This is a genomic window from Exiguobacterium sp. UBA3491 (genome assembly GCF_002377745.1).
Classification (GTDB): Bacteria; Bacillota; Bacilli; order Exiguobacteriales; family Exiguobacteriaceae; genus Exiguobacterium_A.
Map to the genome: position 1 here is coordinate 509,507 of NZ_DFQK01000032.1, position 45,034 is coordinate 554,540.

General features: G+C 45.8%; 50 protein-coding genes. 10 read left to right on the forward strand and 40 right to left on the reverse strand.

Going from position 1 to position 45,034, the window contains the following annotated elements:
• Positions 1 to 183 precede the first annotated feature (183 nt).
• The 6 genes from rsmH to B4F99_RS15090 form a co-directional block, all read right to left on the reverse strand.
• Entirely contained in the window at positions 184 to 1,122 is a 939-nt protein-coding gene (gene rsmH, locus B4F99_RS15065) for a 16S rRNA (cytosine(1402)-N(4))-methyltransferase RsmH (RefSeq protein WP_056062348.1), read from the reverse strand.
• Between the two features lie 161 nt (positions 1,123 to 1,283).
• Positions 1,284 to 2,846: a bacillithiol biosynthesis cysteine-adding enzyme BshC gene (bshC, locus tag B4F99_RS15070; protein WP_290759380.1), complete on the reverse strand. Its 1,563-nt coding sequence runs from the start codon at positions 2,844 to 2,846 to the stop codon at positions 1,284 to 1,286.
• 29 nt (positions 2,847 to 2,875) lie between these two features.
• The gene (locus B4F99_RS15075; RefSeq protein WP_035406782.1) at positions 2,876 to 3,232 is read right to left on the reverse strand and encodes a DUF3397 family protein; all 357 of its coding nucleotides are present in this window, start codon (positions 3,230 to 3,232) and stop codon (positions 2,876 to 2,878) included.
• Entirely contained in the window at positions 3,229 to 4,038 is an 810-nt protein-coding gene (locus B4F99_RS15080; RefSeq protein ID WP_035409503.1) for a ketopantoate reductase family protein, read from the reverse strand. Before B4F99_RS15080 ends, B4F99_RS15075 begins: the two co-directional genes overlap by 4 nt.
• 84 nt (positions 4,039 to 4,122) lie before the next feature.
• Positions 4,123 to 4,296, reverse strand: a complete 174-nt coding sequence (rpmF, locus tag B4F99_RS15085; protein ID WP_012370841.1) for a 50S ribosomal protein L32 — start codon at positions 4,294 to 4,296, stop codon at positions 4,123 to 4,125.
• Between the two features lie 46 nt (positions 4,297 to 4,342).
• Complete coding sequence (locus B4F99_RS15090; protein WP_023468813.1) at positions 4,343 to 4,867, reverse strand: YceD family protein; 525 nt, start codon at positions 4,865 to 4,867, stop codon at positions 4,343 to 4,345.
• Between the two features lie 156 nt (positions 4,868 to 5,023).
• Here B4F99_RS15090 and B4F99_RS15095 point away from each other — a divergent pair, with 156 nt between their 5' ends.
• A complete protein-coding gene (locus B4F99_RS15095; protein ID WP_290759383.1) occupies positions 5,024 to 6,175 on the forward strand; it encodes a tRNA(Met) cytidine acetate ligase in 1,152 nt (383 codons plus the stop codon).
• Here B4F99_RS15095 and B4F99_RS15100 read toward each other — a convergent pair.
• Genes B4F99_RS15100 through B4F99_RS15120 form a run of 5 tightly spaced genes read right to left on the reverse strand, consistent with a single transcriptional unit; the run spans position 6,148 to position 8,984 of the window.
• Complete coding sequence (locus tag B4F99_RS15100; protein WP_290759386.1) at positions 6,148 to 7,146, reverse strand: SepM family pheromone-processing serine protease; 999 nt, start codon at positions 7,144 to 7,146, stop codon at positions 6,148 to 6,150. The two genes, B4F99_RS15095 and B4F99_RS15100, sit on opposite strands and share 28 nt — an antisense overlap.
• Positions 7,143 to 7,637 (reverse strand): pantetheine-phosphate adenylyltransferase, encoded by a 495-nt coding sequence (coaD, locus tag B4F99_RS15105; protein ID WP_056062364.1) that lies wholly within the window; start codon positions 7,635 to 7,637, stop codon positions 7,143 to 7,145. The genes B4F99_RS15100 and coaD overlap by 4 nt, the downstream gene beginning before the upstream one ends.
• Positions 7,634 to 8,215 carry a 16S rRNA (guanine(966)-N(2))-methyltransferase RsmD gene (rsmD, locus tag B4F99_RS15110; RefSeq protein WP_081780349.1) on the reverse strand — a complete coding sequence of 194 codons (582 nt, stop codon included), beginning with the start codon at positions 8,213 to 8,215 and terminating at the stop codon, positions 7,634 to 7,636. Before rsmD ends, coaD begins: the two co-directional genes overlap by 4 nt.
• A gap of 46 nt (positions 8,216 to 8,261) precedes the next feature.
• Positions 8,262 to 8,519, reverse strand: a complete 258-nt coding sequence (locus B4F99_RS15115; protein WP_035406768.1) for a YlbG family protein — start codon at positions 8,517 to 8,519, stop codon at positions 8,262 to 8,264.
• Between the two features lie 24 nt (positions 8,520 to 8,543).
• Complete coding sequence (locus B4F99_RS15120) at positions 8,544 to 8,984, reverse strand: YlbF family regulator (RefSeq protein WP_035406766.1); 441 nt, start codon at positions 8,982 to 8,984, stop codon at positions 8,544 to 8,546.
• A gap of 92 nt (positions 8,985 to 9,076) precedes the next feature.
• On the opposite strand from B4F99_RS15120, the gene B4F99_RS15125 reads away from it, so the two are divergent.
• Both B4F99_RS15125 and B4F99_RS15130 read left to right on the forward strand, forming a co-directional pair.
• Complete coding sequence (locus B4F99_RS15125; protein WP_035406763.1) at positions 9,077 to 9,853, forward strand: ATP-grasp domain-containing protein; 777 nt, start codon at positions 9,077 to 9,079, stop codon at positions 9,851 to 9,853.
• 110 nt (positions 9,854 to 9,963) lie between these two features.
• Positions 9,964 to 10,314: a YugN family protein gene (locus B4F99_RS15130; RefSeq protein ID WP_035406760.1), complete on the forward strand. Its 351-nt coding sequence runs from the start codon at positions 9,964 to 9,966 to the stop codon at positions 10,312 to 10,314.
• A 147-nt stretch (positions 10,315 to 10,461) separates the two neighbouring features.
• Here the strand turns inward: B4F99_RS15130 and B4F99_RS15135 are convergent, their stop codons facing one another.
• The 9 genes from B4F99_RS15135 to cyoE form a co-directional block, all read right to left on the reverse strand.
• The gene (locus tag B4F99_RS15135) at positions 10,462 to 10,719 is read right to left on the reverse strand and encodes a hypothetical protein (RefSeq protein ID WP_214854629.1); all 258 of its coding nucleotides are present in this window, start codon (positions 10,717 to 10,719) and stop codon (positions 10,462 to 10,464) included.
• A 6-nt stretch (positions 10,720 to 10,725) separates the two neighbouring features.
• The gene (locus tag B4F99_RS15140; protein ID WP_050677540.1) at positions 10,726 to 11,331 is read right to left on the reverse strand and encodes an SCO family protein; all 606 of its coding nucleotides are present in this window, start codon (positions 11,329 to 11,331) and stop codon (positions 10,726 to 10,728) included.
• Positions 11,332 to 11,343: 12 nt separating this feature from the next.
• Complete coding sequence (locus B4F99_RS15145; protein WP_214854631.1) at positions 11,344 to 11,805, reverse strand: DUF420 domain-containing protein; 462 nt, start codon at positions 11,803 to 11,805, stop codon at positions 11,344 to 11,346.
• Between the two features lie 18 nt (positions 11,806 to 11,823).
• Positions 11,824 to 12,729, reverse strand: a complete 906-nt coding sequence (gene ctaG / locus B4F99_RS15150; RefSeq protein ID WP_214854632.1) for a cytochrome c oxidase assembly factor CtaG — start codon at positions 12,727 to 12,729, stop codon at positions 11,824 to 11,826.
• Positions 12,730 to 12,860: 131 nt separating this feature from the next.
• Complete coding sequence (locus B4F99_RS15155) at positions 12,861 to 13,190, reverse strand: cytochrome C oxidase subunit IV family protein (protein ID WP_029342160.1); 330 nt, start codon at positions 13,188 to 13,190, stop codon at positions 12,861 to 12,863.
• Position 13,191: 1 nt separating this feature from the next.
• Positions 13,192 to 13,821, reverse strand: a complete 630-nt coding sequence (locus B4F99_RS15160) for a cytochrome (ubi)quinol oxidase subunit III (protein WP_029342161.1) — start codon at positions 13,819 to 13,821, stop codon at positions 13,192 to 13,194.
• 1 nt (position 13,822) lies between these two features.
• Positions 13,823 to 15,691 (reverse strand): cytochrome c oxidase subunit I, encoded by a 1,869-nt coding sequence (ctaD, locus tag B4F99_RS15165; RefSeq protein WP_052018991.1) that lies wholly within the window; start codon positions 15,689 to 15,691, stop codon positions 13,823 to 13,825.
• A 35-nt stretch (positions 15,692 to 15,726) separates the two neighbouring features.
• Positions 15,727 to 16,758 (reverse strand): cytochrome c oxidase subunit II, encoded by a 1,032-nt coding sequence (gene coxB, locus B4F99_RS15170; protein WP_081780348.1) that lies wholly within the window; start codon positions 16,756 to 16,758, stop codon positions 15,727 to 15,729.
• Between the two features lie 64 nt (positions 16,759 to 16,822).
• The gene (cyoE, locus tag B4F99_RS15175; protein ID WP_214854635.1) at positions 16,823 to 17,755 is read right to left on the reverse strand and encodes a heme o synthase; all 933 of its coding nucleotides are present in this window, start codon (positions 17,753 to 17,755) and stop codon (positions 16,823 to 16,825) included.
• A 324-nt stretch (positions 17,756 to 18,079) separates the two neighbouring features.
• On the opposite strand from cyoE, the gene B4F99_RS15180 reads away from it, so the two are divergent.
• Positions 18,080 to 18,973 carry a COX15/CtaA family protein gene (locus B4F99_RS15180; RefSeq protein WP_214854636.1) on the forward strand — a complete coding sequence of 298 codons (894 nt, stop codon included), beginning with the start codon at positions 18,080 to 18,082 and terminating at the stop codon, positions 18,971 to 18,973.
• A gap of 47 nt (positions 18,974 to 19,020) precedes the next feature.
• Here the strand turns inward: B4F99_RS15180 and B4F99_RS15185 are convergent, their stop codons facing one another.
• The 4 genes from B4F99_RS15185 to B4F99_RS15200 form a co-directional block, all read right to left on the reverse strand.
• Positions 19,021 to 20,376 carry a cryptochrome/photolyase family protein gene (locus tag B4F99_RS15185; RefSeq protein ID WP_290759397.1) on the reverse strand — a complete coding sequence of 452 codons (1,356 nt, stop codon included), beginning with the start codon at positions 20,374 to 20,376 and terminating at the stop codon, positions 19,021 to 19,023.
• A gap of 75 nt (positions 20,377 to 20,451) precedes the next feature.
• The gene (locus tag B4F99_RS15190; protein ID WP_290759400.1) at positions 20,452 to 23,886 is read right to left on the reverse strand and encodes a pyruvate carboxylase; all 3,435 of its coding nucleotides are present in this window, start codon (positions 23,884 to 23,886) and stop codon (positions 20,452 to 20,454) included.
• Positions 23,879 to 25,150 (reverse strand): FtsW/RodA/SpoVE family cell cycle protein, encoded by a 1,272-nt coding sequence (locus B4F99_RS15195; protein WP_214854641.1) that lies wholly within the window; start codon positions 25,148 to 25,150, stop codon positions 23,879 to 23,881. Before B4F99_RS15195 ends, B4F99_RS15190 begins: the two co-directional genes overlap by 8 nt.
• 71 nt (positions 25,151 to 25,221) lie before the next feature.
• Positions 25,222 to 25,500, reverse strand: a complete 279-nt coding sequence (locus tag B4F99_RS15200; protein WP_023468835.1) for a YlaN family protein — start codon at positions 25,498 to 25,500, stop codon at positions 25,222 to 25,224.
• 122 nt (positions 25,501 to 25,622) lie between these two features.
• Between B4F99_RS15200 and B4F99_RS15205 the strand changes: the two genes are divergently transcribed.
• Positions 25,623 to 26,084, forward strand: a complete 462-nt coding sequence (locus B4F99_RS15205; protein ID WP_214854644.1) for a hypothetical protein — start codon at positions 25,623 to 25,625, stop codon at positions 26,082 to 26,084.
• A gap of 38 nt (positions 26,085 to 26,122) precedes the next feature.
• On the opposite strand, the gene B4F99_RS15210 is transcribed toward B4F99_RS15205, so the two are convergent.
• Together B4F99_RS15210 and B4F99_RS15215 are read right to left on the reverse strand one after the other, a co-directional pair.
• A complete protein-coding gene (locus B4F99_RS15210) occupies positions 26,123 to 27,439 on the reverse strand; it encodes a PhoH family protein (RefSeq protein WP_290759407.1) in 1,317 nt (438 codons plus the stop codon).
• A 40-nt stretch (positions 27,440 to 27,479) separates the two neighbouring features.
• Entirely contained in the window at positions 27,480 to 27,932 is a 453-nt protein-coding gene (locus B4F99_RS15215; protein ID WP_214854646.1) for a hypothetical protein, read from the reverse strand.
• 117 nt (positions 27,933 to 28,049) lie between these two features.
• On the opposite strand from B4F99_RS15215, the gene B4F99_RS15220 reads away from it, so the two are divergent.
• Positions 28,050 to 28,253 (forward strand): YlaI family protein, encoded by a 204-nt coding sequence (locus B4F99_RS15220; RefSeq protein ID WP_029342171.1) that lies wholly within the window; start codon positions 28,050 to 28,052, stop codon positions 28,251 to 28,253.
• Positions 28,254 to 28,296: 43 nt separating this feature from the next.
• Here B4F99_RS15220 and B4F99_RS15225 read toward each other — a convergent pair whose 3' ends face one another.
• The 3 genes from B4F99_RS15225 to typA all read right to left on the reverse strand — a co-directional run bounded on the left by B4F99_RS15225 (position 28,297) and on the right by typA (position 31,741).
• The gene (locus B4F99_RS15225) at positions 28,297 to 29,391 is read right to left on the reverse strand and encodes a PQQ-dependent sugar dehydrogenase (protein ID WP_290759410.1); all 1,095 of its coding nucleotides are present in this window, start codon (positions 29,389 to 29,391) and stop codon (positions 28,297 to 28,299) included.
• A 122-nt stretch (positions 29,392 to 29,513) separates the two neighbouring features.
• Positions 29,514 to 29,867 carry a YlaH-like family protein gene (locus tag B4F99_RS15230; RefSeq protein ID WP_058264776.1) on the reverse strand — a complete coding sequence of 118 codons (354 nt, stop codon included), beginning with the start codon at positions 29,865 to 29,867 and terminating at the stop codon, positions 29,514 to 29,516.
• Between the two features lie 26 nt (positions 29,868 to 29,893).
• The gene (typA, locus tag B4F99_RS15235) at positions 29,894 to 31,741 is read right to left on the reverse strand and encodes a translational GTPase TypA (protein ID WP_035406711.1); all 1,848 of its coding nucleotides are present in this window, start codon (positions 31,739 to 31,741) and stop codon (positions 29,894 to 29,896) included.
• 184 nt (positions 31,742 to 31,925) lie between these two features.
• Here typA and B4F99_RS15240 point away from each other — a divergent pair, with 184 nt between their 5' ends.
• The gene (locus tag B4F99_RS15240; RefSeq protein ID WP_214854647.1) at positions 31,926 to 32,096 is read left to right on the forward strand and encodes a DUF5325 family protein; all 171 of its coding nucleotides are present in this window, start codon (positions 31,926 to 31,928) and stop codon (positions 32,094 to 32,096) included.
• Positions 32,097 to 32,137: 41 nt separating this feature from the next.
• Here B4F99_RS15240 and B4F99_RS15245 read toward each other — a convergent pair whose 3' ends face one another.
• From B4F99_RS15245 to B4F99_RS15255, 3 genes are all read right to left on the reverse strand, one after another.
• On the reverse strand, positions 32,138 to 32,923 hold the full coding sequence (locus B4F99_RS15245; protein ID WP_214854648.1) for an inositol monophosphatase family protein: 786 nt from the start codon (positions 32,921 to 32,923) through the stop codon (positions 32,138 to 32,140).
• Positions 32,924 to 33,047: 124 nt separating this feature from the next.
• A complete protein-coding gene (locus B4F99_RS15250; protein ID WP_023468845.1) occupies positions 33,048 to 33,236 on the reverse strand; it encodes a hypothetical protein in 189 nt (62 codons plus the stop codon).
• 283 nt (positions 33,237 to 33,519) lie between these two features.
• Positions 33,520 to 33,792, reverse strand: a complete 273-nt coding sequence (locus B4F99_RS15255) for a UPF0223 family protein (RefSeq protein WP_214854650.1) — start codon at positions 33,790 to 33,792, stop codon at positions 33,520 to 33,522.
• Positions 33,793 to 33,924: 132 nt separating this feature from the next.
• Between B4F99_RS15255 and B4F99_RS15260 the strand changes: the two genes are divergently transcribed.
• Positions 33,925 to 35,412, forward strand: a complete 1,488-nt coding sequence (locus B4F99_RS15260; RefSeq protein WP_035406702.1) for an aminotransferase class I/II-fold pyridoxal phosphate-dependent enzyme — start codon at positions 33,925 to 33,927, stop codon at positions 35,410 to 35,412.
• A gap of 61 nt (positions 35,413 to 35,473) precedes the next feature.
• On the opposite strand, the gene B4F99_RS15265 is transcribed toward B4F99_RS15260, so the two are convergent.
• The 5 genes from B4F99_RS15265 to pdhA form a co-directional block, all read right to left on the reverse strand.
• Positions 35,474 to 35,779, reverse strand: coding sequence for an SAV0927 family protein (locus tag B4F99_RS15265; RefSeq protein ID WP_214854652.1), 306 nt, complete (start codon positions 35,777 to 35,779; stop codon positions 35,474 to 35,476).
• Between the two features lie 106 nt (positions 35,780 to 35,885).
• Complete coding sequence (lpdA, locus tag B4F99_RS15270) at positions 35,886 to 37,298, reverse strand: dihydrolipoyl dehydrogenase (protein WP_029342176.1); 1,413 nt, start codon at positions 37,296 to 37,298, stop codon at positions 35,886 to 35,888.
• Between the two features lie 3 nt (positions 37,299 to 37,301).
• Positions 37,302 to 38,588 carry a dihydrolipoamide acetyltransferase family protein gene (locus B4F99_RS15275; protein WP_035406694.1) on the reverse strand — a complete coding sequence of 429 codons (1,287 nt, stop codon included), beginning with the start codon at positions 38,586 to 38,588 and terminating at the stop codon, positions 37,302 to 37,304.
• Positions 38,589 to 38,689: 101 nt separating this feature from the next.
• On the reverse strand, positions 38,690 to 39,667 hold the full coding sequence (locus tag B4F99_RS15280; protein WP_035406692.1) for an alpha-ketoacid dehydrogenase subunit beta: 978 nt from the start codon (positions 39,665 to 39,667) through the stop codon (positions 38,690 to 38,692).
• A gap of 3 nt (positions 39,668 to 39,670) precedes the next feature.
• Positions 39,671 to 40,753, reverse strand: coding sequence for a pyruvate dehydrogenase (acetyl-transferring) E1 component subunit alpha (gene pdhA / locus B4F99_RS15285; RefSeq protein ID WP_035406689.1), 1,083 nt, complete (start codon positions 40,751 to 40,753; stop codon positions 39,671 to 39,673).
• Between the two features lie 377 nt (positions 40,754 to 41,130).
• Here pdhA and def point away from each other — a divergent pair, with 377 nt between their 5' ends.
• Positions 41,131 to 41,670: a peptide deformylase gene (gene def / locus B4F99_RS15290; protein ID WP_214854653.1), complete on the forward strand. Its 540-nt coding sequence runs from the start codon at positions 41,131 to 41,133 to the stop codon at positions 41,668 to 41,670.
• Between the two features lie 46 nt (positions 41,671 to 41,716).
• Here the strand turns inward: def and rnjA are convergent, their stop codons facing one another.
• The gene (gene rnjA, locus B4F99_RS15295) at positions 41,717 to 43,384 is read right to left on the reverse strand and encodes a ribonuclease J1 (protein ID WP_035406688.1); all 1,668 of its coding nucleotides are present in this window, start codon (positions 43,382 to 43,384) and stop codon (positions 41,717 to 41,719) included.
• The gene (locus B4F99_RS15300) at positions 43,381 to 43,596 is read right to left on the reverse strand and encodes a DNA-dependent RNA polymerase subunit epsilon (protein WP_029342182.1); all 216 of its coding nucleotides are present in this window, start codon (positions 43,594 to 43,596) and stop codon (positions 43,381 to 43,383) included. Before B4F99_RS15300 ends, rnjA begins: the two co-directional genes overlap by 4 nt.
• Positions 43,597 to 43,769: 173 nt before the next feature.
• Between B4F99_RS15300 and B4F99_RS15305 the strand changes: the two genes are divergently transcribed.
• Positions 43,770 to 44,546, forward strand: coding sequence for a Cof-type HAD-IIB family hydrolase (locus B4F99_RS15305; RefSeq protein WP_214854654.1), 777 nt, complete (start codon positions 43,770 to 43,772; stop codon positions 44,544 to 44,546).
• A gap of 37 nt (positions 44,547 to 44,583) precedes the next feature.
• On the opposite strand, the gene B4F99_RS15310 is transcribed toward B4F99_RS15305, so the two are convergent.
• Positions 44,584 to 45,034, reverse strand: a 451-nt coding sequence (locus B4F99_RS15310; RefSeq protein WP_290759422.1) for a potassium channel family protein, incomplete at its 5' end; no start/stop codon positions are given.

Here is a 45,034-nt window from a genome sequence, read left to right on the forward strand (position 1 = left end):
ACAAGACCACCAATCATCGCACTGTATAAGAATTTTTCAAAGGGATACAAGCGATACTTCGGACGGACGGCGACGCGACGTGCGATATCTTCCGTCTTCCGTGGTTCCTGAACAGGTTGTTGACGAACGGGTTGAACCGTTTGGACCGATTTACGAAGTGGTTCTGCCATTGGAATGCTCCTCTCAAGATTCTTTCATTTTTTCAGCGATTCGTAATTTTGCCGATCGAGCGCGACGATTATCATCTAGCTCTTCGACACCAGCTGTAATCGGCTTGCGTGTGACGAGTCGGAGTTCGGGCTCCATCTCGACCGGTATCATCGGCAAGCCCGGTGGAAGCTCGGGTAGTGATGATTTTTCTTTGATCGCTTGTTTACACATGCGATCTTCAAGTGAATGGAACGTAATGACACATAAACGTCCACCAACCCGTAATACATCAATTGCTTGGTGTACCGCACGGTCAAAGACGTTCAATTCGTCATTGACGGCAATTCGGATCGCTTGGAACGTCCGTTTCGCGGGGTGACCACCTTTACGTCGTGCTGGTGCTGGAATCGCATCCTTGATCAATTCGACGAGTTCGAACGTCGTCTCAATCGGTTGCTCTTCTCGTGCTTTTTCGATTTTACGTGCAATTTGTTTTGAGAACTTCTCTTCCCCGTATGTAAAGAAGATACGTACGAGATCATTATAAGACCATTCATTGACGACTTCATAGGCAGAAAGTGGAGAAGATTGATCCATGCGCATGTCGAGACGTGCGTCGTGATTGTAACTAAATCCCCGTTCCCCTTCGTCTAATTGTGGTGAAGAGACACCGAGATCAAATAAGATGCCGTCTACTTTCTCGACGCCATGTGCTGCTAATTGCTCTTTTAGATAAGCAAAATTACTCTTTATTAAAGTAAAGCGACCTTCATACGCCGCGAGACGTTCTGCTGCATGAGCGAGGGCGACATCATCTTGATCAAATGCGTATAGATGACCTGTCGTCAGTTGTTTGACGATCTCTTCGCTATGTCCTGCTCCACCTAATGTACAATCGACGTAAATACCGTCGGGTTTAATCGCGAGTCCTTCGATTGACTCCCATTTCAATACCGTTTCATGCTCAAACATGTCCTGCCTCACCTTTCACTGTCCTTGAAGGACGTTACTCTTTTTCAATGTATCACATTCTCTCATGAAAACGTTACGAAAATGAGACAGTTTCCTTGATTTATTTAACTTTTGTGTAATTTTCGCTAAAAAATCAAAAAAACCTGCTTGTTTCAGCAGGTTTAAAGGAAAATTTTCAGTTGTTCAGCCGCATTTGCCTCATAAGCGTTCCTTAAGTCCCGAACAAAATCAGGACCATGATGATTCAACCACGGTAAGATGGAGTGAATCCTTTCTTGTGGCGCTCCATCCGGTAGCAAATGATAGGCCGTTTCTTTATACTGTCGCGTCTGTCGATCAAATTGCCGCCGATCTTCTGCTAATAAACTAGCAATCGATTGTTCGAGTTGTTTCTTGATTTTCTCACTCTTACTCGAAGTTCGCAGTAGCTGATGTTCGAGCGAAAGAAATTCGGAGACGAAGCTATCTTTCAGCATCGTTGCCGTCTGCAGGCGCCCTGTCATCTGCTCTTCCGAATAGACGGGAATCGGAACGCCTGACCGGACGATTTCTTCGAGCGACACGTCAAGTTTCATAAGCCGTTTTTCATCGCTACGACGCACGAGTAATCCGCCCATACGAGGGATCAATAACGGCATCGTCCACTTCAGATGATGAAACAGTGGACGTAAGCGCGTCCAGTAAGCTAATTCTCCCGGTCCACCAATGTAGGCAAGCGTTGGGAACAGATAATCCTGCATTAATGGTCGGGTCACGACACTGTTTGAGAATCGTTCCGGACTGGCGTACAGTAACGCGATTAATTCAAGTTCTGTATACTGCTTCCCTTGTTTCGTCTCAAATCCGCTTGCTGTCGGATAAAGCAACTGACGACCGTGATCATCGATGAAAAGATGCGCGGCCTCCTCGTTCAAAAATGTGTCGGGTAATTCTTTTGTCTGTGTTATTCCGTCCGTCAATGCCTGTCTGAATTCCGCATTGTCTTGAATCAACCGTTCAAAAAACGGAATCTCGAGTTCACGGACAGGGTGTGTATCAGCATCAAAGAAGACGATATCGAAATCGATCAATTCGCCGATTAATTGTGAAAAAAACATGCCATACGATGTACATTCTTCAACGAGTTGTTTCAGCCGCGCAACTAATCGTTTCGTGTGGATCGTCTCCGGCATCGCCCGGAACGTTTCTTCAATGATTTCTAGAAGTGCCGGCTGATCAAAAGACAAGCGACTGACCGAGCGGGCAATCGTTTCCGCAGGGGCGACTGCGATTTTTCGCGTTTGAAAATCTGCTGTCGGAACATAAACATGATTGATCTCATCAAAATCGTGATCTTCGGTCGCGAGCCAAAAAATCGGAACGACAGGGCGATCAAGTGTCGCTTCCGCCTGCTGCGCGACCTTAAGACAGGTCAACAGTTTATAGATGGCATATAATGGTCCGCCAAAGATGCCGGTTTGTTGCCCTGTGACCACAGCTTGTGCCTCACCTGTACGAAGTTTCGCGACACGCTCCCGCAATCGCTCCGTCATATTTGGATTTTGGCGTTCGAGTTCGTCCGTTAGCGCCGCAAGATGCGGATAGTGACGCTCTTCAAGTAAGCGGCTTCTCGACGCTAAACCACTCGTTCCGAGGTGATCGACATATGTTAAGAATTCTTCTCGTGAAGCACGATGCATCAGCGAGTTGTCATCATATAAGGCTTCAAATGGTTGTACCTTCAAACAAAATCCCTTCTTTCTTACCTAACTCGTCAGCTGATGAACAGTTGACGTATACCGAGCACGAATAACACGAAATGAACGGGTAACGCTAGCAAGATGATGATCCGCCAACTGTGCCGAATCATTTGTCTTAAATCGACATCAAGTTGCCGAATCCGTTGCCAGAGCGCGTTCAACGCAAACACTACCAACACGACGATGACGATCCATCCTAAGTAATTTGTTCCGGTCAAGGCAATCAATGCGACATGAATGGCATATAGAACAATGAATGTCCCAACGTCGAGTGCGAATCGGACTGCCTTCCCGTGTTTTCGAAACAGAAGTAAAAAGATGAGATACAACGCAAGTAGGCTGAATAAAGGAAAAATGATGAAAACCGTCACTGCGGACCCTCCCTCTGTTTGATCTGTTCATAATAAAAAGATAAACGTGGCGTCGCAGTCGTCGCCTGACGTAACGCGTATCCAAGTATCGGTTCCACTTCTGTTTGGCGTCCTTGCTCAAGATCTCGTAACATCGAAGAACGATTTTTACTCGTGTTCTCCATGATTCGCTCGATTTCGGAATAAGTAATGCTATGATTCGGAAAAATCGTCTGCATTTCGTCAAATAATTGACGTGCTTCTTGTCGATAAGGCATTTCTAACAAGGATCCATTCTCAACACCGTAATATGCCGTCACTGGATTGATGACGACGTTGATGAACAGTTTCGTCAATAAGACCGCTTCCATATCCGACTCGAATTCAAAACGGAGCTGTATTGACGACAAGTTCGAAATTTCTTGATTTCCGTAGCGGATGCGTCCTTGTCCAGTATGCCTGACTTCAAACGGCGCAGTGCGCATGGCTCCATGTTCGACGACACCGAATAAGACTTGCGGCAATTGCTCTTTCCATTTCAAATGATCCATTCCATTTTGCAGGAACATGACGGGACACGTCAGCCGTTTGAGGAATGGAATCACACTTTTTATATCATACGACTTTGTCGCTACAAACACCAAGTCTTCTGACTCGAGTCGATCAATCTTCCGGATTCGTACAAGTCGACTTGCCTGTCCATCGCGAATGATCGAACGTTCCTCTTCTTGTTCTTGTCGAGTATAGAGCGTGACTGCATGCTCTTCCGATAAATAAGAGGCAAGCAATAAACCGATGGCTCCCGCGCCAATGATTCCAACGTTCATCTTCATCATTTCCCCTTTCATGAAAAAAGCGACCCCAAAACCGATTTCTCGATTCGAAGGTCGCTTTTATACCGATCAATCAGCTTACTTGCTGACGATTTCTTTACCTTTGTACGAGCCACATGCTTTACAAACACGGTGTGAAAGTTTCATTTCACCACAGTTTGGGCACTCGACCATACCTGGTACACGGAGTTTGAAATGAGTACGGCGAAGACGTTTGCGTGTTTTCGACGTTCTGCGGAATGGTACTGCCATCGTTGTCCACCTCCTTGAAAAAATACACTCGCCTTTACTTCAGAAATCAGGAATCCTGATCTTTTTTAAAGAACTGAGCGAGACCCGCGAGTCGCGGATCGATTTTTGGTTCGGTTTCCTCTGGATCCTCTTCAGAAAGAATCGTCCAGCCTTCCCCCTCAACCAACTGATTCTCTTCATCATCCCCATGCACTTGCACTGGCACATGAAGTAAAATCAATTCTTGCACGAGCGGTCGAAGATCGACCGTATTCCCGATCGGCACGTTGATGTCATCTGCTTCGTTCGAAACAGCATCAACCTCGAGCAGGAATGGCTCGATGGATTCAATCTCGAATGGATAAGCGACGTCATTTAGCGTCCGGGCATCCGGAAGCGTCATTTCGCCGGTAATCCGGAGATTGAATATTAATTGATTCGATGTAAACGATGCATTTGCACGAACGTGCACAGGTTGCACCGCCCGGATATCCGGATGGAGGGCGACTAGCTCATTGAGCTCGATCGTCTCGTTAACCTGAAGTTGACCCAGATTGCGCAATTTATTCAATTGCATCAGGGACCATTTCATCCGAATCACCTCAATTGCAACAATATGAATTATAGAGAGGACATCTTGTTTTGTCAATGTTTTTTCTTTACACTGAAATCGCTAGAGAACGAACACTTTTGGACGTCTTTATCCATATTACCGCACTTAATTCGGTTTGCAAAGGAGAAAGTTTTCATGAGGATGACAGCTATCATTTCAGAGTACAATCCGTTTCATAATGGACACTATTATCAAGCGACGACAGCACGACGGGAAACGGATGCCGACGTCATCGTCGCCATCATGAGCGGGACGTTCATGCAACGTGGTGAGCCCGCTTTTACAGACAAATGGACACGTGCTCAAGCAGCAGTCGCAAGTGGTGCCGTTGATCTCGTTCTTGAACTCCCCTTTTATTTTGCCGTCCAACGCGCAGATCGGTTTGCGCTCGGTGGGGTGACGATCGCTGAGACGATTGGTTGTGAGTCACTTTCGTTCGGAAGCGAATGTGGAGACATCCATCCCTTTTTGCATGCGGCATCGGAACAAATTGAAGAGACTCTTGCATATAAGCAAGCGTTACGTGACGGATTAACAGCTGGTCTTTCTTCTGCTCACGCTGCTAGTCAAGCGTTCAAGAGTGTCTCACAGACGCTTGATTTGACACAACCGAACAATACACTTGGTTATTATTATGCTCGCGCCGCGAAGACCGTTTCGCTTCATACAACCAAACGAATTGGAAGTGGCTACCACGACTTATCCACCGGGAACATCATGAGCGCCACTGCGATACGCGCCCATTACCAGACGCACGGTCAGCTGCTCGCACTTCCCGAACAGACGGAGGACGTCCTTACAAACGCTTCTTTCGCTCATTTTTCGCACTATTATCCATGGATTCGACAACGTCTACTAACGACTCCAGTACCCGAGTTGATGCGAATCGCTGGGATCGACGCTTCGTTAGCACCACGACTCGTCGAAGGGGCTAAACAAGCAACGACATTCGAGACCTTTCTGAATCACGTCAAAACACGTCGTTATACGCGTACAAGCCTGCAGCGTGCCATTGTCTATCTGTTGACCTCAACGACAGCAGAGGAGGTCGCACGGATTGATTATGATCATGTTGATTTCATTCGCCCCCTCGCTTTTTCAGAACAAGGACGACTGGCACTTAAGAGCATCAAAACGCGTGTCCCTGTTTTAAGTACGTTCACGAGCCATCCTTGGCTAACAAAAGAAAGCCAAGTGACAGCTGCATACGCACTGCCCTTGGCTCGCTACGACGCGTTACTCGAACACCGTCGTTTTCCTTATTTCGCTGGAAGTTCTTTTAAATAATCAATCGCATCTTCAACTGTCTTGATCGGAACGAGCTTCATGTTCGTTCCGAGTTTTTTGATGGATGGTTTTGCTTCTTTGTAGTTCTCTCCTGCTGGTACGAACATGATCTCTGCTTCTGCCTCGTCAGCAGCGACTACCTTTTGCCACGCACCACCGATCGGTCCAACTTTACCGCCTTCTTCAATCGTTCCTGTACCGGCAATCTTATGTCCTTTCGCCAAATCACCCGGCGTCAATTGATCATAGATTTCAAGCGTGAACATCATTCCTGCAGAAGGACCACCGACATCCTCGATCTGAAACTTAATAGCGGGGTCTGTCGTTACGTTTGAGATCGGTAATGGTTCATAAATACCAAGTCCGACACGTTTGACTTCTTTCGACAACTGATCCACTCGAATTGTCGTCTTCTTGATTTCCGATTTACGCATGAACTGAATTGGAACGACTGTTTTTGCTTTTTTCGATTGAATCGTCTTCATGAAGCCATCAAATGACGTAATCGATTTCCCATCAACGCCCGTGATCCGGTCTCCAGCTTTCAGTTTCCCTTCGGCTGGACCACCTGGAATGACACCCGACACATAGACTCCTTTAAAGTCGATATCGACCTTTTTATCAGCTAATTCATAGGCCTCGATTGTCGCATTATGTTGTGCTTCTTCCATGTATAGTTTCTGACGTGTTTCATACTGTGCGTCTGACTCTCCGTCGTACAAATAATCACTTACGCTCGACGTTTCGGAAAACGGTAGGAAGAGGCTTTCTACGAGGAAGTATGGGGTTGCTCGACGTTGGGCGATCGTCAGCATCATCAAATCGCCTGGCTCCTTGTCGCCCCCAGACACATCAATCAAATCTTCAGTCGATGTCGCATCACCTGGATAGGAGATGAAATACGGAAGTGGCACGAAAAACACGAGCAAGGCAGCAATGACCGCTGCTAAGGCCGGTTTCCAAGCTTTCATCGCAGTTCTCCTCTCGTATATCTCTGACGTAGCGCCTCTTCGACGGAAGATGGCACGAGATCAACGACGGAAGCACCGTATTTGGCCGCTTCCTTGACGATCGAAGAACTTAAGAAGGAATACTGATTATTCGTCATCATGAATAGTGTCTCGATTTGATCGTTCATCTTTTTGTTGATGGATGCGACCTGCATTTCATACTCAAAGTCCGAGACCGCCCGTAGACCACGGACGATCGCGGTTGCGCCGACTTCCGCTGCGTAATCGACGAGCAAACCATTGAAGGAATCGACCTTGATATGTGGTAGATGCGACGTCACATCTGCAATCAACTCCATCCGTTCCTCCACAGAAAAGAGCGGTTGCTTCGAAGAATTGTTCAATACGGCAACGATGATCTCATCAAAAATCGGAACAGCCCGTTCAATGATGTCTAAATGTCCGTTCGTGATTGGATCAAAGCTCCCTGGGCAAATGGCGATTCGTTTCATACGTGGTCTTCCTCCGCTTCCATGAATTCATATAACGTGATTGAGATGACAGCGGAATAACGAAGTCGACGAACGACCTCTAGCCGTCCGATCCGGTCCGGTAATACAACAGCAGAGTCATGTTCACACACGATGACACCATTGTCTGTCAGCATGTCGTGTTGCTCTATGTACGTGACGTGTTCCGTCAATCGTTCTTTTGCATAGGGAGGGTCTAAATAAATCAATTTAAATGGCTTTTCGGAGGCAAGTTCCGTCAAGGCGATCGTAACGTCTTTTTTCAACACACGTGCTTGATCCGTGTAGTGCGTCGTCTGCAAGTTATCTTGAATGGTCTGAATGGCTTTATGGTGTTGGTCGACGAATACCGCCTCATCGCATCCTCTCGAAAGAGACTCGATGCCAAGACCACCACTACCCGCAAACAGATCAAGCGCTCGTCCTCCATTGAAATAGGGACCGATGACGTTGAACAACGATTCTTTTACTTTATCCGTCGTCGGTCGTGTCTGATCCCCTGGTACTGCTTTTAGCCGCGTTCCTTTCCGTTCCCCTGAAATGACTCGCATTTCCTTCATTCCTTTCAACAAAGAAGCGACGAGGATGTCCTCATCGCTCCTTGGATTATGCTTCTTCTTGCATTTTACCTTTTTTATTCGCGAACGTCTCCGTGATGAACGGTCGTTCTGAACGTTTGATCGATTCGACGAACGGAAGAGTCGAAATGACTTCCATCACCTGTTCATGCTGATCTAAATCGACATACAGATGCACGTATCGTTCACGTTTAGACGTAAAGTAGACGTTCCCGTAACGGCGTAATTGACGGGATGCTTTCATCGCATTGACATAGACGATGAGTCCCACTCGTTCCTTGATCACGCCAGCCTACCCCCTTCATCTTCATTATCCGCTACAACTGCAACTTCCACCGGTCGAACAGCCTCCGGCACATCCTTGGTCAAAGAATGGATTCCCCGTTGGTACTTTGATTTGCGGTGATACTTCACCAGCGAGTTTCAGACTAATTTGTCCAAGTAGCGTCTCGAGTTGTTTTTCTGCTTTTTTAAACTGCGCGACTTCCTCTTGTAGATCAAGTCGACGTTTGACTTCATGGACCTTTTTTGTGATCGTCTGATAGTCCGGATGGTACCGTCCAAATCGTTGCACGAGTTCGTAATCTTCTTTGACTTGATGAAAGTCTCGAATGACGGACTGTGCCTCCACTGACTCTTGCTGTGCTTGTTTCGCACATCTATATGCTTGCCCCGTTTCACTTTGAGCGAGAGATCGAATGAGGTCTTCCGCTGCGTTGATGAGGTCAATCGTCTTATCGGTATATATCACAACGAATCTCCTCCTTAACTTTACCATCTTATCATAACATTTCTCTCCCTCCTAGCCCGTTGAATTGTGTATAATTTGTTCAGAAGGAAGGAATGAACTTTATGCAACTGCTCTCTTTTAATATGTTCCGGACGATTGGAATCAAGACGGAACATGCCAAATCAGATTATCACTTTGATTCCTTGAAAAAGATTGAACAGGCGGATGTCGTCTTGTTCCCGGAATACTGGCAAATCCACTCGATCATCTATGGAATGAAGAAGCCGATTTTTCCATCTGCTGCTACGTTCCACCTAGGTCATGACAAGATTGAGATGACTCGGATTTTTCAGACCGTCATTCCGGATAATATCCCTCGAACAGGCATCTACGGGAAAAATGAGTTCACGGTCGATCGAGTCTTACGTGAATTTTCGTTTCCGTTCGTCGCTAAGACAGTCCGTAGCTCGATGGGGCAAGGTGTCCATCTCATCAAAAACGAAGCGGACTGGAAGAAATACACGGATACCCACGAGACGTTCTACATCCAAGAGTACATTCCGAACGAAAAGGATTTACGTGTCGTCGTCGTCGGTGATCAAGTCCTCGCTGCGTATTGGCGCGTCGGTGGTGCACAGTTCTTAAATAACGTTGCTCAAGGTGGCGTCCTTGATTTCGATGATGTGCCACAAGGTGCAATTGATTTCGTGCTCGCGCTTGCGAAACAGCTTGATATCGATCACGCTGGTTTTGATCTTATCATCCGCGACGGACAATGGTACGTTCTCGAGTTCAACGTCTTCTTTGGTGGTGAAGGACTTAATCACCTCGGCATTCATGCACCAGATACGATCCTTGAGTACGTTGAACGAAAATACGGAAGTTCATGAATTCTTCAAAATGACTTCACAACTTTTACGTCATCGTTTCATTCATTATGGTATGATAGTTTGGAAAGACTAGTATCTACTAGCAAACTGGGGTATAGGGGGATTCAAACATGAAGTTTGAACAATATGGCATCGAAGGCAAGGAACTGAAGTTCGGTCTTCTTGAAACAATTATGGATCATCACCGTTTCGTTCGCGAAGGACAATGGGATTACGAACGTGCGATGTACGACATGAAATACGAAAAACAATCAACAGGCGAAGTATTCTATCTCCGTGTTCCTGTCTATGCGATCCAAGGCGAGATTGAAGACCGCCATGCTGTCGTCCGTATGATGACACCACTTCTAGGGAAACACTACTATCCACACGGTGTCGAGTATGATGAGACGTTCCCTCCGGAAATCGTCAAGGACTGCGAACGTCGTTTAGCAGCATTGCTCGAAACACTCGAAAAATAAGATCCACACGTAGAGGTTCCAAATTAAGGAGCCTCTATTTTTTGTTCTTCATTCCAAACAAAAAAGCTAACGACCTCGCATCATCCACGAAATCATTAGCTGTTCTGTCCACCTGATTGTTATTCTTTAATACGCGCGAAACCGCTTTTAACGCGCGACGAATTGTACATAAGATACGACATCGTCTCCGAGCTGAATCCCAAGCTGCTCGCGTACATGAAGATAAAGCGCGTGAAGTGACGTTGCCGGTGCATTGACCTTTACGCTAAATGCAATCTCTTCCCGGTCCATCCGTTTGATCCGGGAGTGATGGATTCCATAATCCTCGATCGCACAAGCAAGTAATTCCTCGATGGCTTGAATAGAGACGGTAACATCTCCTTGCAAGTACTCTTCATAAGTCATCTACCTTCACTCCTTTGCTAATTGTGTGACCGAAGACATGACCTCTTCTAAGTCGACCGGTTCATCCGGCGTCTTCGCCATCGAAGAGATCGCCCGTACTTTATTCTCACGGTCCAAAATGAACATTTGTGTTCCGTGAGTCACTAAGCCACTCTCAGCTTTTGAGTAATAGAAATTCAACTGACGTGTCAGACGATCGATGACGACTGGATCTCCCGTCAATACTTTCCATCCTTTAGCATCCGCTTCAAAGTTCGAAGCATACTTTTTCAGGACTTTCGGTGTATCCACTTTTGGATCAACCGTCACAGCGACGAGTTCGACGTCATTTCCGTATAACTCTTCACTCCGAAGCTTCTTCTCAAGCTTTCGGTAATCATTCAATGTCAGCGGACAAATATCAGGACAGTTCGAGTAGAAGAACGTCAACACTTTGACTTTTCCGTCTTCTGAATTGAATGATTTTCCGTCTACGGCATTCGTTAATTCAAATGGCGTCGGTTCAGCGATGACAGGTAACTTTTCTTTCATGAAGAAATAATAATATCCCCCGGCTGCCGCAACTAAGATGAGGACGACGGCAGCGACCGTCAAGTAACTGTTCTTTTTCAAGTTGGCTCCCCCTTAATGACTCCAGATCGCCCGGAATACGTTCGTCGTCTCACCCGGATCGTAGACGACATATAATAAGCAATACACGATCACACCGGTGATGGCCGTCAAAAACCAAATGATCGAAGCAACTGGTCCGATTTTACGGTGACGTGCAAAGTTCTTCTTATACGCGTGATAGAGTGCCATCAAACCGAGCACCCCACCTGATGTCGCAAGAAGGATGTGGAAGATCAAGAATCCTGTGTAGTAGGCTTTGACAGACTCTGGACCGCCAAAGGCTGTGTTGCCGAGCAGAATCGTCCGCAAGGCATACATGATGAAGAATAATAAAGCGAGTGCAGCTGCAATCGTCATCACGGTTTGGTGAGCTTTCATGTTACGACGCGTTTGGGCGATCAAAAACCAGCCAATCGCTACGAAAATCGCACTGATGACAATCAGCGATACACAAATCAACGGCAAATAAATCATGTTCCAACTTCCTCCAATTTAATCCGCTTTTGGTGTGAAGGACATGCCTTCATCCACGGCAGTACTTTTTGAACGGCGCACCCATGTAAAGAAGGTCAGTCCGAAGAATAGACCATACACGAGTTCTTGACCGAGCTTCATGAGGACACCACCAAAGCGTTGGTCCTCTAATAAGTCATCTGTCGTTCCGAGCAATCGTTCCAGGTTCAATCCGCTTAAATCATTGTTAGGCATACAGTAAGCGAGTACTTTCGCGAACGTCGCCGGATCCTGATACGCTTGATACTGAAAACTTTGACTGAAGATCATGAAGGCACAGGCAGGTGTCAACAACACACCGTTCGCGACGATATAGACCATCTTCTTCAGGTCAGACAAACTATCGTTTTCGTTGACGGGTGCAATGATCGGATACCACATCGTCATGCTCAAGAAAATAAGTGTTCCATGGAACAGACGGTGAACGGTATAGTTCGTCAGGACATAATCAAAAATAAATGGCATATGATAAAACGTAAACAAGGCATTAAAGACGACGAGTGCAATCAACGGCTTGACGAAGAAACGAAGAATCCTCCCAAGATACGGTATATTGAACAAGCGCTTATAAAGCCACTCTGGTAGTGCAATCAACAAGAGCGGCGGTGCGACCATATAGACGAATACCATCTGCAGCATGTGTGCTGAGAACGTGATATGTGCTAGCAGGTCTAACGGACTTCCAAAACCGATGTAAAAAACGATCAATGCCGCGAGCATCGAAAACTTTTGCCCAAGCGTTGTTTCCGGCTCGTCCGGACGACGCAGCTTTTCTGTCACGACAGCATATAGGATATACAATCCAACGAGTATCAACGCATAATACGGACTCCATAAGACAGTCCATTCGAATTGCGAAAGTGCTCCCCTTAAATTGCCTAACATATTTCTTCACCCCGTTCCTTTCTCTTACAAACTAAGATTACCGTTCCCCTATTTCATTGTAAAGGTTTCTCATAAAACGATTCCAAAATAAAAGACCATCCTGCTAAACGTTAGCAGAATGGTCACATTTCTTACCAGATCAACAGACGGAGTGTCGCGACGATCGTCAAGGCGACGAAGATGCCAAGACCCATCATGACTTTGATCCATGTGTTGCCTTTATTGTTCATATGCATGAACATGTAAAGCTGAAGGTAAACCTGAACGATTGCCATGATGATCAGGAAGCCACCAGCTGCCCAGTGCGGCATGAGATCAGCCATGACAGCACCGAAAGCGATGAGCGTCAAGAAAATCATGAGTGCGAAACTGATGAGTTGCAGTTGTGTCTCACGACCACGTTCTGCTTTCATCTCAAGCTCGATTTGATTGCGCGTAAGTTGCGGTTCGTGTTTTTCCATCTTATTTCACCATCCCCATGAGGTAGACGACTGAGAAGATAAAGACCCAGACGACGTCAATGAAGTGCCAGTAAAGACTTGAAACATAGTACTTCGGCGCATTCACGACCGTGATGCCACGGTTCCAGTTGCGGATGAGCAATGTCGAGATCCAAAGAAGACCGAATAAGACGTGCGCACCGTGGAAACCGACGAGAGTGTAGAAGGCAGAACCAAATGCACTCGACGTGAATGTATGACCGATGTGGTAGTAGTGATTGAACTCATAAATCTCACCCGCTAAGAATGCTAGTCCAAGAACAAGTGTGATAATCAACCACATTTTCATCTTCTTGACATCATTACGTTTCATCGCCATCATCGCAAGAACACTTGTCAACGAACTTGTCAAGAGGAGCATCGTCATGATGAAGACGAGACCCATTTCGAAGATGTCATAACTGCGTAGACCTTCTTTAGCACCGGAGTTATGAAGTCCGATGTATGTTCCGAAGAGAGAGGCGAACAAAGTCGTCTCTCCTCCAAGGAAGAACCAGAAGGCTACATATTTATTCTTACCCTCAAGTGTTGCTTTTTCAACATGATCCGGAATACCCGTGATCGGGTTGTTTGGTACTGAATGATGACCCATCTTACTTCGCCTCCTTTTCTGCTTCAAGGCGTAGATCTTCTTCGACGACTGATTTCGGGATGTAGTATCCTTCATCGTCGATCCAAGAACGGAAGAACATCGCGATGAATGTCATCGCAAGACCGATCAAGGCAATGACCAGACCGACAGTACCGTAATCTAGACGAAGAATGAATCCAAGACCTGCAAGGAACAGACCGACTGACATAACGAACGGCAAGATCGAGTTGTTCGGCATGTGGATATCACCGACTTCTTCCGAAACAGAGACTGTTTTGTTACCTGCCATTTTTTCGAGCCAGTACGTATCTAAACCTTTGACGAGTGGAATTTGTGCGAAGTTGTATTCTGGAGTTGGAACAGGAAGTGTCCACTCAAGCGTACGTCCATCGCCCCATACGTCGCGTTTTACATATTCTTTTGACATCAATGCGGCAACGATCGAGATGACGAGAATGATCGTCGACACACCCATGAAGGCTGCACCGATTGAAGAAAGTAAGTTCATTGTTTCCCAGCCTTGGTTTGGCAAGTACGTGAAGACACGACGTGGCATACCTGTAAGACCAAGAATATGTTGTGGGAAGAATGTCAAATGGAAGCCGATGAAGAACAACCAGAATTGAATTTTACCCCAGAACTCGTTGAGTTGTTTCCCGAACATGAGTGGGAACCAGTAGTAAAGACCTGCGAAGAGACCAAAGACGACCCCACCAACGATAACGTAGTGGAAGTGGGCAACGACGAAATAACTGTCGTGGTACTGATAATCGGCAGGTGCTACTGAAAGCATGACCCCTGTCATACCACCAACAAGGAATGATGGAATGAAGGCGACCGAATAAAGCATCGCGACTGGGAACGTCAACTTCCCGCCCCATAGCGTAAAGAGCCAGTTGAAGATCTTGACCCCTGTCGGTACAGCGATCGCCATCGTCGCTACTGCGAAGATCGCGTTCGCAACCGGACCGAGACCGACTGTGAACATGTGGTGAACCCATACCATGAATCCGAGGAAACCGATCAACATCGTCGCAAAGACCATCGTCGTGTATCCGAAGAGACGTTTACGAGCAAAGGTAGGGATGATTTCAGAGAAGATACCGAATGCCGGTAAAATCAAGATGTAAACTTCCGGGTGACCGAAGATCCAGAAGAGGTGTTCCCAGATGACGATGTTCCCGCCCGCTGCCGGGTCAAAGAAATGCGCTCCGAAGAGTCGCTCGAACGTCAAGAGGAACAATCCAACCGTAAGTGGTGGGAATGCGAAAACGATCAAGGCAGAAGCAACGAATGCTGTCCATGTGAAGAGCGGCATCCGCATCAGTTTCATACCTGGTGCACGCATGTTCAAAATCGTAACGAGGAAGTTGATCCCCCCCATGAGTGTACCGAAACCAGAAATCTGTAACCCGAGTGAGTAGAAGTCAACACCGAGCGACTCTGGTACTGTCGAGAGTGGTGCGTAAGCTGTCCACCCTGCGTTTGGCGCAGCGCCGAAGAACCATGAAAGGTTCAGTAAGACTCCACCAAAGAAGAACAACCAAAAACCAAGTGCATTTAAGAATGGGAACGCAACATCGCGTGCTCCGATTTGAAGCGGTACTGCTGCGTTCATGTAACCGATCAACATCGGCATCGCTGCCAAGAAGATCATCGTCGTACCGTGCATCGTGATCAATTGGTTAAAAAGTTCACCGCTGACGAAATCGTTCATCGGTTTAATCAATTGAAAACGAATCATTAGGGCTTCTACGCCACCAACTAGAAGGAAGAACAATCCAGAGATGATGTAGAGAATCCCGATTTTCTTATGGTCGACTGTCGTTAGCCAGTCCATGATGCCGCTTTTTTTCTGCGGCATACCCATAGTATGTGTCCCCACTATGATTCCCCCTTAAAAAATTATTGGAGCTTTTTGTCCAATAGATAATCTGCCAATTCGCTCAATTCTTCATCGCTGATCTTATCTTCAGAGAATCCAGGCATTTTTGTACCTTGTTTCTCTTTTTGTGGATCGCGAATCCATTTTTCGAGGTTTTCTTTATCATGCTTGAGGTAACCCGCGATACGCTGACGATCACCGAAGTTCGTCAAGCTAGGTGCGACTTTCCCGCCGCCATGACAGCTGAGACAGTTCTGGGCGTAGACTTGCTCACCAGTCGTCCAGTTCTTTTCATTCTTTTTATCAAGCTGTTTTGTTTCTGCTTCTTTTGCAGATTTCATGTCTTTCAACCATTTGTCGTAGTCATCCTGCTCCATCGCAACGACTTTAAAGTCCATCAATGCGTGAGAAGGACCACACAACTCGGCACATTTACCGTAGTACGTGCCTGCTTCTTTTGCTTGTAACCACATTTCGTTATCAAGACCTGGGTTTGTATCTGTCTTACCAGAAAGAGCCGGTACCCAGAATGAGTGAATGACGTCTTTAGACGTCAAGTTAACCGCAACACGTTTACCGACTGGGATGACAAGTTCTTGTCCTGTCGAAACACCTTTGTCTGGATATTCGAATTCCCACCAGTAAAGGTTCGCTGTAACGTTGATTTGTTCGTTTTTCTTCGCTTCTTTTGCATCCGCAAGTTCAACCGTTGTTTTGATCGTCGGAATTGCAAGAACGATCAAGAGAAGGATCGGAATAACTGTCCAGATGATTTCAAGCGTGTGGTTCCCTTCGACTTGCTTCGGAACCGTGTTATCACCTGATTTACGACGGAATTTCATAAGTACGTAAATATAAATGACGGCTACGATCGCAAGGACGAACAACATGACCCACAAGCTAAGCTTGATGATCTCAAGTTGCATTTCAGCGCCTTCTCCGCGAGGCTGTAGCGCAGACAATTCCGGAATTCCACAACCTGATAACATGAGTGCCATCAAGCCGATTGGAAGAAGCCGGAAGAGCATTTTTACTGATTTTTTCACAACCATCCCCACTTTCTTTGTCCCCAATTTTGTCTTTCGTAATGGTGTACGTGAATTATGTCAAATCGTTTTAGAAAGAAACGAGTACGACCGTCACGATCCAAGCCGTGAAATAAAACAGTGAGAAGAAGAACATCTTCGACGCCCATTTGATTTCGGCTTGTTCATCTTGGATCTTCAGACCTTTCAGTCCCATATAGAGCCAATATCCACCGAGCAATGCCATGACGATCATGTAGATGATGCCATAGTGTGCTAAGAGGAGTGATGATGGAATAAGTACTGCAATCCACCATACAATTTGTCGTTTCGTGATCGCGAATCCGTTTACGACAGGTAACATCGGGATACCTGCTGCCCGATACTCCTCTGTCCGTCGCATCGCGAGTGCGAGGAAATGTGGTGGTTGCCACACGAACATGATGAGGAATAAAATCCACGCATCAATGTGAAGCGTCGGAGTGACTGCCGCAAATCCAATGATTGGTGGCACAGCTCCTGATATACCACCTACGACTGTATTGATCGTGTGTGTTCGCTTTAACCACATCGTATAAATCACGACGTAAACGAATGATCCGATCAATCCGAAAACTGCCGCCACATGGTTGACGATCAACAACAATACCGTACCGGTCGCAAGAATCCCGAGTCCTAGCGCGAGTATTCGCTGTCCATCCATCTTCCCAGTAACGCTTGGTCTTCCCATCGTCCGTTCCATCTTATAATCGATGTCCCGGTCAATGTAGTTATTGAGGTAGCAACTTCCGGCAATGACTAATCCACTCCCGAGAAGCGTCCACAGTAACATCCACTTGGTTTGCCATAGATACAATAGGACATCATCCGTTATGTACGATGCCGCTACGACATACCCTGCGAAGACCGTAATCAGATTGGCACGGACGATCCCCATTTTTGCTAGGGTGACATAGTCCTTGAATGTGGGCTGATCCGCCTGCTCGATTGCCATATCCAGTGCCTCTCCAGTAACTTTCGCCATGCTGTTCCCTCCTTTTCACCATCTGCTTCCGTGTAGCACCTAGGCTTCACGTAATTTCTTCACAGAAATAACACAGACATGCCACGAAACGCCCTTTTCTCTATAAAAGATACCACATATTTAGGACCGTGACGTATGAAAATACTTTCGACATAATGAACAAAATGTGAAATCTATGTGATTTTCATCACAGTTCACCATATTTACCTAATACTAGAATAGCGTTGTTCTAAAAGATTGCAAGCGTTTCGAGACTTTTTATGCGATACTAGTCCTATGGAAATCCATGTATTTCGTATTTTTTAGAAAGGTGGTGTCCAAATCTTGAATCGAAAGCTTTCGATGTTTTCAGCCTTCGTCACGTTTACGATGATGATCGTCTTGCTGATGGGTGGGACAGTCACAAAAACGGACTCGGGAGATGGCTGCGGAACAGATTGGCCACTCTGTCATGGGGAACTCATCCCGACGAACCCAAGTGTTGAAACGATGATTGAATATAGTCACCGCGCTGTGACCGGAGTCGTTGGACTCCTAATCATCGCCTTATGTCTCTGGACGCTCGTTGCCTTTAAGGATCGATTAGATACGAAGATTTTTGCATTTCTTGCCTTCATCTTCATGTTGATTCAATCCCTCGTCGGAGCAGGAGCTGTCGTTTGGCAACAATCAGATCTCGTCATGGCGTTACATTTTGGTATCTCCTTGATTTCCTTTGCTGCCTTATTGATTTTAACGATATTGATCATGGAGCGTCCTGGTCAGGAATTCAGGGAATCTGTCCCAGCATTCTTGCGGAAGCTCTTGTACGGTCTGCTCGTCTACACGCTGATCGTCGTCTATACTGGTGCTTACGTTCGCCATGTTGGCGCTACATATGCGTGTGTGGGTTGGCCCGTTTGTTCCCAACCGTCGATGACGTTCGAAGCCTGGGTCCAAATGATTCACCGAATCATGGCTGGGCTATTATTCCTCTACACGTTGTTCGTTCATATTACAGCCATTCGCTTAAAACACCGGACGACGAAAATCGGCATGGCATTCGCGACGTTCTTCATCTCGTGTCAAGTTGCTACAGGTGCTTGGATCGTTCTCGGTGGACATGCAACATATGTACCGTTACTGCACGCCTTCTTGATTACGTGTTATTTCGGTGTCTTATCCTACTTGACGTATCATGCATTCCGAACACGTAAAGCAAATAGCCGTCTTCAATAAGGTCGTAAAAAAAGGATGTTCCTCCGCTGAGGAATATCCTTTTTTCATTACTTGAATCGAGCGATTGCACGCTTTCGCGCTTCATCATGTGCAACGATTGGTTCTGGGTATCCAGAGTCTTCTCGTTGTTGCTGCGTCGGTTCATGAATATATTGCTTCGACAGATCTTTGATTTCCGTGACATACTGCCGAATGAACTCTCCGTCCTTATCGAACTTCTTTGATTGTGTCGTCGGATTGAAGACTCGGAAGTACGGTACGGCATCCGTCCCGACCGATGCCGCCCATTGCCAACCACCGATGTTCGAAGCCGCTTCATAATCGACGAGTTTCTGTTGGAAATAACGTTCCCCTTTTTGCCAATCGATCAATAGATCTTTTGTCAGGAACGACGCGACAATCATCCGCAGACGATTATGCATCCAACCGGTTTGGTTCAATTGACGCATCGCTGCATCGACGATCGGATAGCCGGTTTTCCCTTCACACCAAGCCTTGAATCCGTCCTCGTTTTCTTCCCACTTGATTTCTCGGTACTGGGTGTTGACCGCTTGTCGTTTCGATTCCGGGAAGTGCATTAAAATCATGTAATAGAACTCACGCCAGATGAGTTCGGAGATGAATGTCTGCTTCCCTTTCGATTCTTTTGCATCTTGAATAGCTGCATAGACCGTTCGAATCCCGATCTCACCGGTCCGTAGATAACGTGAGAGTAAACTCGTACCGTCCATCGCTGGAAGATCACGATTCTCTTCGTAGTTTTCAAGCGATTGCTCGATGAATTTCTTTAAGCGTTGTTTCGCTTGCTTCTCACCCGGATGAAATGCCGCATCAGACTGTGCCTTTTTAAAATAGGCATCAATGAAACTATTAGTGTGCTGGCGCTTATGATAATGATCCCGTAGCGTTTGCCACTTCACATCATAGGGTGTTGGAATTTCTTTTTTCATGAACGCATTCTTATACGGCGTGAATACTTTATAGAACTTTCCATCCTGCTTTTTAATGTCATGTGGATGGAGCAGATGCCGGTCTAACAAGCGCTCCGTTTGTCGTTCCTTACGTTTTTTGATGATTCTCTCATCCCGCGCCTTGAATGGTTCGACATATTCCGCATTGAATAACAGAACGTCCGCATCATTGGTTGCATCTAAGAAAGCTTGTTCATCGCCTTCGATGAAGCGAATCGGCATCTCTTTTTCTTTACAATCATCTGAAAACAATTCGAGCGCTTGAAAGAAATATTGTTGCCGCGCTTCATATTCTCCAATGTAATCTGGATTGAGCCAAAAGACGAACTCGACTGTCGCTTTTGGATTTTCCTTCAGTAATTCAATCGCACGTGCCAACATGTGGTTGTCTTGTAATCGAAAATCGCTTCGAATCCAACAAATAATGTTCAACCGTATCCTCTCCCATTACATATTGAATGAAAAACAGGCAGCCCGCCGAGCGTGCGCCTGTTTTTCATTGTGACCTTATACGAATTCAATCAATAAGTCTTGACTCGCAATAGCTTCGCCTTCTTTAACATGGACGGCTTTGATCTCACCGTCTTCTGGTGCTTGGATCGTCGTTTCCATCTTCATCGCTTCCGTAACGAGAAGTTGTTCTCCTTTACGGACACGAGTGCCTGTCTCAACGAGTACCTTCAGCACACTACCCGGCATCGACGCACCGATCTGTTTTGCGTTACTTCGATCTGCTTTTGGACGGCTTGATGAACTTTCCTTAATACTGATGTCCTTGACTTCGACTTCACGAGGAACACCATTCATTTCATAATAGATTGTCCGCATCCCGTGATCGTCTGGCTGACCGATTTGAATCAACTTGAGATATAGTGTCTTCCCTCGTTCAATTTCGACCTCGATCGTTTCGCCTAGGCGCATACCGTGGAAGAATGTATTCGTATCAAGAACCGAGATATCGCCATATCGCGCGACATATGAACTGTAGTCCATGAAGACTTTTGGATAGAGCGCGTAAGCGAGAGCATCAAATTCAGTGACTGGTCGTTCAAGTTTCTCAAACAACTCATTTTTTATTGCATCAAAGTTGAGAGGTTGCATCATCTTACCAGGACGTTCCGTCAACGGAGCAGCTCCCTTCAAGATGGCACGTTGTACTTCTTGCGGGAAACCGTCCGGCGGAGTTCCGAGTTCGCCCTTCATCAGTTCAACGACTGAATCCGGGAAGTCAAGTCCACTTGCTCGGTGCAGTATGTCTTCTTCCGTCAGATGATGTTGGACCATGAAGAGCGCCATGTCTCCAACGACTTTCGACGACGGTGTGACTTTAACGATATCGCCAAACAACATGTTGACACGCGCATACATTTCTTTGACTTCAGACCAACGATCCGAAAGCCCGACCGCTTTTGCTTGTTGCTGTAAGTTCGAATATTGTCCACCCGGCATCTCATGATCGTAGACGGTTGGATTTGGTGCGATCATATCAAGTTCGAATGCTTGATACAAATGACGCACGTCCTGCCAATAGTCCGAAATCTGTTCGAACTTCTGTGCTGAGACGAGTGGTTGACGTGGATGACCACTTAGGGCATGAATCAAGCTACCACCCGCTGGCTGACTCGTCAGTCCTGACATACTTGATGCCGCGACATCAACGACGTCGACCCCGGCATCGATCGCACGCGCATACGTATAAATCCCGTTTCCACTCGCATCATGGGTGTGAAGATGGATTGGTAACGATACTGCATCTTTAAGTGCCGATACAAGCGCATAGGCTGCTTCCGGTTTCAAGAGACCCGCCATATCCTTGATGGCAATGATGTGAGCACCGCTCTCTTCCAGTTGTTTCGCCAGATTGACGTAATACGGCAGATGATATTTCGGACGATTCGCATCGAACAGATCCCCTGTGTAACAGACAGCTGCTTCCGCGATTTTACCTGTTGGCAAGACCGCATCGATGGCGAGTTGAATTGATTCCGGGTTGTTCAAGCTGTCGAAAATTCGGAAGACATCGACTCCCGCTTGCGCCGCTTCCTTGACGAAGGTATGGATGACATTGTCTGGATAGTTCTTGTAACCAACGCCGTTCGCACCGCGGAGTAACATTTGAATCAGGACGTTCGGCATCTTTTCACGCAATTTCATCAGACGAACCCATGGATCCTCTGATAAGAATCGATACGCAACATCAAATGTTGCCCCTCCCCATGCCTCGACTGAGAACAATTCAGGAAGCAGTTTCGCTTCCGCCTCTGCGATCGCAACGAGATCCTTCGTCCGCATTCGTGTCGCAAGTAACGATTGATGAGCGTCACGGAATGTCGTATCCGTCAACAAAACGTTGTCTTGTGCTTTCAACCATTTCGCGACAGCTTCCGGACCTTCTGCATCAAGGATCGCTTTTGCGCCTGGCGTGTAGTCTGCCGGAAGATTTTTTGGAATTCGGACGTCACGCGCAAGTGGTTTGTCCAGTTTTCCGATTCCCGGGAATCCATTAACGGAAACCTCTCCGATGTACGTCAACAGCTTCGTTCCCCGGTCTTGACGTTTTGGGAAGATAAATAATTCTTGTGTATCATCGATAAACGATGTATTGTAATCGCCGCTGACGAACGCGTGGTGTTTCAAGACATTGCTCAAGAATGGGATGTTCGTCTTAATACCACGAATCCGGAATTCACTTAAGTTTCGACGCATTTTCGCGACCGCTTGGTCATACGTCAAACCGTGCGTCGAGATTTTAACGAGCAACGAGTCATAATACGGTGAAATTTCTGCTCCGACATAGGCATTCCCACCATCAAGACGTACACCAAAGCCGCCTGGTGAACGATACGCTTTAATCTTACCTGTATCCGGCAAGAAGCCGTTTTCTGGGTCCTCTGAAGTAATTCGGCTCTGGATCGCAAAACCAAGCATCTTAATCTCTTCTTGTTGTGGAATGCCGACAAGGTCGCTATGTAACGATTCGCCTTCAGCAACACGGATTTGAGTCTGAACGATGTCAACGCCTGTGATCATCTCCGTAATCGTATGCTCGACTTGTACACGTGGGTTGACTTCGATGAAATAGAACGATTCATCTTGTGTGACGAGAAATTCGACCGTACCCGCATTTTCGTATCCGACATGTTTCATCAACGTGACAGCCGCGTCACAGATCTTTTTACGCCCTTCTTCTGAAAGCGTGACACATGGCGCCACTTCGACGACTTTTTGGTGACGTCGTTGTACGGAACAGTCTCGTTCAAACAAATGAATGATGTTTCCATGTGCATCCCCGATGATTTGGACTTCAATATGTTTTGGTCGTTCGATTAATTTTTCAACGTAAATTTCATCCGAACCGAATGCTTTTAAAGCTTCAGATTTCGCTCGTTCAATCATGTCTGAAAGCTCTTCTTCTGTCCGGACGACACGCATACCACGTCCACCACCACCAAGCGATGCTTTGACCATGAGTGGATAGCCTGCTTCTTTTGCGAACGCATACGCTTCATCAATTGATGAGATCGGACCATCTGTTCCTGGAATGACAGGAAGACCCGCTTCAATTGCAGTCGTCCGTGCCCGTACCTTATCTCCGAACTTATACAGGTGATCTTCTTGCGGCCCGATGAAGATGATTCCTTCTTCGCGGCAACGTTTGGCTAGCTCAATATTCTCAGAGAGGAATCCATAACCAGGATGGATCGCATCACATTCGGCTTTTTTCGCTGTTGCGATGATATCTTCAATGTCGAGGTAGGCTTCGATCGGTTTTTTTCCTTCTCCGATCCGGTACGCTTCATCGGCTTTATAACGATGAAGAGAACCCATGTCCTCTCGTGAATAAATAGCAACGGTACGAATACCGAGTTCCGTCGCTGCACGGAAAACGCGAATCGCGATCTCCCCGCGGTTTGCTACGAGAATCTTCTGGATTTTAGTCAACTGATGCTCCCCCTTTAGTTAATGAGCTCGTGGCACTCATCGAACGTGCAGTTTGCACTTCTTTATGATAAGCCACCCGATATTTGTTTTGCATAGAAATGTTTGCCATTACACCAAGCATCGTACTCATGACGAGTAACGATGACCCACCGTAACTGATGAATGGCAAGGTGACACCTGTACCTGGAAACAGACCAGACATGGCTGCAATATTGATACATGTCTGGATGAAAATAATACCGGAAATCCCAAGTGCGAGCATGCTCGAGTAAAGTGAGACACACCGGTTAGCGATGATCGCCCCTTGAATCATCAGGTAAAACAATAGACCGAGTACGACAAGGACCCCGATGAAGCCGAGTTCTTCCGAGATGATCGACATGATGTAGTCGGTTTCAGGTTCTGGCAGATAACCATACTTTTGAAAACTATTCCCAAGACCCACTCCGAACAATCCCCCATGGGCAATCGATATGACGGAGTTGATGAGCTGATATCCCTTACCTTCTGCGTCAAGAAAGGGATTCAAACTCGCTTGAATCCGTTGCATCTGATTATCGGAAAAATTGTTCCATGCGTACAAGAAGATGATCGGAACGGTAACGACACATAACATGATGTAACCACTCGGTAATCCTACTGCAAATAAAATCATCGCCGTGATGAGTAACAGAATGAATAATCCGCCGTCATCCGGTTGCATACGAATGATGATCGCGTAAGGTGCAAGTAATACGACCATCGGAATCAAGATCCAGTCCGAGAAACTAAGTAAAATCCGTTTTCCGGGGGACGTCGCTGGAATTTGACGATGGATGAAGTGATGGACAATCCCAATCACGCCATCCATCTTTCCTTTGTGCTTTTGATCAAAATAACTGGCAAGCCCGACGACGAGCACGAATTTACAAAGCTCGATTGGTTGAATCAAGAAGATACCGAAGTTCAACCAGGCGCGAGCTCCGTTTAGGGGAACCGAAAATAGTGTTGCCATCAGCATCAACCATGTAATCGCGTACAAGAGTAAACGAATGATTGGTCCACGAAATACTTCATGATTCACTTGCGAAACTAAAAGGAACAGCACGATGGCCATCGCATCGAACATCAACTGCTTCTCAAAGAAGGACGTATTCGCATAATCGCCACCGTTCCACACGCTGGCACTATAGACCATGACTGTACTGATCGCCATGAGGATGAGCATCGTAAAGAAGAGACCGTAGTCAAAAAATGCTCGTTTTTCTTTAAACTTCGCTAACATATGTACACGTCCTTTTTTTCGTTTTCTAAAAAAAAATACCCAAACGCCGCATTTCACGTTTGAGTAGAAAATCAGCACGTCTCCGCATCATGTAAATCAGATAATTGCTGTTCAAGTGATTCGAGCAACTGTTTCCCTTCACCCGCATCAATCAGTTCAAGACGTACCGCAAAATCAATCTGACGGGACAATCCGAACATTTGTGTATCCAATACTTCCTCGTAAAGAGGACATTGTGGCATCGTTAAATTCGCAAGCTGGACCTCGATCAACCGGCGGATTTTTTGTGCATCCGCTTCTAGTAGCTCAAGAGCGCGCTGGCGATGAACTGTCTCGATTTCAGTTGACAATCCAATCCCTCCTCATCAAATGACGCGTTCCTGTTATAGCTAAACTTTACCTTACTTTCGCCAACAATTCAACGTTTCGGTATAATGGATTTGTTGGACTTACACATTTAGGGGGTATAACAATGATTTTTCCGATTAACGGTAAAGTACGGCACCAGTTGACGATTGATCCGACAGTTTGGATCTTTGATGAACGAAAGGTTGCGATTGAGAAGATTGGCCAACCAGCAGATACGAGCGAACAAGAGGCGTACTACGCGAAAATGGGGGCAGCGTGGGATAAAGGCATCATGGAAGGCAGTCGTACGGATCATAATCGTCCGATGACACGCGCTGAAAAAGAAGCCGCGCTTCAAGGGTCATTCGCCATGGCGCTCGCACCGTTCATCCGGAATGCTGAACTCTTACCGGAAGCGACCGCTATTCGTTTCGAAGGTGAAGAAACGGTCGAACTTCCACTTGAGAAACTCGACGAAGTGTACCTGCAGTTCTCACAAGACGGCAAAGTGTTATCAGATGGACCCGTTCACCTGTTGCACGGACAACGGATCGTCAAATCTATTCACACGGTTACCGTCATATAAGGAAAACGTGGTGCGCCAGAATAGACGCACCACGTTTTTTATAATAAGTCGGCTGCGAGGCGCGCCAGATTCGAGCGTTCCCCTTTGACGAGTTTGACGTGTCCCGTCATCTTCTCATTTTTAAGGCGTTCTACGGCGTAGGATAAACCGTTCGAATATTCATCTAAATACGGGTGATCGATCTGTTGCGGATCCCCGACTAACACGATTTTCGAGTTTTCACCGACACGTGTCAAAATCGTCTTGACTTCATGTTTCGTCAAATTCTGCGCTTCATCGATAATGATGAATTGCCCCGGCATGCTCCGTCCTCGAATATATGTCAACGCTTCCAGTTGAATCGTCTTCATTCCCGCGAGAATGTTACCAAGTTCGTCTCCTGATCCCGTATTAAAGAGATGTTCGAGGTTATCATAGATCGGTTGCATCCACGGACGAAGCTTTTCCTCCATCTCACCTGGCAAGTAGCCAATATCATTTCCCATCGGCACGACTGGACGAGCAACGACCAGTTTTTTATATTTATGCTCGTCTTCTACTTGCAGGAGCCCCGCAGCGAGTGCAAGTAATGTCTTTCCGGTACCTGCCTTCCCAACGAGTGTAACGAGCGGTACATCGTCTCGAAGTAATAACTCAAACGCCATCCGTTGTTGAACGTTTCGGGGAATAACACCCCAGACTTGATCAACATCGATCGAAAGTGCCCGGATGATCGGCAAATTCTGATCAACGACAGCAATCGCAGAGGCTTTTGACATATTACTTTTTAGAATGATGAATTCATTCGGTTGCACTTTTTCCGGCAATACATCAACTGAAAGTCGTTTATCCTGATAGAAAGCATCGATATATTCCTGATCGACGGTCACTTCGATGAATCCTGTATAAAGACCAGTCAAGTCAGCGATATGATCCGTCATATAGTCCTCAGCGACTAATCCATACGCATCCGCTTTGACGCGGACTAAGATATCTTTTGAGACGAGAATGACATCTCGTGGGGTCGCTTCAGTTTGTTGTTCCCGATGAATCGACCATGCGAGCTCGATAATCTTGTTATCGTTCGATTCATGCGTAAACGGCGAACCTTCATGAATGGAGTCCCCAATATCGACGCGAAGAATGCCACCGTTTCCGAGTGGCACTCCCGCATGAAGCTGACCAGTTTCCCGTAATTGGTCTAAGATGCGAGCTGTTTCTCGTGCATTACGTCCAACCTCATCCATGTTGCGTTTTTTTCCATCTAGTTCTTCTAGTACGATCGCTGGTATGACGACGTCGTGCTCCTGGAATTGGAAAAGAGAAAGTGGATCATGAAGCATGACATTGGTATCAAGTACGTATATTTTTTTCATTCCATCGTTCGCCCCTTTAGAGTCGAGTTTGTGATGAATGTTACGCTTTTAGGATGCGATGAACGAGTTGATCCAACCGTTCGGCTGCCTGTTCATCGTATGTTTTTTCGATAGTCGGTCGTTGTGTGACAGTTGCTCCGTAAAACAAGATGTCACGCACCTCCTCAACGCGTCCCTCATAAAAAGCGAGTGGCAACGGAAGGTCTTCTTGCGGCGTAAACGCCTTGACGTCCGTACACGTTAAGCTGTACGTCGACTGATCTGCAAAAAAGATCAACGTGAAGACCGGATGTTCTCGTAATGTTTTAACGAGATGAGAATCTGCTTCGATTGCAAAACGAACCGTTTGCGAATCCGTCGCATGTACCCAACTGATTGCATGTGTGATGGGCCAATGTTTGGATTGATCATGCGTAATCAAAAAAACGAGTGGTAATTGCGATAGTGCTTCTAGTTGACCTGAGTTAAGCTGTTGTTCAACTTTATTTGCCATGACATCACCCCCTCTACGACTTAGTGATGATATTTCGAGATATACTTCTCGTTTCCCTTTTTTACATCTGAATAATCTTCTAATATGATATACTAAGAAAAAAAGGGAGGACCTGACATGCGAGTGAAATGTACGATTTGCGATAAGCGTGAAACGATTGATGATTGGTCCTTCACGGCGAAGCGATTACGCAATAAACCTGTTCGTGTCCATATCTGTGATGAGTGTCGATCACGCGTAGAAGAACGGACACTTGAACGCCACGCTTCTGGACAATTCCATTTATACCCGACTTGGGAAACGAAACGAAAACACTGGTAAACAAAAGGTCTGCGGGAAAATTCCCTGACAGACCTTTTATTGTTCATCGATTGATTCGAACCAATCGATCATCATCTGCCGATGGATTCCCTCTTCCGTCCGTATTATTTGTAATATAGTAAATCGATGTCTCGTCAATCCAGACATCGCGAATCCGACCTTGGTTTTCGACAATCGTCTTGACTTGCTTCGTCTCTAGATCGATGGTTTGTAATCGTTGCCCGACAAGTGTTGCAAAATAAAGTGTATTCTCTGCTGTTGCAACTCCACTTGGTGCAACAGATTGTTCTCCTACTTCATACCACGGCGTCACCAGTCCGTCTGCTTGCTCTTTCCCTTCAATCGTCGGCCATCCATAATTCTTTTGTTCGATTCGATTGATCTCATCGTGCCCACTTTGCCCATGTTCGCTTGCATACAGTTGATCATCGACGAAAACAAGTCCTTGTGGATTCCGGTGACCGAGACTGTAGACGTATCCTTTTTGATTCCCCTTGAACGGTTCTCCTTCAGATGTGATGCGTAAAATCTTTCCTGCCAATGAATCAATGTCTTGCGCCAGTTCAGGATTTGCTGCGTCTCCTGCTGTGACGTAGAGTGCACCTTCTGGACCCCACTCAAGTCGTCCTCCGTTGTGAATCGTCGCTCCCGGAATATCGTCGAGTAACACACGCTCTTCGACCCACTGATGGCCTTCTTCTTTGATTGCAATGACACGATTGGTCGCTTGATTTTGTTTTGCATACGTATGATAGACGTATGCCGTCTTATTGTTCTTAAAATCAGGGTCAAGTACCATACCGAGTAATCCACTTTCTCCTTCAGCAATTACATCTTTCTTCAGTTGCAAGCGCATCCTCTCATAATCACCTTGTTTTCCTTTGACGATTGTTCCTTCGCGCTCTGTAATATAAAAAGTCTCTCCTTCGCGAACGATATTCCATGGGGCGTTTAGCTCTTTAAATACGACTCCTTCTTGCGTTTGTGATGATTGCGTATCTTCTTGATTACCTGAATCCTGTTGATTGTTTTTTTGTGTCTTCTGATTGGTTTCCTTTGTTGACGATTCTTCTGACGTTTGTGTACAGCCGATCAGAATACCCGCTAACAGCAGGGGTATGACATACCTTATTTTCACTGTTTTCTCCCCCCTTTTAGTATCCCTGTTCCCGCTACGCTTTAAATCATGCATCTGAATTAGCACAAAAAAAGAACGAACCTCCGAAGAGATTCGTTCTTTTGATTCATGACATGCTTCCGTCAAGAAGCTGTCCGTTCACGTTCACGCTTGACCATCCACATCCGGAAGCGATAAATACCAAGCACGAAGACCATCGCAAGGAGTACTTCAGGAATCGGCCATGTCCAGAAGACAAGCGTCAATGCTGCCGAGAAGACGGCGAGCAAGAGATAGACGATCAGTGATTTCCACCATGCTAGTTCCTTTGCAAATCCTAACTTAAAGACGACAAGCGTCAAGATGACGACAGTGATCATTAAAGGATAAAATCCCGTTTCGATGTTATTCGGATCACTTCCGACACCGAGAAGTTTCGCGATGAACGGAATATCGTATTTCGGAAAATCAGAAGCAACGGCAGCTTGTGCATTCATTGCCAATCCCCCTATTCGTTCAAGACTCAATCTTTACCTAGACGACGACGTTTTTCTTGCTTTTCACGTTCGTTTTTGTTCAAGACTTGTTTACGGAGACGAACCGATTGTGGTGTGATTTCACAGTACTCATCTTCATTCAAGAATGTCAACGACTCTTCAAGTGAGAAGACACGTGGACGTTTAAGAACGTTTGTTGAATCTTTTGCAGATGCACGCATGTTCGTTAATTGTTTTGCTTTAACGACGTTGACAGCGAGATCGACATCACGGTTACATTCGCCGATGATCATACCTTCGTATACTTCAATACCAGGCTCGATGAAGATCGTTCCGCGGTCTTCAAGAGCTGAGATCGCGTAAGCAGTTGCTTTACCTGTTTCGATTGAGACCATAACTCCACTACGACGTCCACCGATATCCGCTTGGATGAACGGACGGTATTCTTCGAATGTGTGGTTCATGATTCCGTATCCGCGTGTAGCAGAAAGGAATTCGTTACGGTAACCGATCAAACCACGTGAAGGAACGATGAATTCCATTTTTGTTTGACCGTTGTCCATTGTTTGCATGTTCGTCAATTCACCTTTGCGGAGACCGATCGATTCCATGACAGAACCTGTGTACTCTTCTGGTGTATCGATGACGACGCGTTCGAATGGCTCGACTTTGACACCTTCTTCTTCTTTGATGATAACTTGCGGTTTAGATACTTGGATTTCGTATCCTTCACGGCGCATGTTCTCGATCAAGATCCCGAGGTGAAGCTCCCCACGACCAGAAACGATCCAGCGGTCCGGTGAGTCTGTGTTTTCGATGCGAAGTGAAACGTCTGTTTCGAGTTCTTTTTCAAGACGCTCTTCGATTTTACGTGAAGTAACGAGATCTCCTTCACGACCAGCGAATGGCGAGTTGTTGACGATGAATGTCATTTGAAGCGTTGGCTCATCGATACGTAATAATGGGAGTGGATCAACGTGTGAAGTCGGGCAAACTGTTTCACCGACGTTGATGTCTTCCATACCAGCGATCGCAATCAAGTCTCCTGCTTTTGCAGTTTCGATTTCGACACGTTTTAGACCGAAGTAACCGAACAACTTCGTGACACGGAAGTTCTTCGTTGAACCGTCAAGTTTTGAAAGTGAAACGCTATCGCCAACTTTGATTTCGCCACGGAAGACACGACCGACACCGATCCGTCCGAGGTAGTTATCATAGTCAAGCATCGTAACTTGGAACTGAAGTGGCTCCATTGTGTTATCGACAGGTGCTGGTGTATGCTCAAGAATTAAATCAAGAACGTTCGTGATTGTATCTTCTTGTTTATCTAATTCAGGTTCAAATGAACTTGAGCCGTTGACTGCCGATGCATAAACGACTGGGAATTCGAGTTGATCTTCGTCAGCGCCGAGGTCGATCAAGAGATCTACGACTTCGTCGACGACTTCAAGAGGACGGACCATCGGTTTGTCGATTTTGTTGACGACGACGATTGGTTGAAGTCCTTGCTCGAGTGCTTTTTTCAAAACGAAACGTGTTTGTGGCATACAGCCTTCACGTGCATCGACAACGAGGATGACGCCGTCCACCATACGCATGATCCGCTCAACTTCTCCACCGAAATCGGCGTGTCCTGGCGTATCAACGATGTTGATGCGTGTGTTTTTGTAGTCGATTGCAGTGTTTTTCGCAAGAATCGTGATTCCACGTTCCCGCTCGATGTCATTTGAGTCCATTGCGCGTTCTTCGACTTGTTCGTTCGTACGGAACGTACCAGACTGTTTTAAAAGCTCATCGACTAATGTTGTTTTACCATGGTCAACGTGAGCGATGATCGCAACGTTGCGTAAATCATTTCGTACTAAAGTTGTCATAGGTGTGTACCTCTTTCTATTCATTTAAATAAATCTTATCATACTTTCGGTCAACTTTAAGAGTATAGCACAGGTAGAGTCCTAATTGGCAATGACTAAGATTCGACATCATCTCGAAAGCCTTTTCATTATTCTTCATTCACGCTACACTGTTAACGTACTCACGGGTAGAGGGGGAAAAAACATGCGTCTACTATTTTTGTTACTTGCCATGCTTGCAGTAGGATCCATGGCAGCCATCGGCATTTTCATCGCGGAACAAAACGTAGCGATGACGATTGCCTCTGTCGTCTTGATGATAGTTGCGATGGGTGCCGGATTCGTTTTAAAGGCACGTTTGCGCAAACAAACATGACTGGGAAGGTTCCTTTCGTTTTTAAACGAAAGGACCTTTTTTCAACCCTCTTGTGTTTGTACGAACGTCAATACATCTTCAACGAATGTCTGGCTCCCTGCTAATACACTCGTTTGCTCGAGAAACGACATCGGCTCTCCGGTAATCGTCCCAACACGTCCACCAAGCTCTTCAATCAATAACTGACCGGCTGCATAATCCCAAGGCATGTTACGCATCGTGATATATCCATCAACGCGTCCGGCAGCCGTCCATGCGAGTTCAAGGGAAGCTGCACCAATCGCTCGTACACCTACTGCGTGTCGCACGAGTGGAGCAAGACGATCCGTGTTAATTCGACGGTTCGGCGTCACCCAGGTAGCATTCATACAGATGATCGCTTCCTTAACGCTCCGTTCTGTCAGTTGAGGTAACCGAATACCGTTTTGATAAGCCCCTTGTCCTTTGATGACATGAAATAGCTCGTCAGCCATGACATCATAAACAAATCCGTACCGTAATTCCCCTTCCATCATGATCGCAATTGAGATGGCGAACATTCGCTTTTGACGGATGAAGTTCATTGTTCCGTCGATCGGATCAACGAACCAAATCGTACCTTCGAGTGTATCGGGTCGAGCGATGCGCCCCTCTTCACCATAAATATGATGATCCGGATAGCGATCTAGAATACCTTTAATCAATAAATCCTCGACGGCTTGATCAATCTCCGTCACTAAATCACTTTTTCCGGTTTTCTGTTCAATGTGATACGACACATCAATCTTTTCGCGAATGTATTTCCCTGCTCGCTTGATCAAGTCTATCGCATCCAACTCGATTTGCATCTTCCTTCACTCCTTCATCATCGTTTCCAGCTTCTTCTATAGTAACAAAAAAAGAAAACCAGCGAACGATTCGCTGGTTGAAGTAGTGATATTTTATTATAAGGTAGAGAAAAGGACGTTGAAATCAAGCTTCAAGACGTACCATCTCTTGACGATATTTTTCGAGGCGCTCTTTACTTGCACCAACAGCTTCTGCGTCACTTGCCACCATCGCATCATGTAATGTAGCAAGCTCATAGTCGATTTCGAGACGCAATACAGGAATGCGTTTTTCTGCATCTTTTCTCTTGTATGCTTCTATCACTTGTTTCACAGTAACCACACTCCTTCGCGGGATAAACAGACGTTTAATTTGTCAGACAATTGCGACTTATCAGTGGATTGAATCAATAATAGTACGATTCAACTTAGATGTAAAGCATCTAATTTTAAAAAATACAGTTTCACATATTTGTAAGGATAACGTCTTGTATGTAGTATATAGCCGCTTCCCTTCCACTTTAAACAAATGATGATCATTTTCCGCACATTTCCAGTCCGTATAAAAGATAAGACTCCTATACGATCGCATAGGAGTCTTATCTTTTATGATGTCATTATTTTTTCATGCGCACGATTGGATCTTCTTGGCGTTTTGCCTGTTGCATCGTCCGATAACTTGAGCAACCTGTCTCTTCCATATAAAACTGATCCCACTGTTTTTCCTCGGATTTCGAGGTGACGATTTGCTTAAATTCCCGATATGCCTCGAGCAAACGTTGTCGTTCTACACCTGATTCATACGCTTGTTCGACTAAATTGAAAAAGTCGATGACTTTCACGATTTCTTCCGTCGACCAATCGGAATTGAGCGGATAACTCAATGCCATCATTCCCACTTCCTTTCTGCACTTTTCTATTTTACACGGAAAAGAAGCATAAAACAGTTGCAACCGTTCGAAAACTTGTTATAGTTAGCTTGTTTGATTGTATTTTTATTCGGTTTTAAGGGGGGAAATCTGGTGCAAACAAAAAGCTTAACACAGCTCGATACACCTTTATTCGATGCGCTACTCGCGCATGCGAAACGTCAACCAATTCAATTTCATATTCCCGGTCATAAAAATGGTCAAGGAATGGATCCAGCCTTTCGATCGTTCATCGGTCAGAATGCGCTCGATATCGATTTAATCAATATCGCTCCCCTTGATGATCTTCATCATCCAAAGGCAATCATTAAGGAAGCTCATCAATTGGCAGCTCAAGCCTTCCATGCCGACGAAACGTTCTTTTCCGTACAAGGAACGTCAACCGCAATCATGGCAATGATCATGAGCGTCGTCGGACCTGATGATAAAATTCTCGTTCCTCGGAATGTTCATAAATCGGTGATGTCAGCTATCGTTCTTTCTGGTGCGCACCCGATTTTCATTCATCCTGAATTCGATGAGACATTTGGTATCGCACACGGTATCACACCAAGCGCGGTAGAACGTGCCCTTGCACTTCATCCTGATACAAAGGCAGTGCTCGTCATCAACCCGACTTATTTCGGCGTTGCTGGCGACTTGGAGAGCATCGTCAAACTTTCCCATAGTAAGGGTATTCCGGTACTCGTCGACGAAGCACACGGCGTCCATATCGCCTTCCACGAAGATATGCCATTATCTGCGATGCAAGCAGGAGCTGATCTCGCAGCAACGAGTGTCCATAAACTCGGTGGGTCACTCACTGGAAGCTCTGTTTTAAACGTTCGCCGGGGTCTTGTCTCTCCAGATAAGGTCCAAGCGGTACTCTCGATGTTGACGACGACTTCAACATCCTATCTACTGCTTGCTTCTCTTGACTGCGCACGGCGCCATCTTGCAATCAACGGTGAAGCAATGAATCGTCGGGCACTCGAGCTCGCGACACGGATGCGTTTCGGATTAGCGAAGCTTCCTTATCTCGCCGTTTTCGGCGAATCCGATCTTCATTCAAGTGCGACGTTCGCTTTTGATCCAACGAAAGTGCTCGTTTCCGTTAAGGGACTTGGTATTTCTGGTCACCTTGTCGAAGAGTTTTTGCGTGAAGAACATCGGATCGAAGTTGAACTTTCTGATTTAAATAATATCCTTGTCATCATCACTTCTGGTGACTCGGAAGAGACAATCGATGCATTCCTACATGCGATGTCTTTACTTGTTGCACGCTATCAGAATAATGGCGCTGAAACGACTGATCACTCAATCGTCCTTCCAGACATTCCAGCGCTCGCTCTCAGCCCACGTGATGCTTTCTATGAAGAAACAGAGACAATTCCGTTAGTCGATGCGGTCGGACGGATTTCAGCTGAATTCATGATGGTGTACCCTCCTGGTATTCCCATCTTTATTCCTGGCGAAATGATCACGGCAGACAATCTTGCCTATATTAAAGAAAACATTGAAGCTGGTCTTCCGGTTCAAGGTCTTGAGGATCATTCGCTCGAGACGATCAAAGTCATTCAGCAATCGAATGCAATTCGGTGAAGACAAAACAAAGCAGTAATCCTTACTAGATGAGGATTACTGCTTTTTTAATTGGATCGTTTCATTCTGCATATTCATCGTTTGGCGAACAAGGAATGAATGCCGCTAATGCTTCACCAATTAATGCAACATCCTCTTGCTCAATTGCAAAAGTACGAACTAAAACTTCTCCATTCAACACATCCTGTTGATCAAGTAACGCTGACTGACCACCGGTTAAACTAACGACGAGTACTTTCCCAAAAAATTGTCCTGTACAGATGACAGCGAAATCATAGCGAGCGAATGCGGTCGTCCAGCCTACAAAGCGAACCTTATCCATCTCTGATACGTAATACAGCTCCTCTAAGGCAGTCACGGATTCCATATGCGTCCACCCTCTCCATTTTTTACTCTTTTCCTTTTTTGAATCAAGACAAAACAAAAAAACACCTCATACACGGTCGGCTCCCCGTGTATGAGGTGTTTCGAAATTATTTAATGATGTGAATTGGGCTACCGATTGCAACTTCAGCAGTTTCCATTGCGATTTCACCGAGTGATGGGTGCGCGTGGATTGTGAGTGCGATATCTTCAGCTGTCATACCAGACTCGATTGCGAGTCCCATTTCAGCGATCATATCAGATGCGCCTGTACCAGCGATTTGCGCGCCGATCAAGAGACCATCTGATTTACGAGTGATCATTTTCAAGAAGCCGTCTGGCTCGTTGAGTGCAAGTGCACGACCATTCGCAGCGTAAGGGAATTTAGACGCGATGTAGTCGAGTCCTTCTTCTTTCGCTTGTGCTTCAGTGTAACCGACAGTAGCGAGTTCTGGGTCTGTGAAGACGACTGCTGGAATCGCGCTGTAGTCGAGGTATGCAGGGTGTCCTGCAGCTGCTTCAGCAGCAATTTTAGCTTCGAATGAAGCTTTGTGTGCAAGTGGTGGTCCTGGAACGATATCACCGATTGCGTAGATGTTTTCGTTTGAAGTACGGCACTGATCGTCGATTTCGACAAGACCACGGTCGCTGACTTTGACTTCTGCCATTTCAAGACCAAGATCACCAGTGTTCGGACGGCGACCGACAGTGACGAGGACGTAGTCCGCTTCAACTGTTTGTGCTTCACCGTTGACTTCGAATGTTACTTTAACGCCATCTTCCGACTCTTCCACACTTTGAGCAAGTGCTTCGTTGTGGATCGTGATGTTACCTTTTTGTTTGAGCTTTTTCTTAACGACTTGCGTCATAGCAGGCTCGAAACCAGAAAGGATGTCTTTTGTTCCTTCAAGAATGACGACTTCTGTATCGAAGTTCGCATACGCTGTACCAAGCTCCATCCCGATGTATCCGCCACCGATGACGATGAGTTTTTTCGGGATTTCAGGAAGGTTCAATGCGCCTGTTGAAGAAAGAACGCGTTTTGACCATTTGAAAGCTGGAAGTTCGATTGGAGTCGAACCTGTCGCGATGATACATTTCTTGAATTTGTAGGGAGTCGAAGAATCTTCGTTGATGATACGGACTGTATCTTCTGATTGGAAGTAAGCTTCCCCAACGACAGTCTCGACTTTGTTCCCTTTAAGAAGACCACTAACGCCGCCAGTCAATTTATTGACGACAGATTGTTTCCAAGATTGAACTTTCGAGAAATCGACAGTTGCATTCTCAGAAGTGATCCCCATATCGCTTGAACCTTTAGCGTGCTGGAAGTTATGTCCTGCAGTGATCAAGGCTTTTGATGGGATACATCCTACGTTTAAGCAGACGCCACCGACGTTTTCACGTTCAACGATTGTTACTTTCATACCAAGTTGCGCGCCGCGGATTGCAGCAACGTAACCACCAGGGCCAGCCCCGATTACGAGTAAATCTGTTTCTTGTGCGAATTCACCTACTACCATTGCTTATCCCTCCATGATGAGAAGTTGTGGGTCGTTCAATAGGCGTTTAACTAAGTTAAGCGCGTTTTGTGCAGTTGCACCATCGATGAGACGGTGGTCGAAGCTGAATGAAAGTGCAAGAACTGGTGCAGCAACGATTTCGCCGTTTTTAACGACCGCTTTTTCAGCGATACGACCGATACCGAGGATTGCAACTTCTGGGTGGTTGATGACTGGTGTGAACCATTGACCGCCAGCAGAACCGATGTTAGTGATCGTGATTGATCCGCCTTTCATCTCGTCGCCAGAAAGTTTTCCGTCACGCGCTTTACCAGCAAGGTCATTGATGTTGTCAGCAAGTGCGAAGATCGATTTACGATCTGCATCTTTAACGACTGGTACGACAAGACCGTTGTCTGTATCAGCAGCAATGCCGATGTTGAAGTAGTTTTTGTAGACGATTTCTTCGTTTACATCGTCGATTGATGCGTTGATTGCCGGGTATTTTTTAGCAGCAGCAGTCAATGCTTTTACGACGAACGGAAGGTAAGTCAATTTCGTACCTTGAGCAGCCGCAACTTCTTTGAAGTTTTTACGGAGTGCAACGAGGTTCGTAACATCCACTTCGTCCATGAGTGTTACGTGTGGAGCTGTATGTTTCGAGTTAACCATTGCTTTCGAAATCGCTTTACGGATTCCTTTGATTTTCTCGCGTGTTTCAAGTTCAGGTTGAGCAGCAACGTATGGCTTCACTTCTGTTTTTGGTGCAGAAGCAGCTGGTGCTTTTTCTTCTGTTGCTGGTGCATCAGAAGTTTGTCCACCGTTTGCGAATGCATCGATGTCTTCTTTAACGACACGACCGTTGTCTCCAGAACCTTGGACTTCACGGATGTCGACACCTTTTTCACGTGCATATTTACGGACAGATGGCATCGCGATGACACGTTCTGATTTATGGATTTGAACCTCATTTGGTTTGTCTTCCACTTTTTGATCCGTATCTTGAACGTCTTTCGCATTTTCTTCAGCTTTTGGTTGCTCTGCTTCTTCAGAAGGAGCAGAACCTTCGCCTTCGACTTCGAAAGTGATGAGGACGTCGCCAACGACAGCTACGACACCTTCGTCAACTTTTACTTCTTTAACAGTACCATCAACTGGCGATGGAATTTCAACGACTGCTTTATCGTTTTGTACTTCAAGAAGAACATCATCTTCTTTGACAGTGTCGCCCGCTTTTACGAACCACTTTACGATTTCACCTTCATGAATACCCTCACCGATATCCGGCAATTTGAATTCAAATAAACCCATTTGAATATGCCTCCTTTTAGTTCACTCTTCTAGTCGATTGTTATCTGTAAAAACGGAAGCAAGGAGAGAATGCACCCCTCTCCATATTTTCCGAAATGCTCTTAGAAATTGTAGACAGTCTTGACTTTTTCGACGATATCTTTGTGATCCGGAATCCAGACGTCTTCACCTTGTGCGAATGGGAAGATCGTATCTGGAGCAGCAACACGAAGAATTGGCGCTTCGAGGTCAAGGATTGCACGTTCTTGGATTTCAGTTGCAACCATTGCAGCGATACCCGCTTGTTTTTGTGCTTCTTGAACGACGACGACACGGTTTGTTTTCTTGACAGAAGCAAGAATCGTATCGATATCGATCGGGCTGATCGTCATCAAGTCGATGATTTCGACGCTGATGTTTTCTTTTTCGAGCTCTTCTGCTGCTTTAAGTGAAGCGTGCACCATCGCACCGTAAGTGACGATTGTTACATCTGTACCTTCACGTTTTACATCAGCTTTTCCGAGTTCGATCGTGTAATCGCCCTCTGGCACTTCACCGCGGAATGAACGGTAGAGTTTCATGTGCTCGAGGAATACGACTGGATCGTTATCACGGATTGACGCGATCAAGAGACCTTTTGCATCGTATGGTGTTGAAGGAATGACAACTTTAAGTCCTGGTGACTGAGCCATGAGTCCTTCGAGGTTATCTGCGTGAAGTTCCGGTGTTTTAACACCGCCACCGAATGGTGAACGGATTGTTACAGGCGCATTGTATGTGCCACCTGAACGGTAACGGAGACGCGCTAGTTGTGCTGCAACTGAATCGAATACTTCGAATACGAATCCGAAGAATTGGATTTCCATGATTGGACGGAATCCTGTCAGACTGAATCCGACAGCAAGACCACCAATACCTGATTCCGCAAGTGGTGTATCGAAGACACGGTCTTCGCCGAGTTCATCTTGAAGACCTTCTGTCGCACGGAATACCCCACCGTTTTTACCGACGTCTTCACCGAACAAGAGAACTTGTTCGTCGCGTTTCATCTCGACGCGCATTGCGTCAGTGATCGCTTGGATCATCGTCATTTGTGCCATGGGTTATTTCGACTCCTTTGCTGTATACTCATCAAGCTGCTCTTGCAGGTTTAGTGGAAGCTTTTCAGCCATCACGTTGATGAAATCTGTAACTTTTTGTTTTGGTTCTTTGTCAGCTTGTGCAAGTGCTTCCTTAACGTCAGCTTTAGCTTGCTCGATGACTTCGTTCTCTTTATCTTCGTTCCAAAGACCTTTTGCTTCCATGAAAGCACGGAAACGGACGAGTGGATCTTGTGCTTGATACTCATCATCCATGTCTTTTGTACGGTAACGTGTTGGATCATCACCAGCGAGTGTGTGTGGTCCATAACGGTAAGTCAATGTTTCGATCAATGTCGGAACACCGTTAAGTGCTTCTACGCGTGCTTGTTTCGTAGCAGCGTATACAGCAAGAACGTCCATACCGTCGACTTGGATACCATTGATACCAGCAGCAACAGCTTTTTGAGCGATAGTTTTCGCCATTGATTGTTTTTCGACAGGTGTCGAGATTGCGAAACGGTTGTTTTGAACGACGAAGATTGCAGGTGCTTTGAAAGCTCCAGCAAAGTTCATTCCTTCATAGAAGTCCCCTTGTGAAGAACCACCATCACCTGTGTAAGTGATCGCTACTTGTTCTTTACCGCTTTTCTTAAGACCGAGAGCAACACCAGCCGCTTGAACGATCTGCGCACCGATGATGATTTGTGGCATTAAGACGTTAACACCCTCAGGAATCTGACCGCCTGTGATGTGACCGCGTGAGAACAAGAATGCTTTGTAAAGTGGGAAGCCATGGAAGACCATTTGTGGAATATCACGGTATCCAGGAAGAATCCAGTCATCTTTATCCAAAGCGAATTGCGTACCGATCATTGACGCTTCTTGTCCAGCTACTGGAGCATAGAAACCAAGGCGTCCTTGACGGTTAAGTGAGATTGCACGTTGGTCCCAGATACGTGTGTATACGAGACGGCGCATTAATTCCGTAAGCTCTTCATCCGAGAGGTCTGGCATAGCGTCTTTATTGACGACTTCACCTTTCTCGTCAAGAATGCGGAACGTTTCAAAGTTTTCTTCCACGTTTTTAAACATGTTTACGTTCATCTTTTCCCCTCATCCTTTCACTGCGTTCAGCGAAATATTCCTCTGACTGATTTGCCCACATGACAATAGTGTCCAAAAAACGAAGTCCCGTGTGACTATCCTTTGAACATGTGTCTGTGTACCTATTCAGTTGAGTAAACTGTATTATCATGAATCGACACGTTATAGTGTCTTGTTCATTACGTTACAAGTATAAATCTGTAACACCTTAAAATCAAAGGAAATGTTTTATTTTTTTCGCGATTCACATTGTGAATTCAATCACAAAACTAGAATATTCCATCTTCTGTATCATTCGATATTTTCCTACTGTGTTAGTTGTCATCATTCCCCACTTTCCTATGCTATACTTTTTGTAGATGAAAGGAGTGTTGTTCATGATCACCATGAATGAAATCGTACGCGAAGACGTTCCTGCTCTTCACGAACGGTCAGTAGAAGTGACCTTCCCTCTCAGCGATGAGGATAAGGAAACGATGCGACTCATGCGCGAGTTCCTCGCTAATAGTCAAGATGATGAAATTGCGAAGAAATATGACCTACGAAGCGGCATTGGACTTGCAGCACCACAAATCGGTGTCAACAAGCGTATGTTCGCAATCCGCTTACCGGATGGTGACGATTTATTGGAATTCGGTATTTATAATCCAAAAATCATCAGTCATTCCGTCGAGCAGACGTATTTAACAGGCGGCGAAGGATGTTTGTCCGTCGACCGTGAAGTCGAAGGACATGTACCGCGCTATATGCGTATTACCCTAACTGGCATCGATCATAACGGAAATCCGGTAAAATTACGTTTAAAAGGTATGAAAGCAATCGTCTGTCAACACGAATATGATCATTTAGATGGCGTCATGTTCTATGATCGGATCGATAAAAAAGAACCATTCAAGGAATATGGTTCTGCCACATAATATAAAAATCCTCGTTTCCGTTTCCGGAAACGAGGATTTTTTCGAATCAGACTTCCATGATGATCGGCATGACCATCGGATGACGTTGTGTTTTTTCAGTTAAATACGGTGTGAGCGTATCATTGATGACTTGTTTGATGTCCGTCCATTTCGTGTTACGGTTCGCAAGCGATTGATCAAGCGAGCGCTTGAGTAGACGTTCAGCATCTTTAATCAAATTACCTGACTCACGCATGTAGACGAAACCGCGCGAGATGATATCCGGTCCTGAGACGAGACGATTCGTTTTAGAGTCAAGCGTCACGACAACGACGACAAGTCCCTCTTCTGAGAGAATACGGCGGTCTCGTAAGACGATGTTACCGATATCACCGATTCCTTTTCCGTCAACATAAACGGCGTTCGCTTGAATCTTCCCAGTGATAGCGGCTGCATTTGCATCTAATGCCAGCACTTCACCGTTATCCATGACGAAACAGTTTTCTTCCGGTACACCAGCATCCATTGCTAGCGACATATGCTTCTTCAGCATCCGGTATTCTCCGTGAATCGGCATGAAGTATTTCGGATTCAATAGACGCAACATGAGCAACTGCTCTTGTTGACTACCATGACCTGATGTATGGATGTCATTTAATTTACCGTACATGACATCCGCGCCAGCTTTGTACAACTGGTTGATCGTCTTTCCGACTGAGACGACGTTCCCCGGGATAGGTGACGAAGAGAAGATGACGAGATCATCTGGAATGATTGAGATTTGACGGTGTGTTCCGTTTGCGATACGGCTAAGGGCCGCCATCGGTTCTCCTTGTGAACCGGTACAAAGGATCGTCAACTCGTTTGATTTATAACGCTTCATCTCGTTCGGCTCGATGATCGTACCCTTCGGCGCCTTGATGAAGTCAAGTTCTTGACCAATCATCATGACCTTATCCATGCTACGTCCGAAAACGACGATTTTTCGTCCTGCTTCAACAGAAGCATTGACGACTTGTTGGAGACGATAGATATTCGATGCGAATGTCGCGAAAATGATCCGTCCTTCCGCCTTACGGAAGATGTCTGAAATCGTTTCCCCAACGACACGTTCGCTCATCGTAAAACCTTCCACTTCAGCGTTCGTAGAATCCGATAAGAGGCACAAGACGCCTTCCTTACCAAGTTCAGCCATTTTCGCTAAATCAGCAGGTTCTCCGACCGGTGTGAAATCGAACTTAAAGTCCCCTGTATGCACGATATTGCCTTGTGGTGTCTTGACGACGACACCGAACGAGTTCGGAATCGAGTGTGTCGTACGGAAGAACGAGATACTCGTCTTCCGAAACTTGATGATCGAATCTTCATCGATTTCATGAAGTTCTGCATTCCGAAGCAAACCGTGTTCTTCTAGTTTGACTTTAATGAGACCCATTGCAATTTTTCCAGCGTAAATCGGTAAGTTTACTTGTTTAAGCAAGAAAGGAAGACCGCCAATATGGTCTTCGTGACCATGCGTGATGAAGACCCCTTTGACCTTATCTTTGTTCTTGATCAAATAAGTGTAATCCGGAATGACATAGTCGATTCCGAGTAATTCATCCTCAGGGAACATGACACCCGCGTCGATGACGATGATTTCATCTTGGAATTGAACGACATACGTGTTCTTTCCGATTTCCCCGAGTCCACCGAGTGCGAAGACGGCGGCTTGATGGTTTTTGACGAACTTCATTCGAACGTCGCAACCTTGAAGTCAGGATGTTGTTGTTCGTATGTCAAAAATTCTCCACTAACTTCGCGGATGAACTCAATGTTGATCTCTTTGAGGTGGTCAATCGTTGATCGCACGTCACGAATGCTTTCCCCTTCTACATACATCGTTTCTGTCCGTTCACGAACAGGTGCTTCCGAACGAAGCGGTTGGTAAAATACTTTAAAAATCATGTCTAGCAACTCCTTATCAGTACATTGTTTTTTGTCCTTAGTACAGTATACACGATACATGGACTATTTTTCATCCTTATTCCGCATGTTCCCTTCCGGCAACACGCTTTTGGTTATGCTATACTTTCACATGAACAGGTCATTTCGACCAATTAAAAAGAGAAGGTGAAACCATGGCAAATCAGAAAGTCGTCTTTTTCGATATCGACGGAACCTTATTGCATGATGGTCATTTCGTTCCGGAATCAACAAAACAGGCAATTCGTCAACTTCAAGAAAACGGTGTGTATGTAGCACTCGCGACTGGACGCGGTCCCGCAATGTTATCTGGGATTCGTGAGTTGCTCAACATTGATACGATCATCGGTTACAACGGGCAAATTGTGGTTCATCAAAACGAAATCATCTACAAACGTCCACAACCTAAAGTCGATCTGACACATTTGACGCAACAAGCAAAGGAAAACGGACATACGCTTGTCTATCTTGGCGAAACAAAAGGTTTTACAACGAAATCAAATGATTTTCATGTCGTTGATTCGCTCGGTGATCTCGACATGCCGTTACCGCTTCACGATGAAGAAGCCTTCTTGTCTCACGATGTGTTCCAAACGCTTGTCTACTGTACGGCAGAAGAAGAAACAGATTACATCAAACGTTACGATGCTTTTGATTTCATTCGCTGGCATCCCCATGCGATGGATGTCATCAACGTCGGTTCCTCGAAAGCAGAAGGCATCAAACAGTTCTTGAAATTGACAAACATTCGCCGCGAGGATACCTTTGCTTTTGGAGATGCTCTCAATGACCTTGAAATGCTACGCTATGTCGGGACTGGTATTGCAATGGGCAACGGACTTCCGGAAACAAAAGCCGCTGCCGATTATGTCACGAAACCTATTCTTGAAGACGGTATCGCACATGGACTTAAAGAATTCCAACTCATCTAATAGATAGATGTAAAGCTGAGGCATGCCTCAGCTTTTTTTAATTCTTTACTTTATGAATCGCGCGTTCTAAGCGATCAAGATCTTCATTCTCACCAATGACGACGAGATAATCGCCTTTTTCAATGACTTCATCTGCCTGCAAGGAGATCATGACATTTTCACCCCGTTTGATGGCGACAACGTTTGCTCCATATTTACTTCGTAAGTCGAGATCAATTAAGGTTTGTTTTGCCATCTGATCACTGACTTTAATCTCAACGATTGAAAATTCTTGTGATAAGTCTAAGTAATCAAGGATATTCGAACTCATCAATCCGTTCGCAATCCGAACCCCCATATCCCGCTCAGGGTGAACGATGAAATCCGCTCCGATTTTTCGCAATACTTTTTCATGGTAATCATTCGTTGCTTTGACGGTGATCGATTGTACACCAAGCTCTTTTAAGATCAACGTCGTCAAGATAGACGCTTGAATGTTCTCCCCAATA

Excerpts from the sequence above, each read along its gene's own strand:
- cyoE (WP_214854635.1), bottom strand. The coding sequence starts at position 17,755 with ATGGCGAAAGTTACTGGAGAGGCACTGGATATGGCAATCGAGCAGGCG.
- ctaG (WP_214854632.1), bottom strand. The coding sequence starts at position 12,729 with ATGTTAGGCAATTTAAGGGGAGCACTTTCGCAATTCGAATGGACTGTC.
- B4F99_RS15300 (WP_029342182.1), bottom strand. The coding sequence starts at position 43,596 with ATGATTTTTAAAGTATTTTACCAACCGCTTCGTTCGGAAGCACCTGTT.
- coaD (WP_056062364.1), bottom strand. The coding sequence starts at position 7,637 with ATGAAACGAATCGCCATTTGCCCAGGGAGCTTTGATCCAATCACGAAC.
- typA (WP_035406711.1), bottom strand. The coding sequence starts at position 31,741 with ATGACAACTTTAGTACGAAATGATTTACGCAACGTTGCGATCATCGCT.
- B4F99_RS15210 (WP_290759407.1), bottom strand. The coding sequence starts at position 27,439 with ATGAAAAAAATATACGTACTTGATACCAATGTCATGCTTCATGATCCA.
- ctaD (WP_052018991.1), bottom strand. The coding sequence starts at position 15,691 with ATGGGTATGCCGCAGAAAAAAAGCGGCATCATGGACTGGCTAACGACA.
- B4F99_RS15220 (WP_029342171.1), top strand. The coding sequence starts at position 28,050 with ATGCGAGTGAAATGTACGATTTGCGATAAGCGTGAAACGATTGATGAT.
- B4F99_RS15280 (WP_035406692.1), bottom strand. The coding sequence starts at position 39,667 with ATGGCACAAATGACGATGATCCAAGCGATCACTGACGCAATGCGCGTC.
- B4F99_RS15195 (WP_214854641.1), bottom strand. The coding sequence starts at position 25,150 with ATGTTAGCGAAGTTTAAAGAAAAACGAGCATTTTTTGACTACGGTCTC.
- B4F99_RS15080 (WP_035409503.1), bottom strand. The coding sequence starts at position 4,038 with ATGAACGTTGGAATCATTGGCGCGGGAGCCATCGGTTTATTGCTTGCC.
- rsmH (WP_056062348.1), bottom strand. The coding sequence starts at position 1,122 with ATGTTTGAGCATGAAACGGTATTGAAATGGGAGTCAATCGAAGGACTC.
- def (WP_214854653.1), top strand. The coding sequence starts at position 41,131 with ATGATCACCATGAATGAAATCGTACGCGAAGACGTTCCTGCTCTTCAC.
- B4F99_RS15100 (WP_290759386.1), bottom strand. The coding sequence starts at position 7,146 with ATGAAAGCTTGGAAACCGGCCTTAGCAGCGGTCATTGCTGCCTTGCTC.
- B4F99_RS15125 (WP_035406763.1), top strand. The coding sequence starts at position 9,077 with ATGAACTTTATGCAACTGCTCTCTTTTAATATGTTCCGGACGATTGGA.
- B4F99_RS15155 (WP_029342160.1), bottom strand. The coding sequence starts at position 13,190 with ATGGAAAAACACGAACCGCAACTTACGCGCAATCAAATCGAGCTTGAG.
- B4F99_RS15275 (WP_035406694.1), bottom strand. The coding sequence starts at position 38,588 with ATGGGTTTATTTGAATTCAAATTGCCGGATATCGGTGAGGGTATTCAT.
- B4F99_RS15160 (WP_029342161.1), bottom strand. The coding sequence starts at position 13,821 with ATGGGTCATCATTCAGTACCAAACAACCCGATCACGGGTATTCCGGAT.
- rsmD (WP_081780349.1), bottom strand. The coding sequence starts at position 8,215 with ATGAAGGAAATGCGAGTCATTTCAGGGGAACGGAAAGGAACGCGGCTA.
- B4F99_RS15265 (WP_214854652.1), bottom strand. The coding sequence starts at position 35,779 with ATGGAATCCGTGACTGCCTTAGAGGAGCTGTATTACGTATCAGAGATG.
- B4F99_RS15240 (WP_214854647.1), top strand. The coding sequence starts at position 31,926 with ATGCGTCTACTATTTTTGTTACTTGCCATGCTTGCAGTAGGATCCATG.
- rnjA (WP_035406688.1), bottom strand. The coding sequence starts at position 43,384 with ATGAAGTTCGTCAAAAACCATCAAGCCGCCGTCTTCGCACTCGGTGGA.
- B4F99_RS15145 (WP_214854631.1), bottom strand. The coding sequence starts at position 11,805 with ATGATTTATTTGCCGTTGATTTGTGTATCGCTGATTGTCATCAGTGCG.
- B4F99_RS15215 (WP_214854646.1), bottom strand. The coding sequence starts at position 27,932 with ATGGCAAATAAAGTTGAACAACAGCTTAACTCAGGTCAACTAGAAGCA.
- B4F99_RS15205 (WP_214854644.1), top strand. The coding sequence starts at position 25,623 with ATGATTTTTCCGATTAACGGTAAAGTACGGCACCAGTTGACGATTGAT.
- B4F99_RS15305 (WP_214854654.1), top strand. The coding sequence starts at position 43,770 with ATGGCAAATCAGAAAGTCGTCTTTTTCGATATCGACGGAACCTTATTG.
- B4F99_RS15230 (WP_058264776.1), bottom strand. The coding sequence starts at position 29,867 with ATGAATGCACAAGCTGCCGTTGCTTCTGATTTTCCGAAATACGATATT.
- B4F99_RS15090 (WP_023468813.1), bottom strand. The coding sequence starts at position 4,867 with ATGAAATGGTCCCTGATGCAATTGAATAAATTGCGCAATCTGGGTCAA.
- B4F99_RS15245 (WP_214854648.1), bottom strand. The coding sequence starts at position 32,923 with ATGCAAATCGAGTTGGATGCGATAGACTTGATCAAGCGAGCAGGGAAA.
- B4F99_RS15095 (WP_290759383.1), top strand. The coding sequence starts at position 5,024 with ATGAGGATGACAGCTATCATTTCAGAGTACAATCCGTTTCATAATGGA.
- lpdA (WP_029342176.1), bottom strand. The coding sequence starts at position 37,298 with ATGGTAGTAGGTGAATTCGCACAAGAAACAGATTTACTCGTAATCGGG.
- coxB (WP_081780348.1), bottom strand. The coding sequence starts at position 16,758 with ATGGTTGTGAAAAAATCAGTAAAAATGCTCTTCCGGCTTCTTCCAATC.
- B4F99_RS15135 (WP_214854629.1), bottom strand. The coding sequence starts at position 10,719 with ATGACTTATGAAGAGTACTTGCAAGGAGATGTTACCGTCTCTATTCAA.
- rpmF (WP_012370841.1), bottom strand. The coding sequence starts at position 4,296 with ATGGCAGTACCATTCCGCAGAACGTCGAAAACACGCAAACGTCTTCGC.
- B4F99_RS15255 (WP_214854650.1), bottom strand. The coding sequence starts at position 33,792 with ATGGCATTGAGTTATCCGCTCAATTCCGATTGGTCGACGGAAGAAATC.
- pdhA (WP_035406689.1), bottom strand. The coding sequence starts at position 40,753 with ATGAACGTAAACATGTTTAAAAACGTGGAAGAAAACTTTGAAACGTTC.
- B4F99_RS15130 (WP_035406760.1), top strand. The coding sequence starts at position 9,964 with ATGAAGTTTGAACAATATGGCATCGAAGGCAAGGAACTGAAGTTCGGT.